The sequence below is a fragment of the Pseudoalteromonas sp. 4NS20-0020 genome (assembly GCF_057554385.1).
Map to the genome: position 1 here is coordinate 173,015 of NZ_BAAJMI010000006.1, position 57,671 is coordinate 230,685.

At 41.1% G+C, this 57,671-nt stretch carries 58 protein-coding genes (2 of these 58 running past the window's edge); 41 read left to right on the plus strand and 17 right to left on the minus strand.

Annotation, left to right across the window (positions count from 1 at the left end; translation table 11 throughout):
- Positions 1-167, minus strand: partial view of a transcription elongation factor GreB gene (gene greB / locus AC27JL_RS16285; protein WP_058403604.1) — the 5' portion only. Its footprint begins 316 nt before the window's first position; only the first 167 of its 483 coding nucleotides appear in the window; it begins with the start codon at positions 165-167; the stop codon falls past the left edge of the window.
- Between the two features lie 194 nt (positions 168-361).
- On the opposite strand from greB, the gene ompR reads away from it, so the two are divergent.
- Positions 362-1,081, plus strand: coding sequence for an osmolarity response regulator transcription factor OmpR (gene ompR / locus AC27JL_RS16290; protein ID WP_006793806.1), 720 nt, complete (start codon positions 362-364; stop codon positions 1,079-1,081).
- Positions 1,082-1,085: 4 nt separating this feature from the next.
- Positions 1,086-2,402, plus strand: coding sequence for a two-component system sensor histidine kinase EnvZ (gene envZ, locus AC27JL_RS16295; protein ID WP_006793807.1), 1,317 nt, complete (start codon positions 1,086-1,088; stop codon positions 2,400-2,402).
- Positions 2,403-2,464: 62 nt separating this feature from the next.
- Here the strand turns inward: envZ and AC27JL_RS16300 are convergent, their stop codons facing one another.
- A complete protein-coding gene (locus tag AC27JL_RS16300; protein ID WP_487196081.1) occupies positions 2,465-4,501 on the minus strand; it encodes a glycoside hydrolase family 97 protein in 2,037 nt (678 codons plus the stop codon).
- Between the two features lie 162 nt (positions 4,502-4,663).
- On the opposite strand from AC27JL_RS16300, the gene AC27JL_RS16305 reads away from it, so the two are divergent.
- From AC27JL_RS16305 to AC27JL_RS16315, 3 genes are all read left to right on the plus strand, one after another.
- Positions 4,664-5,290 carry a methylamine utilization protein gene (locus tag AC27JL_RS16305; RefSeq protein ID WP_487196103.1) on the plus strand — a complete coding sequence of 209 codons (627 nt, stop codon included), beginning with the start codon at positions 4,664-4,666 and terminating at the stop codon, positions 5,288-5,290.
- A complete protein-coding gene (locus AC27JL_RS16310) occupies positions 5,280-6,518 on the plus strand; it encodes a hypothetical protein (RefSeq protein WP_487196082.1) in 1,239 nt (412 codons plus the stop codon). The genes AC27JL_RS16305 and AC27JL_RS16310 overlap by 11 nt, the downstream gene beginning before the upstream one ends.
- A 69-nt stretch (positions 6,519-6,587) precedes the next feature.
- On the plus strand, positions 6,588-8,189 hold the full coding sequence (locus tag AC27JL_RS16315) for a methyl-accepting chemotaxis protein (protein WP_487196083.1): 1,602 nt from the start codon (positions 6,588-6,590) through the stop codon (positions 8,187-8,189).
- Between the two features lie 51 nt (positions 8,190-8,240).
- Here the strand turns inward: AC27JL_RS16315 and speE are convergent, their stop codons facing one another.
- Complete coding sequence (gene speE, locus AC27JL_RS16320) at positions 8,241-9,104, minus strand: polyamine aminopropyltransferase (RefSeq protein WP_487196084.1); 864 nt, start codon at positions 9,102-9,104, stop codon at positions 8,241-8,243.
- A gap of 197 nt (positions 9,105-9,301) precedes the next feature.
- Between speE and speA the strand changes: the two genes are divergently transcribed.
- From speA to AC27JL_RS16340, 4 genes are read left to right on the plus strand one after another with little or no spacing between them, the layout of a single operon-like run.
- On the plus strand, positions 9,302-11,182 hold the full coding sequence (gene speA, locus AC27JL_RS16325) for a biosynthetic arginine decarboxylase (RefSeq protein WP_010557735.1): 1,881 nt from the start codon (positions 9,302-9,304) through the stop codon (positions 11,180-11,182).
- A 57-nt stretch (positions 11,183-11,239) separates the two neighbouring features.
- Positions 11,240-12,124, plus strand: coding sequence for an acyltransferase (locus AC27JL_RS16330; protein ID WP_487196085.1), 885 nt, complete (start codon positions 11,240-11,242; stop codon positions 12,122-12,124).
- Between the two features lie 18 nt (positions 12,125-12,142).
- On the plus strand, positions 12,143-13,063 hold the full coding sequence (locus AC27JL_RS16335; protein WP_010557733.1) for a 1-acylglycerol-3-phosphate O-acyltransferase, YihG family: 921 nt from the start codon (positions 12,143-12,145) through the stop codon (positions 13,061-13,063).
- Positions 13,060-14,316, plus strand: a complete 1,257-nt coding sequence (locus AC27JL_RS16340; RefSeq protein WP_138740603.1) for a mechanosensitive ion channel family protein — start codon at positions 13,060-13,062, stop codon at positions 14,314-14,316. Before AC27JL_RS16335 ends, AC27JL_RS16340 begins: the two co-directional genes overlap by 4 nt.
- On the opposite strand, the gene chrA is transcribed toward AC27JL_RS16340, so the two are convergent.
- Positions 14,279-15,433: a chromate efflux transporter gene (chrA, locus tag AC27JL_RS16345; protein WP_487196104.1), complete on the minus strand. Its 1,155-nt coding sequence runs from the start codon at positions 15,431-15,433 to the stop codon at positions 14,279-14,281. The two genes, AC27JL_RS16340 and chrA, sit on opposite strands and share 38 nt — an antisense overlap.
- 178 nt (positions 15,434-15,611) lie before the next feature.
- Here chrA and AC27JL_RS16350 point away from each other — a divergent pair, with 178 nt between their 5' ends.
- Positions 15,612-16,244 carry a YiaD family glycine zipper/OmpA-like lipoprotein gene (locus AC27JL_RS16350; protein ID WP_487196086.1) on the plus strand — a complete coding sequence of 211 codons (633 nt, stop codon included), beginning with the start codon at positions 15,612-15,614 and terminating at the stop codon, positions 16,242-16,244.
- A gap of 35 nt (positions 16,245-16,279) precedes the next feature.
- On the opposite strand, the gene AC27JL_RS16355 is transcribed toward AC27JL_RS16350, so the two are convergent.
- On the minus strand, positions 16,280-18,058 hold the full coding sequence (locus AC27JL_RS16355; protein WP_487196087.1) for an ABC transporter transmembrane domain-containing protein: 1,779 nt from the start codon (positions 18,056-18,058) through the stop codon (positions 16,280-16,282).
- 88 nt (positions 18,059-18,146) lie between these two features.
- Here AC27JL_RS16355 and AC27JL_RS16360 point away from each other — a divergent pair, with 88 nt between their 5' ends.
- The 7 genes from AC27JL_RS16360 to AC27JL_RS16390 all read left to right on the plus strand — a co-directional run bounded on the left by AC27JL_RS16360 (position 18,147) and on the right by AC27JL_RS16390 (position 28,464).
- Complete coding sequence (locus AC27JL_RS16360) at positions 18,147-18,545, plus strand: DUF3224 domain-containing protein (protein WP_243532398.1); 399 nt, start codon at positions 18,147-18,149, stop codon at positions 18,543-18,545.
- A 17-nt stretch (positions 18,546-18,562) separates the two neighbouring features.
- Positions 18,563-18,745, plus strand: a complete 183-nt coding sequence (locus tag AC27JL_RS16365; RefSeq protein WP_006794217.1) for a hypothetical protein — start codon at positions 18,563-18,565, stop codon at positions 18,743-18,745.
- Complete coding sequence (locus AC27JL_RS16370; RefSeq protein ID WP_487196088.1) at positions 18,746-19,363, plus strand: LysE family translocator; 618 nt, start codon at positions 18,746-18,748, stop codon at positions 19,361-19,363. It begins immediately after the preceding gene.
- A gap of 156 nt (positions 19,364-19,519) precedes the next feature.
- Entirely contained in the window at positions 19,520-22,399 is a 2,880-nt protein-coding gene (locus tag AC27JL_RS16375) for a TonB-dependent receptor (RefSeq protein ID WP_487196089.1), read from the plus strand.
- Between the two features lie 22 nt (positions 22,400-22,421).
- Positions 22,422-26,726, plus strand: coding sequence for an alpha-1,6-glucosidase domain-containing protein (locus AC27JL_RS16380; protein ID WP_487196090.1), 4,305 nt, complete (start codon positions 22,422-22,424; stop codon positions 26,724-26,726).
- A 324-nt stretch (positions 26,727-27,050) separates the two neighbouring features.
- A complete protein-coding gene (locus tag AC27JL_RS16385) occupies positions 27,051-27,596 on the plus strand; it encodes a PH domain-containing protein (protein WP_487196091.1) in 546 nt (181 codons plus the stop codon).
- 106 nt (positions 27,597-27,702) lie between these two features.
- Positions 27,703-28,464 (plus strand): hypothetical protein, encoded by a 762-nt coding sequence (locus AC27JL_RS16390; protein ID WP_487196092.1) that lies wholly within the window; start codon positions 27,703-27,705, stop codon positions 28,462-28,464.
- 81 nt (positions 28,465-28,545) lie between these two features.
- Here AC27JL_RS16390 and AC27JL_RS16395 read toward each other — a convergent pair whose 3' ends face one another.
- Complete coding sequence (locus AC27JL_RS16395; protein WP_039038386.1) at positions 28,546-28,890, minus strand: rhodanese-like domain-containing protein; 345 nt, start codon at positions 28,888-28,890, stop codon at positions 28,546-28,548.
- Between the two features lie 5 nt (positions 28,891-28,895).
- Positions 28,896-29,084, minus strand: coding sequence for a YgaP family membrane protein (locus AC27JL_RS16400; protein ID WP_006794224.1), 189 nt, complete (start codon positions 29,082-29,084; stop codon positions 28,896-28,898).
- A 131-nt stretch (positions 29,085-29,215) separates the two neighbouring features.
- Here AC27JL_RS16400 and AC27JL_RS16405 point away from each other — a divergent pair, with 131 nt between their 5' ends.
- Genes AC27JL_RS16405 through AC27JL_RS16415 form a run of 3 tightly spaced genes read left to right on the plus strand, consistent with a single transcriptional unit; the run spans position 29,216 to position 33,862 of the window.
- Complete coding sequence (locus AC27JL_RS16405; protein ID WP_006794225.1) at positions 29,216-29,518, plus strand: ArsR/SmtB family transcription factor; 303 nt, start codon at positions 29,216-29,218, stop codon at positions 29,516-29,518.
- 5 nt (positions 29,519-29,523) lie between these two features.
- Positions 29,524-32,799 (plus strand): efflux RND transporter permease subunit, encoded by a 3,276-nt coding sequence (locus AC27JL_RS16410; protein WP_487196093.1) that lies wholly within the window; start codon positions 29,524-29,526, stop codon positions 32,797-32,799.
- Positions 32,789-33,862, plus strand: coding sequence for an efflux RND transporter periplasmic adaptor subunit (locus tag AC27JL_RS16415; protein WP_487196094.1), 1,074 nt, complete (start codon positions 32,789-32,791; stop codon positions 33,860-33,862). Before AC27JL_RS16410 ends, AC27JL_RS16415 begins: the two co-directional genes overlap by 11 nt.
- Here AC27JL_RS16415 and AC27JL_RS16420 read toward each other — a convergent pair.
- Complete coding sequence (locus tag AC27JL_RS16420) at positions 33,855-34,532, minus strand: nitroreductase family protein (protein WP_008130030.1); 678 nt, start codon at positions 34,530-34,532, stop codon at positions 33,855-33,857. The genes AC27JL_RS16415 and AC27JL_RS16420 overlap by 8 nt on opposite strands.
- A gap of 187 nt (positions 34,533-34,719) precedes the next feature.
- On the opposite strand from AC27JL_RS16420, the gene AC27JL_RS16425 reads away from it, so the two are divergent.
- From AC27JL_RS16425 to AC27JL_RS16440, 4 genes are all read left to right on the plus strand, one after another.
- Complete coding sequence (locus AC27JL_RS16425) at positions 34,720-35,601, plus strand: ABC transporter ATP-binding protein (RefSeq protein ID WP_008130025.1); 882 nt, start codon at positions 34,720-34,722, stop codon at positions 35,599-35,601.
- 9 nt (positions 35,602-35,610) lie between these two features.
- Complete coding sequence (locus AC27JL_RS16430) at positions 35,611-39,189, plus strand: ABC transporter permease/M1 family aminopeptidase (RefSeq protein ID WP_487196095.1); 3,579 nt, start codon at positions 35,611-35,613, stop codon at positions 39,187-39,189.
- A 172-nt stretch (positions 39,190-39,361) separates the two neighbouring features.
- Positions 39,362-39,673 (plus strand): Bor family protein, encoded by a 312-nt coding sequence (locus AC27JL_RS16435; RefSeq protein ID WP_487196096.1) that lies wholly within the window; start codon positions 39,362-39,364, stop codon positions 39,671-39,673.
- The gene (locus AC27JL_RS16440; protein WP_008127820.1) at positions 39,670-39,999 is read left to right on the plus strand and encodes a Bor/Iss family lipoprotein; all 330 of its coding nucleotides are present in this window, start codon (positions 39,670-39,672) and stop codon (positions 39,997-39,999) included. The genes AC27JL_RS16435 and AC27JL_RS16440 overlap by 4 nt, the downstream gene beginning before the upstream one ends.
- 13 nt (positions 40,000-40,012) lie before the next feature.
- On the opposite strand, the gene AC27JL_RS16445 is transcribed toward AC27JL_RS16440, so the two are convergent.
- From AC27JL_RS16445 to AC27JL_RS16485, 9 genes are all read right to left on the minus strand, one after another.
- On the minus strand, positions 40,013-41,251 hold the full coding sequence (locus tag AC27JL_RS16445) for an ABC transporter permease (RefSeq protein WP_006794233.1): 1,239 nt from the start codon (positions 41,249-41,251) through the stop codon (positions 40,013-40,015).
- Positions 41,244-41,951: an ABC transporter ATP-binding protein gene (locus AC27JL_RS16450; RefSeq protein WP_006794234.1), complete on the minus strand. Its 708-nt coding sequence runs from the start codon at positions 41,949-41,951 to the stop codon at positions 41,244-41,246. The genes AC27JL_RS16445 and AC27JL_RS16450 overlap by 8 nt, the downstream gene beginning before the upstream one ends.
- Positions 41,951-43,117, minus strand: coding sequence for an efflux RND transporter periplasmic adaptor subunit (locus tag AC27JL_RS16455; RefSeq protein WP_487196097.1), 1,167 nt, complete (start codon positions 43,115-43,117; stop codon positions 41,951-41,953). Before AC27JL_RS16455 ends, AC27JL_RS16450 begins: the two co-directional genes overlap by 1 nt.
- 55 nt (positions 43,118-43,172) lie before the next feature.
- A complete protein-coding gene (locus AC27JL_RS16460) occupies positions 43,173-43,886 on the minus strand; it encodes a YIP1 family protein (RefSeq protein WP_487196098.1) in 714 nt (237 codons plus the stop codon).
- Positions 43,887-44,151: 265 nt separating this feature from the next.
- Positions 44,152-44,817 carry a hypothetical protein gene (locus AC27JL_RS16465; RefSeq protein ID WP_487196099.1) on the minus strand — a complete coding sequence of 222 codons (666 nt, stop codon included), beginning with the start codon at positions 44,815-44,817 and terminating at the stop codon, positions 44,152-44,154.
- A 169-nt stretch (positions 44,818-44,986) separates the two neighbouring features.
- Positions 44,987-45,673, minus strand: coding sequence for a TorF family putative porin (locus AC27JL_RS16470; RefSeq protein WP_006794238.1), 687 nt, complete (start codon positions 45,671-45,673; stop codon positions 44,987-44,989).
- 282 nt (positions 45,674-45,955) lie between these two features.
- Entirely contained in the window at positions 45,956-47,119 is a 1,164-nt protein-coding gene (locus tag AC27JL_RS16475) for a hypothetical protein (protein ID WP_010557712.1), read from the minus strand.
- Positions 47,120-47,258: 139 nt separating this feature from the next.
- Positions 47,259-47,459, minus strand: coding sequence for a helix-turn-helix transcriptional regulator (locus tag AC27JL_RS16480; RefSeq protein WP_010557711.1), 201 nt, complete (start codon positions 47,457-47,459; stop codon positions 47,259-47,261).
- Between the two features lie 8 nt (positions 47,460-47,467).
- The gene (locus AC27JL_RS16485) at positions 47,468-47,893 is read right to left on the minus strand and encodes a hypothetical protein (protein WP_487196100.1); all 426 of its coding nucleotides are present in this window, start codon (positions 47,891-47,893) and stop codon (positions 47,468-47,470) included.
- A 231-nt stretch (positions 47,894-48,124) separates the two neighbouring features.
- Here AC27JL_RS16485 and AC27JL_RS16490 point away from each other — a divergent pair, with 231 nt between their 5' ends.
- The 17 genes from AC27JL_RS16490 to AC27JL_RS16570 form a co-directional block, all read left to right on the plus strand.
- Positions 48,125-50,095 carry an AsmA family protein gene (locus AC27JL_RS16490; protein ID WP_487196101.1) on the plus strand — a complete coding sequence of 657 codons (1,971 nt, stop codon included), beginning with the start codon at positions 48,125-48,127 and terminating at the stop codon, positions 50,093-50,095.
- A gap of 272 nt (positions 50,096-50,367) precedes the next feature.
- On the plus strand, positions 50,368-50,736 hold the full coding sequence (gene rplN, locus AC27JL_RS16495) for a 50S ribosomal protein L14 (RefSeq protein ID WP_002959498.1): 369 nt from the start codon (positions 50,368-50,370) through the stop codon (positions 50,734-50,736).
- 10 nt (positions 50,737-50,746) lie between these two features.
- Positions 50,747-51,061: a 50S ribosomal protein L24 gene (gene rplX / locus AC27JL_RS16500; protein WP_006794243.1), complete on the plus strand. Its 315-nt coding sequence runs from the start codon at positions 50,747-50,749 to the stop codon at positions 51,059-51,061.
- Positions 51,062-51,077: 16 nt separating this feature from the next.
- A complete protein-coding gene (rplE, locus tag AC27JL_RS16505) occupies positions 51,078-51,617 on the plus strand; it encodes a 50S ribosomal protein L5 (RefSeq protein ID WP_006794244.1) in 540 nt (179 codons plus the stop codon).
- 10 nt (positions 51,618-51,627) lie between these two features.
- The gene (rpsN, locus tag AC27JL_RS16510) at positions 51,628-51,933 is read left to right on the plus strand and encodes a 30S ribosomal protein S14 (RefSeq protein ID WP_006794245.1); all 306 of its coding nucleotides are present in this window, start codon (positions 51,628-51,630) and stop codon (positions 51,931-51,933) included.
- 21 nt (positions 51,934-51,954) lie between these two features.
- Positions 51,955-52,347, plus strand: coding sequence for a 30S ribosomal protein S8 (gene rpsH, locus AC27JL_RS16515; RefSeq protein ID WP_006794246.1), 393 nt, complete (start codon positions 51,955-51,957; stop codon positions 52,345-52,347).
- A 13-nt stretch (positions 52,348-52,360) separates the two neighbouring features.
- Positions 52,361-52,894, plus strand: coding sequence for a 50S ribosomal protein L6 (gene rplF, locus AC27JL_RS16520; protein ID WP_006794247.1), 534 nt, complete (start codon positions 52,361-52,363; stop codon positions 52,892-52,894).
- 9 nt (positions 52,895-52,903) lie between these two features.
- A complete protein-coding gene (gene rplR, locus AC27JL_RS16525) occupies positions 52,904-53,254 on the plus strand; it encodes a 50S ribosomal protein L18 (protein ID WP_006794248.1) in 351 nt (116 codons plus the stop codon).
- Positions 53,255-53,263: 9 nt separating this feature from the next.
- Positions 53,264-53,770 (plus strand): 30S ribosomal protein S5, encoded by a 507-nt coding sequence (gene rpsE / locus AC27JL_RS16530; protein ID WP_006794249.1) that lies wholly within the window; start codon positions 53,264-53,266, stop codon positions 53,768-53,770.
- Between the two features lie 2 nt (positions 53,771-53,772).
- Positions 53,773-53,955 (plus strand): 50S ribosomal protein L30, encoded by a 183-nt coding sequence (gene rpmD, locus AC27JL_RS16535; RefSeq protein WP_002959482.1) that lies wholly within the window; start codon positions 53,773-53,775, stop codon positions 53,953-53,955.
- 4 nt (positions 53,956-53,959) lie between these two features.
- On the plus strand, positions 53,960-54,394 hold the full coding sequence (gene rplO / locus AC27JL_RS16540) for a 50S ribosomal protein L15 (RefSeq protein WP_006794250.1): 435 nt from the start codon (positions 53,960-53,962) through the stop codon (positions 54,392-54,394).
- Positions 54,395-54,404: 10 nt separating this feature from the next.
- Complete coding sequence (secY, locus tag AC27JL_RS16545; RefSeq protein WP_006794251.1) at positions 54,405-55,733, plus strand: preprotein translocase subunit SecY; 1,329 nt, start codon at positions 54,405-54,407, stop codon at positions 55,731-55,733.
- 22 nt (positions 55,734-55,755) lie between these two features.
- The gene (rpmJ, locus tag AC27JL_RS16550; protein WP_002959476.1) at positions 55,756-55,869 is read left to right on the plus strand and encodes a 50S ribosomal protein L36; all 114 of its coding nucleotides are present in this window, start codon (positions 55,756-55,758) and stop codon (positions 55,867-55,869) included.
- 125 nt (positions 55,870-55,994) lie between these two features.
- Positions 55,995-56,351, plus strand: coding sequence for a 30S ribosomal protein S13 (gene rpsM / locus AC27JL_RS16555; protein ID WP_006794252.1), 357 nt, complete (start codon positions 55,995-55,997; stop codon positions 56,349-56,351).
- Between the two features lie 12 nt (positions 56,352-56,363).
- Positions 56,364-56,750, plus strand: coding sequence for a 30S ribosomal protein S11 (rpsK, locus tag AC27JL_RS16560; protein WP_002959471.1), 387 nt, complete (start codon positions 56,364-56,366; stop codon positions 56,748-56,750).
- A gap of 21 nt (positions 56,751-56,771) precedes the next feature.
- On the plus strand, positions 56,772-57,392 hold the full coding sequence (gene rpsD / locus AC27JL_RS16565) for a 30S ribosomal protein S4 (protein ID WP_002959461.1): 621 nt from the start codon (positions 56,772-56,774) through the stop codon (positions 57,390-57,392).
- A gap of 24 nt (positions 57,393-57,416) precedes the next feature.
- Positions 57,417-57,671: the 5' portion of a DNA-directed RNA polymerase subunit alpha gene (locus AC27JL_RS16570; RefSeq protein WP_008127834.1), read on the plus strand. Its footprint extends 732 nt past the window's final position; 255 of the gene's 987 nt are visible here — the first part of the coding sequence; the start codon lies at positions 57,417-57,419; the stop codon falls past the right edge of the window.

Genomic DNA, 57,671 nt, shown 5'->3' on the forward strand with positions numbered 1-57,671 from the left:
CGCAGCAATCGCTTATTATATTGATAGTCGGCGTTTTCAGAGCGATCGCCTAAGCTTGCTGCCCAGCTGACTATTTTTGTTACTTCAGGGCGTTTTACATTCCACAGGTGGTCGTGTTCTTGTTGCAGTTGCAAATAGCCTTCACGGGTAATTAAATTTGTTTTCATCGACTTTTAATTATTAGCTTCAATGATGGGCACGGTAATAAACTTAGAAAAATTTGTCGAGCTTAAAGTGTTTAAAGCAGCCATTATTGTTGTTTGAAATGTTCAGTAACAATCTAAGGCCGTAATTAGTTTTTGATTATTTGGTTTTTCATTTATATTAATACTTAATTGGATATAAAAATAAGAAACAGGTAATGGGACACGAAACGACAAAAGTATTGGTTGTAGACGACGATATGCGCTTACGTAGCTTATTGGAGCGTTATTTAGTAGAGCAAGGTTTTATTGTAAGAACCGCTGCAAACTCAGAGCAAATGGATAGGCTTTTAGAGCGCGAGAACTTTCACTTAATGGTGCTCGACTTAATGCTTCCCGGTGAAGATGGCTTATCTATTTGCCGTAGGTTACGCCAAAAAGAAAACGAAATCCCTATTGTTATGCTCACCGCAAAAGGTGACGAAGTCGACCGTATCATTGGTTTAGAGCTTGGCGCAGATGATTACATTCCAAAGCCATTTAATCCTCGTGAGTTACTTGCGCGCATTAAAGCCATATTACGCCGCCGCGCTAAAGAAGTGCCAGGTGCGCCCGCCGCAGAAGAAAACCTAATTGCCTTTGGTAAATTTACGCTTAATTTAGCCACTCGTGAAATGAGCGAAGGCGATAAAACAATATCGCTAACCAGCGGCGAGTTTGCCGTACTTAAAGCGCTTGTGTCACACCCAAGAGAGCCGCTTAGCCGCGATAAACTCATGAACTTAGCGCGTGGCCGAGATTACAGTGCCCTAGAGCGCAGTATTGATGTGCAAGTGTCGCGTCTTCGCCGCATGATTGAAATAGATGCGGCTAATCCGCGTTATATTCAAACCGTGTGGGGATTAGGGTACGTGTTTGTTCCTGACGGTGAAAAGTAGTTTTATGGGATTTTTTCCACGTAGCGCGTTTGGGCAAACTGTATTTTTGGTAGCGGCGTTATTACTTATAAACCAAGTTGTATCTTACGTAACAGTTAGTTTATATGTTGTAAAACCCACTATAGAGCAAGTTAACTTAATGCTTGCTAAGCAAGTTAAAACCGTTTTTATTGACTGGGAAGACGGTATAGAAATAAACGACGACTTATCAGAAAAGTTTTTTGAAATAACCGGTATTGATGTCATGACCCAGCGCGAAGCCATGCGCCAAGGGCTTGGTCAAACCCGTGAATACCCCATGCTTTCACGTAGTATGTCTGCGCAACTAAATGGCTCGGCGCGGGTGCGTATTACGCAAACTGGCCCGCTTGTTTACTGGATAGAGGCCCCGCAAGCGCCTGGCTATTGGGTTAAAATTCCGCTTTCAGGGTATCAAGAAAACAACCTCGAATTTTTAACGTTTTACTTATCAAGTATTGGCTTTTTGAGTGTACTAGGTGGTTGGTTATTTGCACGCCACCTAAACCGCCCGCTTAAAGCACTGCAACAAGCGGCAGTAAAAGTAGGTAAAGGCGATTTTAGCACCAAGTTAGAAGAGGAAGGCTCTACCGAAGTAATCGAAGTAACGCGTGCGTTTAACCAAATGTCGCGCGGTATCGCTGCCCTTGAAAACGACCGGCGTTTACTTATGGCGGGTGTATCTCACGATTTACGCACACCACTCACACGTATTCGTTTAGCAACCGAGATGATGAGCGACCAAGACGAGTATCTTCGCGAAGGGATTATTTACGACATTGAAGACATGAACGGTATTATCGATCAGTTTATTGAATATTTACGTCACCACAAACGCGAAGAACTCAGTTGTGAAGATATAAACGCGTTAGTGGGTGAAGTCGTTAATTGCGAGTTAAAGCATCAGCGTTCTATAACCTTTAAAAGTAACCCAAGTATAGAGAGTATTCCGCTCAGCAGCGTGGCTATAAAGCGTGTTGTAACTAATATGATTGAAAATGCCATTCGTTATTCTGACGGCGATATAGAGGTACTTAGTTATTATAACTCCAATAAAAAATACGTGGTCATTGCTGTAAACGATAATGGTCCAGGTATTCCTGAAAGTGAATTAGAGTCGGTATTTGAACCGTTTAAACAAGGTGATGCTGCACGAGGTAGTGAAGGCAGTGGCCTAGGCCTTGCCATTATTAAGCGCATTGTTGATATGCACGACGGCAAAGTAAAACTTGAAAACCGACCTGAAGGCGGCTTAAGTGCACAAATTTATCTGCCTATAAAAATACAAAACTCTGCACAGTAACCTGTGCAGAGTTTGCTATTTGTAACACTTAAATATCTGTAAAACTGATATAACCGTGAAGCTTAAAGTGCTTTAAAGCGGATGGCAGTGCCGCCGCTTGTTGCTAGTTTTAAAGTTAGCTTATCGTTTGCACTAACTACGCGCTTTTCGATATCTAAATCATACGGCTTGTTTTTCCATTCAGCGTTTTTACCGTCTTGGTATATGTGCGCTTCAAACTTTTTACCCTTTTCTAAAAAGTCGAGTTTTACCTCAATGGTGCGGGCTTTTTCGTCAGTCACTGCACCTAAGTACCAATCGTTTCCTGAGTATTTATCGCGTTTTCGTTCTTTACGAGCGAATACAATAAAGTCGCCCACCTCGCCATCAAGCGCAATACTCTGCTGCCAATCGGTTGGTACATCTTGAATAAACTGAAAAGCATCGGGTTTAGCTAAGTAGTTTTTAGGTAGGTCGGCAGCCATTTGAATCGGGCTATACAGCACAACATAAAGTGCAAGTTGCTTGGCAAGCGTTGTTTGTGGGCGGTTTGTATCATCGCCTAAGCCATTAAAGCCCATATCAAATATACCGGGAGTAAAATCCATTGGTCCTGCCAGCATACGGGTAAACGCAAGCATAGGGATATGCTCTGGCGGGTTAGGCGGTGTGCCCCATGCATTAAACTCTTGCCCACGTGCGCCTTCGCGCGCAATCCAGTTGGGGTAGGTACGGCGCAGGCCCGTGTCTTTTATAGGTTCGTGAGTGTTAATACTAATTTTATGTTTAGCAGCGAGCTTTACGTTATAAAGGTATTCGTTAACCATAAATTGGCCGTCGTGCCACTCATGGCGGGCAATGCCGTTTTTATCTATGCGTTTTATGTTTCCGCCATCGGCCACATAGCCCGTTTTAACTTGGCTTACGTTTGACTTTTCGTATAGGGCAAAGGCATCTTCCATTTGATTGCGATAGTTAGTTACATTGCCCGAGGTTTCGTGGTGGCCAATTAACTGCACCCCTTTTTGCTTACCGTAGCGGGTAAGCTCCTCAATATCAAAGTCGTCGTAGGGTTGTGTAAAGCTAAACACATCGCCATTAAAAAACCAGTCGCCATCCCAGCCTATGTTCCATCCTTCTACTAGCACGCCGTCAAAGCCATACTCTGCGGCAAAGTCCATGTAGTATTTGGTTGTTTGAGTTGTAGCACCGTGTTTTTCACCACTGCCCCATGTTTGCGTATTTATATGCATACCCCACCAAATACCGACGTATTTACCCGGTTTTACCCACGAAACATCACCTAATTTATTTGGCTCATTAAGGTTTAAAATAATATCCGAGTTAATCAGGTCGACCGCTTTGCTGCCTATTTGAATAGTACGCCACGGTGTATTAAATGCGCCTTGCTTTTTTACTGCAATGCCGTCAGACCATGGTGTTAAATCGGCTTGAAAAACACCTGGTCGACGCTGGTTAAGGGTCATACCTGCATAATCGACAAGGGCTGCTTCGTGAATGCTAACGTGTACGCCCTCTTTATTTTTAAATGTAAAAGGGGTGTGTACTAAGGGCGCGTCGTTAACTGGGGTGGTGTTATAAACATATTCGTAACGGTTCCAGCCTCGGGCTGGGATCCACCACGCTGTTGCACTTTGGCTGTTGGCAATGGCAAATTCGGTAAGTTCTTTTGTGATTTCTATATTTTCAAAACCGGGTTGTTTAGGTATTTCGTACCTAAACCCTACACCGTTGTTAAACGCTCTAAATTTAATGGTAAATACGCCGCCTTGTGGTTTTTTAAATGTAACAGCAACTTCGTTATGGTTGTCGGTAACGGTTTGTCGCTCGCCCCAGGGCTGTTGCCACTGGGTGTTTTGTGTGTTTTGTTGTGTGTGGGTTATTTTAAAACCTTCGCTAATAGGGGCTTGTCGTTTAAATTTAAACCCTAGCGCGGAGCTATTAATAACCGGTTTGTTTTTAAAGTCGATTGAATAGCTTGGGGTTGTTAATTCGTCAGAAATAGTTATTTTAATATTGCCGTTGGGCGATTGTAATGTGGCTGTTTGTGCAAAACAGCTGCCCGAAAAAGCGAAAAGCAAAAGTGCTGATGTTCTCATTTAAGAGATCCTTACTGTGTCAGTGTGACTTATCAGAATAAAGGCTGTTGTTAACAAATACGAATATCTACATACGTATTCATTTATCAATAAAATAGAAAGAAATAAGTAATCTAATAGGTCTATACTGTAAATAATTTGAAAAATAAGAATAGTAAGATGATGTTCAAATATTTAACGTTAATTATAGTCATGTTATTAACTTGGCAGGCACAAGCGGTTTCTATCACGGTTAACAATAATAAAAATGAGCCTATGGCTGATGCCGTGGTGTGGCTGACTTCTGAGGTGCTTTCTAGTCAATCCAGCCAAGCAGATACACTTTATTCTATGGTGCAAAAAGATAGGGAGTTTACGCCGCGTATTTTAGTTGTACCACAAAATACAAAAGTGGAATTTCCGAACGCCGATTCAATTTTGCATCATGTGTATTCGTTTTCTGAGGCAAAAACGTTCGAATTAAAGTTATATAAGGAACAACCCAAGGCGCCATTAGTGTTTGATCAAACCGGTGTTGTTGAGTTGGGATGTAATATTCATGACTGGATGCTTGGTTATATTGTGGTTGTTGATAGCCCTATTTTTGCTATTACCGATAACAGCGGACATGTAAATTTAAGCGCAGAGCCAGGTGAGTACACACTTAATGTTTGGCATTCAGGGTTTGGCGATATAAGCCATGTTGAGTCTAAAAAAGTAACCATAGGGCAAGCTCCATTTATTTATAAAGTGAAGCAAGCCATAACCGAGCAGTTTGATTTTGCTACGGATGAATTTGATGATTATTAACCACATGCTCAAATATGCGGTTGTGAGTGGTGTGCTTTTATTTAGCGCGTCAATCAGTGCACAGGTTAAGGGGCTGCTACAAGTGCGTGCAGTTCAAGGTGATACGCTAAAAAGTTTTCAAGAAGGAGGCACCGGCTTATACCGACACGATGCTAAAAGCGATGGGGTTTTATTATCGCAAGGTATTATTGACGTGCGCGCCGATTTAGCAGCAAGTTGGTCTGCTCATGGGGTGTTAAACGTTAATCAGGACCCTGATGTAGGTTTAGGTTTAGGTTTAACACAAGCCTATTTTACATATAAACCATTAACTAGTAGCGCTTATAAGTGGCATGTACGAGTGGGTGGGTTTTATCCACTAATGTCGTTAGAGAACCCAGATATTGGCTGGACATCTCCTTACAACTATACCAATTCAGCAATTAATAGTTGGATAGGTGAAGAGCTTAGAACCGTTGGCGCAGAGGTAACAATAAAACGCCCCGCTAAACGTTTTAACAGCCCGCATAGTTTTAGTTTAGTGGGTGCAACATTTAAAGGTAACGACCCTACAGGCACGTTACTATCTTGGCGTGGCTTTGCCATGCACGACAGACAAACTACATTTAACGAAGGTATTAGGTTTGCACCCGTTGCAGCACTTAGCGAATATGCATTGCGTTGGCAGGCAAATCAGGTTTTACCATTTGAAGAAGTTGATGGACGCTTTGGTTATTACCTTGGTGTTCACTGGGATTATTTAAAACAATCACAATTTAGAATTTATTATTACGACAATAATGGCGATCCAACTAAACTGAACATTAGCTCAGGGCAATATGCATGGAATACACGTTTTACCAGTGCTGCATGGTTATATAAATTTAATAATAAAACGCGTTTTATAACACAGGTACTAAGCGGTAAAACCGAAATGGGGCATAGCAAATTAATAGATAACGACTTTTACAGCCATTATTTAATGCTAAGCCATAAAGAGGGTAAGCATAGAGTATCGTTGCGGTACGATTACTTTAAAGTAACCGATAACGACACGACGGTATTTGACCCAAATGCAAGCAATGGCGAAGGGGTAACAGCCTCTTGGCGTTACGCGTTTAGCAAACATGGTCAAATTGGTATTGAAGGCTCAGCACTAAAAAGTTTTGTAGACAATAGAGCTGCAATGGGGCTGCAGCAGCGAGCTTCGCAGCAGCAAGTAATGATTAACACGCAATGGAAGTTTTAGGTTTTATCAACCTACTGCAATTTTAGGTTTAATTTGTAAGAGGCGTTTAGGGCCTTGTAGGGTGATAAAATGAATTTGCATAGTATTCGCGTTAAAGTGTCGTTTCCTATTGTTGTATTAGGACTTGCCATACTCTCGTTAATTGTGGGGTATACCTACTTAATAACCTTACAAAAAAATGCACTTGATGTGCAGTCTGAAAAGTTTATTAAGGCGCTGTCTCTTGCTTTAAACGCAGACCGCGACCTATACCAAGCTAAAGTGGCCGAATTAAATTTAGTAACTAATTCAAAAAATACAGAAGAGTACCAGGCAGAGCACGAAGAAAATGCAATGCAAGTTACTGATAAACTTAATCAGTATTTATCTTTAATGAAAGATTACCCCAGTATAGCTAAAGAGCTAAATGGCTTTGAAAACGACTTTAATGCTTGGCTTGCAGCGTCAAAAAGCTACATGGCTGATAAAAATAGCCAAGCTAAACAAAAGAATTCGGAGCAAGCATTTGCCACTTTAAGGATTAAGCTTGATAAAGCCGGTGAGCTGGCTGAAAAAACCTCGGAGCAAGAAATCATCACGCTTTCATCTAATATCATTTCAACAAAAATGATGATGCTGACAGTGGTTACTATTATTTTAATTGCAGCGAGTTGGTTTAGTTACAGTGTACCTAAACAACTTACTCGCCAAATTAATTATGTAACTAAGCGTATTAGTGATATTGCCTCAGGAGATGGCGATTTAACTGGCCGAATACAAGTAACGTCTAAAGATGAGTTTTCTGACTTAGCCACCGAATTTAATACTTTTTTAGATAATTTACAGCAATTAATACGCGATATATTAGAGCAATCTAAAGAGTTAAATGGTTTAGGTGTTGAGCTTAGCAAAGTGGCCACCCAAAATAACAGTGTAAACCAAGCCTTAGGGCAAGCGTCGGAATCTATTGTAAGCGCAGTACATGAAATGAGCACTGCTAGCAAAGAGGTTGCAGGGGTTGCACAGCAGTCATCAAGCGAAGCCGATAATTCGTTAAAACTAGCGCAACAAGGGCTTAGTGCGGTGGCTAATTCTAGTTCGCGAATCACCTCTCTTTCTAGCAACATGGAGCAAGCTATGGCGCGCTCTACTGAGCTGCAACAAAGTTCTGACAACATCGCCAAAGTTTTAGAGGTGATTCGTGCCATAGCAGAACAAACAAACTTATTAGCACTTAATGCAGCAATAGAGGCGGCACGTGCTGGCGAATACGGACGAGGCTTTGCGGTTGTGGCTGACGAAGTAAGGACGCTCGCTACGCGCACACAAGATAGTACCAATGATATTCAACAAATGATTGAGTTGTTTGCATCGAGTGTATCGCAGTCGATTAATGCCATAGGTGAGAGTAAGCAATTTGCAGATGATGCTGTGGAGTCGTTTTCGCAAACTAACGATATACTCAATGCCATGCAAAGTTCATCTACTAAAGTAAACGATATGGCTATGCAAACTGCGCAAGCTACCGAAGAGCAAACAACGGTTTCTGATGAAATAAGCCATAACTTATCATCACTTAACGATCAAACCTTAGAGGGTGGAGCGCTGGCGCGCACAACGCAAGATGTATCAAATAAAATGGAGCAGTTAACAGACGAGCTTAATCGATTAGTTAACCGGTTTAAGGTTTAAAGTAACAAAAAGGGAGCGTGTAGAGCTCCCTTTGTAGAATATTAACACTTATTATTTTTTATCAAACGCGCGTTTCATAAAGTTAGGTGTTGCTAAAGCCCCATGGTGAATACCACTGTTGTAGTATTCACTTTGCGTTGCAACATGTGCTGCGCCGTCTTCTCTAAAACCATTAAATGCTTCAGACTTACGAGCAAGTGTTACCGACCATAAACCACTTGGGTAAATAGGCTGAGGGAATGGCAATGTTTGTAAATCGTTAAAACCAACGCTTAACATCGCTTCACGCATTTCAACCAGTAGTGGCATATGCATAAGTGGCGATTCGCTTTGTTGCACTAAAATACCGCCAGGGCGAAGTGCGTTTAAGCAGCTAGTGTAAAACGCATGGTTAAATAAACCTTCACCTGGGCCTACTGGGTCGGTGCCATCAACAATAACCACGTCGATAGACTCGCCAGCCACTTCACGCATGTACATAATGCCATCATCAAACATAACTGTAGCGCGTGCATCGTTATTAGACTCGCATAGCTCTGGGAAATATTTTAACGACATTTGCGTGACTACTTCGTCTATGTCAATTTGCGTTACGTTTTCTACGCCAGGGTGTTTTAATACTTCACGTAACGTGCCGCAGTCGCCGCCGCCAATAATAACCACATTTTTAGGATTTGGGTGTGCTAAAAGTGCAGGGTGGCTGATCATTTCATGATAAAAAAAGTTTTCGCGGGTTGATACCATGGTACAACCGTCGATGATCATTAAATTACCAAAGTCTGTGGTTTCGAACATTTCTACTTTTTGAAAAGGAGACTGTTTTTCATCTAACTTTTTGTTAATGCGTAATGAAAATGCGCTGCCGTCGCGGTCGCTAATTTCAGTAAACCACTTACTTTGATCTAAGTTTGCCATAGTTGCTGATACACTTTTTAGGTTAAGGTAAAAAAAGGGCAATTCTGCCAGTGCTTGGCGGTTTGCTCAATGATATTTTAACTGATTTAGCGAATAAAGTTAGTGAGGAGTGAGTGAAAGTTCAATTTTTGTTAGCCTAGGGGATAGCGACGTATTAAAATGCGCCTTTATACCTAATTGACGAAAGAAGAGTTGCCATGACCTGGGGTTTAGAAACAGCACGTGCTACTTATAATGTTGCTCATTGGAGTGATGGCTATTTTGATATCAATGCACAAGGCGAATTGGTTGCCTACCCCGACGGCGATCAAAGTAAAGCCGCAATCTCTTTAACAGACTTAACAGAGCAATTTAAACAGCAAGGGCTAACATTGCCTGTTTTAGTGCGCTTTACCGACATTTTAAAAAATCGTGTAGATACGCTTACTAATGCTTTTACTAAAGCGCGCAGTAGCCGCGAATATAATGGCAAATACACCTGTGTTTATCCTATTAAAGTAAATCAGCAGCGCTCTGTGGTGAGTAAGTTATTGGCGCACCCAAGTGGTTTAGTTGGTCTTGAAGCGGGTTCAAAACCTGAGCTAATGGCTATTTTAGGTGTGGCAAAAGAGCCAATCACTATTGTATGTAACGGCTACAAAGACAGCGAATTTTTACGTTTAGCGTGCATTGGTCAGGCCATGGGGCACAGCGTAAAAATAGTGGTCGAAAAGCTATCAGAGCTAACCACCTTACTTGAAGAAATAGATAACTTAGGCATAGAGCCTGCAATTGGTATTCGCATACGCTTAAATTCTGTGGGTAAAGGTAAGTGGCAAAATACCGGTGGCGAAAAAGGTAAGTTTGGTTTAACTGCAGGGCAAGTATTAAGCGCAGTAGAAGTACTTAAAAAACACAATAAATTACACTTAATGCAAATGGTGCATTTTCATATTGGCTCTCAAATTGCCAATATTCGTGATATACACCGCGCACTTCGTGAGTGTGCGCGTCACTTTGCAGAGCTAACGCAACTAGGCGTACCACTGAATACGGTTGATGTAGGTGGCGGTTTAGGCGTTGATTATGAAGGCTCGGGCTCTCGCAGTGCGTGCTCAATGAACTACACAGTGGAAGAGTACGCCCGTAACGTAGTCAATGCGTTTGCGGAAGTGTGCGACCAACACGATTTAACCCATCCAGCTATTATTACCGAGTCAGGCCGTGCTTTAACCGCCCATCATGCGGTACTCATTACCGATGTGATTGACGTTGAAAAAGCACCTAATCATTTAAACCCTGAACCACCGCTTGAAAACAGCGTGTTAGTGCTTGATGAAATGTGGCAATGTTTACAGCGTTTGAATCCGCGTATGGCGCTCGAAATTTATCACGACGCGATGCACTTATTTAGCGAAGCACACGATCAGTACGTACACGGTTTAGTAAGCATGCTAGAGTGGGCGAAAATAGAGCAGCTTTACTTTACTATTTTACACCGCGTGCGTGCGTCGCTTAGTAATAACGCCCGCGCACACCGAGAAGTACTCGACGATCTAAATGAAAAGTTAGCAGATAAACTGTTTGTTAATTTTTCACTGTTTCAGTCGTTACCAGATGTGTGGGGCATACAGCAGTTGTTTCCGGTTATGCCAATCGAAAACTTAACGCAACCCCTTACTCAGCGCGCCATTATTCAAGATATTACTTGTGACTCGGATGGGCAAATACGCGAATACGTTGAAGGTGCAGGTATTGAAACCAGCTTGCCAATCCCTGAATATAAGCATGGCGAACAATACCACCTTGCTATGTTTATGGTGGGCGCGTATCAAGAGATTTTAGGCGATTTACATAACCTATTTGGCGATACCGATTCAGTGCATGTTGAGCTAAACGACGACGGCTATGTATTAACCAATGCCATAAAAGGTGATAGCGTTAAGGATGTATTAAAGTTTGTTGATTACGATAGCGCTATTTTAGCCGAAAATTTTGCTTATCAAATTAATAAACTAGATGCCTCAGAGCAGTGTAAAGCGGGTTATTTAGCCGAGCTCAATGCGGGCCTTGAAGGTTATACCTATTTTGAAGATTAATTTTTAAGTATAAATGCGCAGTGTTTAATGCTGCGCACCGTTAAAGGAATAGAAGTAATGTCAGTTATTCGTAGTGTTTTTAGTCTTATTTTTTATGCATTAAACACACTTTTTTGGTTTATACCTATTTTTATTTGTGGCTTATTAAAGCTTATTCCTATTAAACCATTACAAAAGTTATTGAGCTGGATTGCTAAACAGTGCGCCACTATTTGGGTGTCGTTTAATACCTTAAACCAGCGGCTGTTTACACCAACAAAACTTAACGTGACGGGCTTGGATTCTCTTAAACTAAAAGATTGGTACTTGGTGATTGCCAATCATCAAAGCTGGGTAGACATTTTAGTATTACAGCGCGTATTTAATCGTAAAATTCCGTTTTTAAATTTCTTTTTAAAGAAAGAGCTTATTTATGTGCCTGTTTTGGGATTATGTTGGTGGGCACTCGACTTTCCATTTATGACGCGCACCAGTAAAAGCCAGCTTAAAAAGAACCCTAAACTACGTGGTAAAGACTTAGAAACAACACGCAAAGCCTGCGAAAAATTTAAAGAAATGCCTGTAACGGTAGTTAACTTTGTTGAAGGTACGCGCTTTACACAAAGTAAACATGCAAAACAGCAAAGCCCATTTCCGCATTTATTAAAACCAAAAGCCGGTGGCATTGCCTTTGTTATGCAAGCAATGGGTGAGCAAATTTCTCAAGTAGTGAATGTTACATTGCATTACCCTGACGGTATTCCTACGTTTATGGACTTTGCTGGTGGGAAAGTAAAAAATATTAATGTACACGTGAATGTCATGCCGGTAAGTGATGAGTTAATTGGTGATTACACGGGTGATTCTGAATTTAGAGTTCGTTTTCAAAGCGAGTTAAATCGTTTATGGGAAGAAAAAGAACAAACGTTGCAATCACTTGACGGTCCAACAAGTACAAAATAACACGGTGAGCTTACAGTTATGCTAAAAAAATGGTTACCAAATTGGCTAAACGGCCTAATTGTAGGCTGCGTATTATTTACTAATCTTATAATTTTTGGCGTGTTGGTATTACTTTTGGGATTAGTGAAACTATTACTGCCCATTCATGCTGTTAATCGTTTATTACATAGCGCTTATCGGGGATGGTGTAATGGTAATCGATTGGGTTTATGGCTAGGCTGCCCAGACATTAAAATTGATGTAAAAGGTGATTTAAACTCAAAAAGTTGGTACTTATTAATTTGTAACCATATGAGTTGGTTAGATATTACGGTGCTTAGTTCGATGCATGCGTTACCCGCTCCTAAGTTTTTTTTAAAAGACGATTTAAAATATGTGCCATTTATTGGCACAGGTGCGTGGGCGATGGGAATGCCATTTATGAAACGTGTAAGCAAAGCGCAAATAGCTCAAAACCCAAAGCTTAAAGGGTTAGACATAGAGCGTACCAAAAACAGCTGTCGTAACTTTCGTAACCACCCAACAACTATTATCAACTTTGTTGAAGGAACGCGTTATACCCCCGCTAAACATGCACAACAACAAAGCCCGTTTAAGCATTTACTAAAGCCAAAAGCAGGCGGAATTGCATTTGCACTTGAGGTACTTGGAACCCAGTTTGATGCTATGTTAAATACCAGTTTGGTTTATAGCGGTAAGTCAGATCATGTGTGCCGCAACTTATTAAAAGGTGAGCTAGACTCTATTCACGTATCAATTGATGTAATGGCTATTACCGACACTATGTTAGGTAGTTACCAAACAGATGAAGCGTTCAAAGCTAACTTTCAACAGTATGTGAACGACTTATGGGTTGCAAAAGATAAGCAATTGGCAGGTATTTATGCTCAGCAAGCTATGCCAGATGCACAAATTAGTAAGGAAGCCAAAACACTATGACCAACACCCATATACAAGAGCTAATTGCCCCTTGGTTTGAAAACGTCCCCGACGCTGCTTTTTTTAGTGCACTAACGGCTACCGCCATTGGCATTTGTTCGTTATTTGTTGTGTATTTATTTACTCGCAGGCTTATGCTGCCAGGTATTCAAAAGGTGGTTACTAAGTTATCGCCAGAGCGTATTGGCGCGCTTTCTCCAATGTTAACTAAGCTTAATAAGCGTATTGCTGGGCTACTGTGTTGTGTATTGTTTTTAGCCACCTTCGATAGTGTATATCCGGTTGGTGAGTTAGCGGCTGAAATACTTAAAACCATAGGCCAAGCTTTATTAATTATTTATACCGGTTTTATTATTAGCAGTATTGTTAGTCTTGCTGCTGCTATTTATAACCAATTAGACTTTGCCCGAGAAGTCCCTATTCAGGGCCTTGTGCAAGTTGTAAAACTAATTACCTTTATTGTTTGTGGCATTTTAATTGTTAGTATTGTGCTTGAAAAATCACCGACGTATATTCTTTCGGGTTTTGGTGCGATTGCCGCCGTCACTTTATTAGTATTTAAAGATACGATTTTAGGGTTTGTTGCCAGTATACAAATTGCGGCTAACCGATTAGTGACTTATGGTGATTGGATCCAAGTTGATAATTATGGCGCCGATGGTGAGGTAATAGACTTAGGCTTAAACACGGTAAAAGTACGTAACTGGGATAACACTATTACGACTATTCCTACGTACATGCTGGTGGCAGGCTCGTTTAAAAACTGGCGTGGTATGCAGGAGTCGGGTGGAAGGCGTATTAAGCGCTCACTCAATATTGATATGAACAGCATTTGCCTAGTAAACGACGAGTTTAGAGCGCAAATAGACGCCGCTATTCCACTGCACGAGTATATTCGTGTATCGGCATTGCCAGAGCCTGTGTCTAATTTAGGGCTGTTTCGTCGTTATGCCGAAGGGTATTTAAAGCAGCATAGTAAAATAAACTCTTCGCTTACTTTAATGGTGCGGGAGCTTCAACCTTTAAACCACGGTTTACCTATTGAGTTTTACTGCTTTAGTGAAGATAAGCGCTGGATTTCTTACGAACATTTGCAAGCCGAAATAATGGATCACTTACTTGCCGTGCTGCCTATTTTTGGATTGCGCGCCTATCAAAGTGTGAGTGGGCAGTTAAGCCCACCAACCAATGCAGGGCAAACTGAAAAACCCAGTATTAAAGTGCCCAATAATGCTGTGCAAGACCCACACTAATAAATAATATTAATAGCCACCAAATAGGTGGCTTTTTAAGTCGTAGCCATGCAAAAGCTACAACAACTAACCCAATATGTAACCAGCTGTGCACTGCCGATGTCCAAATAGGTGAGTATAAAGCTGCGGCCAAAAAGCCCACAACGGCGGCATTAAGTGCGGCAATTGAACTAGCAAAACGCGGTTTATTAGCCAAGTTAAGCCAGCTTTTTTGAAATGCTAACATCAATAAAAAGCCGGGCGCAAAAATTAATAACGTGGCAACCAGTGCGCCAAATAAAGGCTGCGCAGTATTAAGTTGTGCACCTAAATAAGTAGCAATAGTAAACATAGGGCCAGGGATTGCTTGAGCGCTGGCATAGGCACTTAAAAATTGATCGTCACTTAACGCAGGTACACCTGCTTGCAATACGGGTAATACAACGTGCCCACCACCAAACACCATAGCGCCTGCTTGGTAAAAAGGCGCAAATAATGCAAATTCTTTTCCAAGCGGGGCAAAGCTAATTGCCAGTAACAATGCAAATAAGCTCAGCGCAACCCAGTTAATATTACTTTTTGTGTTGGTGTTAGTATTTTGATTTGCCTCGCCTAATTTTAGTAAAGGCAATATAGCACCAACAGTTGCAGCAATAACTAAAACTGCAATTTGCGTGCTTAACACCGGCAGTAAAACAAGCGCTAAGGTGCTTAATACGGCAAGTAACTTAAGCACCGCACTTGTGCAAAAGCTTTTAGCCATAGACAGTGTGGCGTCGGCTACAATAACCACGGCAAATAATTTTAAGCCCGCAATAATGGCATAGTAAACGGCATCAAATTGGTGTGCACTAACAGCCAATATCACCATAATTAAAAAAGATGGCAACGTAAAACCAACAAACGCGGTAATACCACCTAATATCCCTGCGCGTTCAACGCCAATAGCAAAGCTTACTTGGCTCGACCCAGGCCCCGGCAATGCTTGGCTTAAACTAATTAATTGCGCATAGCGTGTGTTGGTGATCCAATTTAGTGTATCTACAAAGTGGCGCTTAAAATAGCCTAAGTGTGCCGCTGGACCACCAAAGCTCATGCAGCCAAGTAAAAAAAACTGTCTAAAAATAGCAATTAGCATTGCGCTTTTATCCTTTTTTGATTTCATTAAATTGTCACAAAGGAATGTGACATATTTATTAAAACTCAATTTTGTAGGGTTAATAACAAAATTATAAGGCGATTGTTACGCACTTCATAGTTTGTTCATACAGGTAATTTCATACTGTTGCTAAATTCTAAATGAATAGGACATCATCATGACATTATCAAAATCACTTTTAAGCGTTACAGTGGTAGCCGTATTACTTTCAGGTTGCGAAATGAATAACACCGGCAAAGGCGCGGCAATTGGTGCAGCTGCTGGTGGCGTGTTGGGTAAAGCAACAGGTAACCACAAAGATAAGCGTATATTTATTGGTGCTGCTATTGGCGCATTAGCAGGTGCTGCTGTAGGTGACTACATGGATAAGCAAGAAGAAGCGTTTCGTGATGAATTAGCCGGCTCGGGTGTTGAGGTGGTACGTGAAGGCGATAACTTGCGCTTAGTTATGCCATCTAATATTACTTTTGCAACCGACCAATCATACATTTCAACAGGGTTTAACGATACGCTAAACGCCATTGCTAAAGTTATGAACAAGTATGAAAAAACCTACCTAAGCGTAGAAGGGCATACAGATAGCACAGGCCAAGATAGCTACAACATGAACTTATCGCGCGAACGTGCTCAAAGTGTAAAGGCTTACTTAGCTAACCAAGATATTATGGCAGCACGCATTAGCACTAGCGGCTTTGGTGAAACACGGCCAATTGCCACTAACGATACTGCAAGTGGCCGTGCTCAAAACCGCCGTGTAGAAATTCAAATAGTGCCAAACACAGAGGGTTAACGCCTAGCCTGTGCGAATTTTAATCTGTTAAGACCCTAGTCTTTATTAAACTGTAATTCACACAGCTTTTGATACAACGGGTTGCTTGCTACTAATTCTTGGTGAGTGCCCGTTGCAATAATTTCTCCATTCTCCATAACTACAATCATATCTGCATGAATAACTGTTGCTAGCCTATGCGCAATTATAAGCGTGGTGCGATTTTGCATTAAGTGCTCAAGCGCGGCTTGAACGTGGTACTCGCTTTGCGCATCGAGTGCGCTGGTAGCTTCATCAAGAAGGAGTATTTCTGGGTCTTTTAAAATAGCCCTAGCAAGTACAATACGCTGCTTTTGCCCACCGGATAACCTAACGCCTTGCTCGCCTAAAAAGCTGTTGTAACCTTGTGGTAATTGTTTAATAAATTCATCGGCATGAGCATGTTTTGCAGCAGCGTATACTTGTTCATCAGTGGCGTTTGGATTGCCGTAACGAATGTTATGCATTACATCTGAGCTAAATAAAATAGGGTTTTGTGCCACCATGCCCATTTTATCGCGCAGAGTGTTTAAAGAGAGCGACTTAATATCAATATCGTGAAATTTTATTGCGCCACTAGCTGGGTCGTAAAAGCGCTGTAGTAGCTCAAATAAGGTTGTTTTACCTGCGCCAGATGGGCCAACAATAGCGACTGTTTGACCTTGCGAAATGCTTAAGCTTATTTTGTTAAGTGCACTGACATCCGGGCGAGACGGATAATTAAAGCTGATATTTTCAAGCGAGATTGCAGGTAAACTTGCGTTATTTTGTAGCTTAGCGTCTTGTGGGTTTTCAGGATTTTCAATTTCACTTTTTACCGCAAGTAATTCAAGTAAGCGGGCGGCTGCACCTGCCGCTCTTTGTAGTTCACCGTACACTTCAGCAACCGTTGCCACCGACATTGCTACCATAATGGCATAAAACACAAACGCACCCAGTTCCCCCCCGGTCATAGTGCCTGCCAGTACATCACTGCCGCCAACCCACAGCATTGCGCTGATGGCACTAAAGGTTAAAAATATTACAGCGGCAATTAAAAACGAGCGCTGTTTAATGCGGCTTTTGGCAACGTTAAAGGCTTTTTCGGTTTCAAGTGCAAAAGCATGTTGCTCTTGTGTTTCGTGGCTATAGCTTTGTACCACTTTAATATTTTGAATGATCTCGCCGGCATAGGTGCTTATATCGGCAATGGCGTCTTGACTCGAGCTTGCAAGTTTACGCACCTTTTTGCCAAATACCATCATCGGCACTAATACCAGCGGCACACACGCAACCACTACGAGCGTAAGCTTTAAGTTGGTAATTAATAACATTACCAAACCGCCAACCAGCATTAATGCGCTACGCAGCGCCATAGAAAACGATGAGCCAATAATTGATTGCAGTAAAGTGGTGTCGGTTGTTAAACGCGACATAAGCTCGCCACTGCGGTTTTCTTCAAAGTAGCTTGGGTGCAAAGTAACAATGCGATTAAACACGGCTTTACGAATATCGTTACTGACTCGCTCGCCAATCCACGACATTAGATAAAATCGGCTAAATGTGCCTACAGCCAATAAGCTAATTAAACCAATAAGTACCAATACAGCTTGTTGAAGTTGCGCTTGAGAGCCCGCAATAAAGCCATGATCTATAACAAACTTAACGCCTTGGCCTAACGATAAATTAACGCCAGCCGTTACTAATAAAGCGCCAAGGGCTGCTATAACCATCCATTTATAGGGTTTTATAAATGCAAAAATAGGCAATAAACTGCTAAAGGCAGCTTTTTCGGTTGCGGGGGTACTGTTTGGCATAGTGGATTCTTTTTATAAGTTGAGGTATAGATATGGCATCATTGGATTAAAAATCAATAGCTTTAAAAATCATCAATAAGGAATTGTTATGACAAGCAACATAGTAACAGGCCAATTTACGGTGGCATTAGCCCCACTAGATGGCTATGCCAAAGGACAAAACGGCATTAATTTAGGGCGTATGTCGATTGATAAAACATTTACAGGCAAGCTTAATGCTTCTAGCCAAGGCGAAATGTTAAGCGCTATGACACCTGTGCAAGGCAGTGCTGGTTATGTAGCAATAGAGCAAGTAATAGGCGAACTTGAAGGCAAAAAAGGCAGCTTTGTATTACAGCATTTTGGCACTATGGATAAAGGCCAAGACAGCCTAATTTTAAATGTAATTTCCGACTCAGGCACTGATGAGCTAGAAGGATTAGCCGGTAGTATGAAAATACGCATTGAAAACGGTGTACATTACTACGACTTTCAATACACGTTATAAGATACACAGGGATTTAAATGCAAAAAGTAATCGAATTTAGAAAGACCCGCTTTATGGGTGGGGTAAATATAGCGGCGCTGAATGATCGCATACAGGAATTAAATCAAGATGGCTGGAAAGTAATTAGCGCAGTGCCAATAACCGGTTTTTATGGGCAAGTGCATGGTTATACATTATTTATTGAAATTGACGAGCTGTAAATGACTCTTTCTATGTGGTTAGGCCTAGTGGCTATTTGTATGATGGGCGCAATGTCGCCGGGTCCAAGCCTTGCGGTTGTATTAAAGCATTCGCTCAACGGCAGTATGAAAAACGGCATGCTAGCGGCGCTAAGTCACGGTATTGGAGTGGGCTTATATGCGGGAGCCTCATTACTTGGTTTAGGCGCGTTAATGCTGCAGTTTCCTACTGTGTATCAGGTGTTAGTGTATTTAGGCGCTGCCTATTTAGCTTACTTAGGAATTAAAATTTTATTGTCTAAACCCAACAATGATGAACTTAAAATACAAAATAGCGAAGTGAGTAGCATTAAAGCATTACAAGATGGGTTTGCCATTGCCTTTTTAAATCCCAAACTTGCTATTTTCTTTTTAGCCTTGTTTTCACAGTTTATTGATCCAGAAAATCTTACCCTAAGCATTGCAATGGTGATGTGTTTAACTGTATTTGTGATTGATACCGGTTGGTACTTACTTGTTGCCGCCCTAACAGAGTTTTCTAAAAAACGTTTTGGGTTTACTAAACACAATCCATGGTTAGACAAAGTACTGGGTTTTGTATTTGTTGCCTTAGCCATTAGGGTGGTAGTGAGTATTTAAGCTATTGCTAGCTAAATTGCTCAAAATAGCTACAGCCTAAGCAGGCTATACTGCATACGTATTCATCACAAAATATTCACCTTTTGGTTACAATTTGTTGGTTGTGTTTTTACTGCACTGACACACCACACAAAACAATAACCAAAAGGCACACACATGCAAAAGTTTAAATTAAATGCGCTCATGCTGGCATTATTTGCCGCCAATAGTGCTATTGCCGCTACTGAAGAACCACCTGAAGAGACGAGCAAACCCGCTCAAGTTCAAACCGATGTAGAAGTGATTGAAGTGCGCGGCTTTAGTCGCAGCTTAATTCAATCGCTTAACCAAAAGCGATTTAGCGATACGGTGTCAGAACAAATTTCTGCTGATGACTTAGGCGCATTGCCTGATATTTCAATGGCCGATGCACTGACTCGTTTACCAGGTATTTCAGCTGTGCGCACTGGCGGGCAGGCTGCACAAATTAATATACGCGGGCTGTCGGGCGGCTTTGTATTTTCAACACTTAACGGTCGTGAGCAGGTATCTACAAGTGGTAGCCGCAGTATTGAGTTTGACCAATACCCATCAGAATTAATTAGCTCTGCGGCGGTATATAAATCGCCAAAGGCATCGCTTATAGAAGGTGGTGTGGCAGGTACGGTAGAGCTTGAAACAGCTAGCCCACTTAATAATGATCAAACGCATAAATTTGTAGCAAATGTGCGCGGTATGTATAACGACCGTGCATCTGAGGTATCGGATGCCACTGAGTTTGGTGACCGAATTAGCTTTTCGTATCAAGGCAAATACCTAGACGATACATTAGGTGTAGCACTGGGGTTTGCGCGATTATTTCAGCCAAGTGTAGCAACACAGTTCATTGGCCTTGCATACAACGATAGAAAAGATGTTGATGGCGTACCAAACGACACAGATGGCCCCATAGATAGCCCAGAAAGTGAATACATTAGCGAGGGCTTTGAGCTACAGCATTTAGGCGGTGAAGAAACCCGTAATGGCTATTTGGCTGCCATAGAGTGGGCACCGGTAGATAATTTTAAATTAAAAGGTGATGCGTTTTTATCGCGCTTTGATAAAGAGTCATTTGCCCGCGGTTTTAGGGTTAAATTAGGCGGCCCATCTGCAGCATACGCAAATGCGCAACTTGATGGTAATGCTGTAATTGGTGCTGCTGTTAATCGTACTTCGAAAAGTTATACCCGTGTTGAAATAGTGAATGACGACAACCAAGATTTTGACGAAGTAGACAGCTTTGGCGTTAATGCCAATTGGCAAGTAACCGATAGACTAAATGTTAATGCTGATGTAGCGCTTTCTCGCGCAAAAAGTAATTTTAGAAACGGTTTGTTGTGGAGCTTAGTGGCTGAAGATGCCAATGCAGAAACGCCGGTATTTGATAACAACGTTGCAATTAACTATCAATTAAATGGCTTAAATTTACCTGACGTTGGGTTTAATCAGGCGGCCGCCTTTAGCGATATAGACCGAGTAATGGTCAGTAAATATGGTATTTACCCTGATCAAACAGAAGATGAAGTAACGGCATTTAGACTCGATTTTAAATACGAGCTAGAAAGCGATATTTTTAGCTCAGTAGAATTTGGTGCACGCTATTCAGATAGAGAATACAGCCGAAAGCGCTCGGTGTTTGAGTACGGTAACGACGGGGCATTTTCAACAACGCAGCCCCCTTTGCGTTTAACCGACGATATGGCATCAGTGGTTGATTGGCAGGGCGACTTTAGTTATTTCCCATCGTATTTAGCCATTGATTTAGATAAAGCACTTAATGCGTGGTTTCCAGATGGCACGCCAGAACCCGTTCAAACATGGGGCAACGCCGATGGCGTAGACGACGCGCAAGGTTACACAACTAACTATTCGTGGTCAGTGTTACAAAGCGGTTCGGTGTTTGAAGATGTGCTAGCCGCGTACGTGATGGTAAACATTAACACGCAAATTGCCGGCCTTGACCTATCAGGTAATGTGGGTGTGCGCCGTATCGAAACCGACCAATCAGCAACCGTACTTGAAAATGTAGCAGGCGATGCGCGCTTAGGTGCGCAAAATATTGTTGATGAGAACGGCATTGTAAATGATTTATACGCGCCTAATGTATTAGGCACTAAATATACAGATTACCTGCCTTCGCTAAATTTAAACCTGCAACTTAACGACAATTCACTTGTACGCTTTGCTGCGGCTAAAGTTATGTCGCGTGCACCAATTAACCGTTTAGCGGGCGATGCCAGCGCAAACGTAAGTGACGATGGTGTTATTAACGGTTCAAGTAATAACAACCCATTTTTAAAACCCTTTTATGCTGACCAGTACGACTTATCTTACGAATATTATTTTGAAGAAGGTAACGGCACTGTTGCTGCGGCGTTATTTTATAAAAATATAGACTCGTTTGTTGAAACGTTATCGATTGAGAACTTCGACTTTAAAGGTAATGGCTTTAACGTCCCTGATTCTATAGAAGATCCGGTCAGTGGTGAGCAAGTTGCTACAACAAACGGTATTTATACCACGGCAGTTAATAATGGCGAAGGTGGCTACATTAGAGGGCTAGAGCTTGCCTATACGCAAGTGTTTACCTTTTTACCAGAGCCATTTAATGGCTTAGGCGCTAATGCAAGTTACTCATACACCGAAAGTGAAATTGAATCGATCACGAGTTTAGGGGGCGATACTCTCGTTCAATCTTTACCTGGGTTATCTAATAATGTGCTTAATGCTACGTTATTTTATGCTTTAGACGATTTTGAAACCCGCCTTAATGTACGTTACCGCGATGAGTTTGTATCAGAGCAGGTTGCCATTAACGAACAAGTGGTTAATTTTGATGCTGAAACAGTCATCGATTTTCAAACGTCTTATCGCTTTAGCGATTCACTCACCATGCTTTTGCAAGTTAATAACTTAACCGATGAACCAACCCAAAGTTACTTTGGCTCAGAGCAGCGAACAGGGACTACTCAGTACTTTGGTCGTCAGTTTTATCTTGGTTTTACATACAGTCATTAATTAGCAAACGGAGCGTTTAAAAATGAAAATTATAACAATGTCTAAATATTTGCTAATAGCCTTAGGGTTAATGATATTAGCAGGATGTGGTGGGACAGATGAAGTTAAGTCGGGGCAGCAGCTTTTAACCTGTAATGTGCCACAAGTACCAAACGAAGCAGGCTCGCAATGTGTGGACCCTGAGCCTATAACGTGTGCAGCGCCTACTGTACCGGATGATAAAAACGAAAGCTGTGTAGTGGGCGCCGACCCAACATTGCCTGATCCTATTGTATTTGCTGGTGAAGGTGAGGCGGTTTTATTTTATAACCGTTTAGCCGACGATAACTACGAAGGTTACCGATTACATTCGTGGAATAACGATGTGTGTGATGCTTACGCACCTCCGTTTGACACGAGCGATTGGGCTAACGGCCATGAATACGATGGGATTGACCCAAACTATGGTGCCTACTGGATAATTAACCTCAAAGAAGGTTATAACGAGTGTGCTAACTTTATTGTGCACATTGGCACAGAAGGATCGGGTAAAGCGTTTGGTGATGTTGATTTAACCATGCCGCTTATGCAAGACGATGAAAAGTTTCAGCGTATGAACTTTACCATTCATGGTGAGCCTTCGGTGTTTGAATACCCTATTTTAAGCTTGGGCGAACGTCCGGTGGCGATAGATGGTGCATCAGCACATTGGATTGATTTAAATACAGTATTGTATAAGCCAAGTAATGAGCTTACACAAATCATTAAGTTACATTCTTCAGCAGCCGCTGACTTGGTGGTTGATTTAGACACTGGGCTAAATGGTGAAACCGTTGAGCTGACTGCAAGCGAGTTAACTGATGAGCAAGCTGCAAAAGTACCACACTTAACGGATTGGACTGCTTATCAGGGAAATTGGGATGCAGATGCTGCAAAGCAGCTTATAAAGCAACAGCTTGTTGTTGCAGGCTACGATGCCGATGGCAAGCTACTAGAAGCAACCTTTGTACAAACCGCTAAAGCACTCGATGCCCTTTACACACAAGGCGAAGACGATGCTAACGAGGCATTACTTGGCGTAAATTATGGTAATAACACGATTGATGTAACTGTGTGGGCACCCACCGCTAATAACATGGTGCTAAACGTGTTTGATGATGCAAAAACACAAGTGCACTCCACGCCAATGACATTAAATACGCAGACAGGTATTTGGCAAGTAAGTTTAGATACGCAATATGACCGCCATTACTATCGCTTTAATTTTGATGTTTACCACCCACTGACTCAGCAAATAGAGTCGCTATGGAGTACCGACCCTTACTCACTCAATGTATCTGCCAATGGCTTATACAGCCAGCTGATTAATTTAGCCGATGAAGACACTAAACCAGAAGGCTGGGATGAGCGTATCGTGCCTACTATTACTAACCCAGAAGATGCGGTTATTTATGAAGGCCATGTACGTGATTTTAGTGTGCGTGATCAATCAGTAAGCGAAGCAAACCGTGGTAAATACCTTGCATTCACTGAACTTGAAAGCGTGCCAATGCAGCACCTTAAGCAATTAGCAGATAAAGGCTTAACACACTTTCATTTACTGCCAGTGACTGATATTGGCACCATTGAAGAAGATGCTTCACAGCGTGTGGAAATTACAGACACCTTAGGTAAATTATGTGAGCGTATTAACGATGAAGCTGATGCATGTAAAATCGAAGATAAAAACAGCACCATTGTCGATATTATGCAAAGTTACCTACCTGGCTCAGACGATGCACAAGCATTAGCCAGTGCGATGCGTGATTTAGATGGCTTTAACTGGGGTTATGATCCTCATCATTTTATTGCGCCTGAAGGCTCGTATGCATCAAGCAGCGATGGCATTGCTCGCGTAGTTGAGACACGCGCTATGGTGCAATCACTGCAAGAAGTAGGACTTCGTGTTGTACTGGATGTGGTTTATAACCACACAACATCATCGGGTATTTGGGATAAGTCGGTATTTGATAAGCTAGTACCAGGTTACTACCACCGCTATAGCGAAGTAAGTGGTGAAATAGAGCGCTCAACCTGTTGTGAAAACACAGCGACAGAGCATGTAATGATGGATAAGTTTGTTACTGATTCAATGGTTATTTTAGCGCGTGAATTTGGCTACGACAGTTTTAGATTTGATGTAATGGGGCATATGCCTAAATCATCAATATTAGCTGCGCGTGAAGCCGTGCAAGCCGTTGACCCTGACAACTATTTTTACGGTGAGGGCTGGGATTTTGGTGAAGTAGCCAACAATCGTTTATTCACACAAGCTAAACAAGCTGATATGGCAGGCTCAGAGGTAGGCACATTTAACGACCGTATTCGTGAAGCCGTACGTGGTGGTGCAATGTTTAGCAATAACCCTACAGATGGCAACCTAGCTGAACAAGACACGTTACGGTTATCGCTGGCGGGCAACTTACAAAATTACATTTTAAAAGACTTTAAAGGTAATTCATCTAAAGGTAATAGCTTTACTTGGAACACTCAACCAACGGCGTATGCACTTGACCCTGCCGACAGCATTCATTACGTATCAAAACACGATAACGAAACGCTGTGGGATCAGTTGCAATACAAACATGCATCAAGCATGAGTATTGAGCAACGTGTGCGCGCGCACAATGTGGCATTGTCGATTCCACTTATGAGCCAAGGCATCCCATTTATGCAATTGGGCGCTGATTTACTGCGTTCTAAGTCAATGGACCGTGATAGCTATAATGCCGGTGATTGGTTTAATGCTGTTGATTTAACCAAAGAGAATAATAACTGGAACATTGGTTTACCAAACGCAGAGAAGAACCAAGAAAAATGGTCTGAAATTATGCCTATCTCTGCTAATGCAGATGCACAGGCAATGCCGCAAGACATAGCTTATGCAGGTGATGTATTTCAAGAATTCTTGGCTATCCGCAGCGCAAGCCCGTTATTTAGATTAACAACTGAACAAGATGTTATCGACCGTGTCGGATTTCACAATGTGGGTAAAAACCAGCAGCACGGCTTAATTGTAATGAGCATTGATGATGGTGAAGAACTCACAGACTTAGACCCAGCACTTGATGCGCTTGTTGTGATAATTAACGCAACCGAGCAAACTCTTAGCCATACTATTGCCACTGCAGCGGGTTTTGAATTACATGACGTATTAAAAAACAGTGTTGATGCAAGCATGGCCAGCGCCAATTTTGCCGAAGGCGATAACGAAGGCACATTCACTGTACCGCCTTATACGTTAGCTGTTTTTGCTAAAAACCAAGGTGAGAGCCAAGGTACTGGTTTAAGTGCAAATGCAACAGTAGGCGCACCTGATGTAGTACCTTATGGCAGCAACGCTGTGTTTGTTCGTGGTACGTTAAACGACTGGGGCACACGTGATGCATTTGAATATATTGGCGAAGGTGAATACCGTATAGCAATTGCACTCAGTGCTGGCGATTACGAATTTAAAATTGCCTCAGAAGATTGGTCTACGGTTGATTTTGGTGCGCTTTCTGATGCCGATAAAGACGTTGTAGAAAACCAAAGTGAGCCACTAACGCGCTCAGGTGCTAACATGACCTTTAATGCAGCCATTGATGCAACTTATGTATTTTCGCTTGATGCTTCAAACCCTGAAAATCCAACGTTTACTTTATTCAACGAAGAGCCATTTGTAGGCACCGCTATTTATGTGCGCGGTACGCTTAATGATTGGGGAATAACTGATGAGCTGAGCTATCAAGGCAAAGGCATTTACACCTTTACTAAAACACTGAGCGCTGCAAGCTATGAATTTAAAGTAGCGTCTGAAGATTGGAGCACAGTTGATTATGGATCGGCTGAGAGTGATGCAAGTGTAATGATAGGCACAGCAGAGCAGTTATCGGTTGCGGGCGCAAATATGACCTTAGATATTGCCGAGCAAGGTGAATACCAGTTTGTATTTGATGCCAGTGATTTAAATAATGTAACGCTCAAAGTACTTAACGCTGAAATGTTTGCACCAACACCGGTGTTTATTCGCGGCAGCTTAAATGGATGGGGAACAGACAACCCACTGATGTACGAGGGTAACGCGGTTTACTCTACATCCATAGAGTTAGAAGCGGGCGACTATGAATTTAAAGTAGCGTCTGAAGATTGGAGTACCGTTGATTATGGAGGTACAGGTGATGCACCTGTAGCCACCATTGGTGAACTTACTTCACTCGAAGCAATAGGTGCCAATATAGCACTGAATATTACCGAACAAGGTACTTACACCTTTAAGGTAATAGGTCCAGATAGAGAAAATGTGAGCATACTTATAAACAAACAGTAGCAGTTATATTTTCCCAGACCTAAGCCGAGCATAATCCTGCTCGGCTTTTTTTATGCCTAATTAAAAGCATATTAAAAACGGGTGTTAACCCATGGTATTTGCGTTCCAATGTGAAAATACACTTTATGTAAAATGCAGCCAGTTCAGAACTGAGGTTGAAGATATTTTTTGTTTAAAGGGAGATTATAAAAGGAAGTGTGACAATTTATTTCAATGTAAGAAGTTAAATTGCATTAAAGTTACTGTTCACGTAACTTGAGTATCTAAAGGCGTAAAAACGACCTTGTACAGGGTATACGCTCTCATTAAATTAAGGATAAACTTATGAATAACCACGTTTTAAAAAGTGCATCTTTCGACCCTAAAGTGCAGCAATACTGGATGCTAATGGCCGCTTTTTTTAGTGTGTTAGCACTCGTGACCATTCCGTTATTACCTATTGTTTTGGCGATTGTGTGGCTGGTGGGAGGGCGAATATTGGCGGCTATGTCAGCACAATTGCTCACGCAAAAACTCGTTGTAAAACGCGGGATATTTTTTAAAGAAGAAAAATCAATACCACTTGAAAAAATAACCGATGTAGGCCTAAGTCAAGGCCCAATAATGCGCATGTTTGGGCTGTATCGTTTAAGTTTTGAAACAGCAGGGCAGTCTGGCCACGGTGCACTGGTGTCATTACTTGGTGTTGAAAATGCCAGTGAATTCAGAGAAGCCATACTTGAGCAAAAAGATAACTTAACCGCAAGCACACCAGCAAAATCATCAAATGAAGAAAGCCCGCAAAGCCAACTAGAGTTAATACGTGCACTTACCTATAGCGTAAAAAACATAGAAAACATGCTTGTTACGCTAATTGATGAGAAAAAATAGCTTTTGCTATACAAAAAAGCACTTAATAAGGGCCTTAAAAAATATGCTGAGATATGGACTGTTTTTATGTTTGTTGATTAATGCGGCGACTATTAAGGCCGGTGGTATGCCTCCTTATTTTAATGAGGATATAGACACAGAATATAGAGCATTTCTAAAGCATGCTGGAGATATATTACCTAAAAGTGATTTACCACTAGCGTATCTGCCGTTATTTTATCCTTTTAGTTTTCTTGATATTCACCCAACTAAGTTTAAAAGTGAGAAAGATAAACAAGCGTTTGCAAACTTTAATTTAGGTGTTTTGGGGCGCAATTTTTTAAATATTAATAAGACACAACTCTCCAAATTACCTAATGTTACGATATGTAAAAAACAAGCATGTAAGGAAGAACGGTTAGGCTTAATTGACGACTTTTTAAGAGTAACGATGAATGAGCTTGTTAAATTAAATCAGTCAAAAGATCTAAATCTTATTCAGCAAACCGACATGTTTGTTTATCGAATAAATAATACATTTTTCACGCCAGCTCAACTTGTTACTTATTATCCTTCTAAGTATGCGGGATTTGTTCCTTCAGCTAATTATAAAGTTTTTAAGTTAGGTGAAAATGAAGAGCTAATGAAGTTATCAGCAGAAACTCAGCAAGTTAGGGAGTTAATGGATGCTTATAATGTTGCTGCTATCACTAAAAATGATGACAAAAGTATGAGCATAATTTTTGGAGGAGTGAGTGATAACCATTGGGGTGTTGTTGTTAATTACAGTTCAAGAATACCAACTCAGGGTGAGTATAACCACATGGGCTTAGAGTATGACATTATTGAAAAAATAACAGAAACGCGCTTTTATTTTCAAACAAATTAAGCCCAACTTGAATCAGTAGACTCTACGATTTTTATCGTCGAGTCTACTAACTAAGGCCCTAATTATTTGGGTTTACCATAATTAAAAAGCTTCACACACTTGCGTTGCGTTACAAGTAATAACGGTGACGTTTTCATATCCTATACGTGTAATTGCTTCAGCACTTAATGTGGCGCGTGCACCACTAGCGCAGTGCAGATAAATTGGGCGGGAAGCGTCTTTTTCTATTTCCATCAACTTCATTTCAAGTAAGCCACGCGGAATATTAATAGCGCCTACAGCAGGATTGGTGGCATGTTCTGCGGGTTCGCGCACATCAATAAGTAAGCCCTTGTTTTCGCTAATCTCTTGTTTTGCTTGCTCAGCGTCGATACGTCGTTGGTTAGGTGTAATAACTTTTAGTAAATCGGGGATAGAAGTAAGCATTATATTTATTCCTTAACGCCAAATTTGCGTAGTAGTGTAATCATAGGGCACCAGCTAGTGAAAGCCGATTGCATCAAGTTTAGGGCAATAAACACTGTAAAATATACCCACCTAGGATCGTGATAGGTTTGTAATAAAATTGAGATCACAATCATTATGCCAGCGATCAGACGAAGCGCATTATTGAGTTTCATTATAGTCGGTCACTTATCCAGTTAAATACCTAATTACTATAATCGTATTTTATATATTAGTAAATCCTAATATTAGACTTTTCTAATGTAACAATTTATACTGCGATCACATTAGATTATTAGAGCTTTATATGAATATTGATTTTACTGCTATGGCGGGGAACGTTGAGCAAGCTGAGCAGCTATTAAAAATTTTAGCTAATAAAAATCGTTTAATGATTTTATGTTCGTTGCAAGATACCGAAATGAGTGTGACACAGCTTAATGAAGCGGTGCCGTTAGCGCAGTCGGCACTTTCTCAGCATTTGGCTGCCCTTAGAAAAACGAATATTGTTGCGACTCGCCGTGAGGGGCAAACTATTTATTACCGTGTGATTGATCAGAATGCTATTCATCTTTTAGGCACATTGTATGGTTTGTTTTGTAAGGGGTAGTGGTAATGAACATGATTGATAACGCAGTAAAAAGCAGTTTAACGGGTCGTATTCCGGTTATTATTTTTGTGTTATCAATTTTGTTTGGTCTGTTTGCTTTAAAGCAAACGCCTCGCGAGGAAGAGCCGCAAATAGTAGTGCCTATGCTTGATATATATGTATCGGCTCCTAATGTAGAAGCGCCCGAAGTGACACGGTTGGTGACTCAGCCTCTTGAAAAGTTACTTTCCCAGCTTGGCGGTGTTGAACATATCTATTCAACCACACAAACTGGCGCTAGCGTGGTGACACTTAGGTTTGAGGTGGGGCATGATCGCGAACAAGCTATTTTAGATACCTACGCCAAGCTTAATAGTTACCAGCATACAATGCCTTCTGTTATTAAAAATTGGCAAATTCGGCCCATTGAGGTCGATGATGTTCCCATTATTATGCTTGGGCTGTACAGCAAAGATCCACAACTCTATAGCGATTACGAATTAACACGATTTGCAAACGAAATTGCGAGTGCTTTACAACGTATTGAAAACACCAGCGAGGTAAAAGTGATTGCTGGGCGTAAACGCACGCTCACTATTAATTTAAATGCCAGCGCGTTGGCTGCTCACCAAACGACTATAAGCGATGTACTTTATGCATTAAGTGTATCTAATCAACTTACGCAACTAGGCAGTGTTGTAAATGGTCAGCAAAAAATAGCTTTGCAAGCGGGTGACGTTTTACGTAATAAGTCTGCAGTGGAGCAGCTTGTAGTGAATGTAGTAAACGGTAAGAGTGTTTACTTACTTGATATTGCAAGCGTGATTGACGGACCTGGCGAGAGCGAACATTACCAATGGCTTGCACAATCTTCTAATGCTCAACAGTTACCCATGGTCACATTAAGTGTGGCTAAGCAAACAGGCACGAATGCCGTGGCGGTGGCAAACGATGTTCATCAAGTGATGGCCGAATTATCACGTACTCTTTTACCGCTAGAAGTGAGCTACTCGGTATTAAGAGATTACGGGCAAACCGCCAATGAAAAAGTAAATAATCTAACATCAAGCTTAGTATTTGCTGTATTTACGGTAGTGATATTTGTTGGAGTGTTTTTGGGCTGGCGACCCGCCATTGTTGTTGGATTAGCGGTGCCTATTTGCTATGGCATTACACTAGCACTGGATTTTGCGTTTGGGTATACCATTAACCGAGTAACGTTATTTGCACTTATTTTATCGTTAGGTTTATTGGTAGATGACCCAATTACAGGCATTGATAATATAAGCCGCTTTTTAAATAAAAAAGGCAGCAAAAAGCAGCAAATAGTTGGCGCAATGAGCGAAATTCGCGGTGCATTACTTATGTCTACGTTAACGATTATGGTGGCATTTATTCCGCTGGCATTTATTACCGGCATGATGGGGCCATACATGGCACCTATGGCATTTAACGTTCCAATCAGCGTGATGATATCCACCATTGTGGCGTTTTTTGTAACGCCATGGCTTGCGATGAAGTTACTCAAGCCCAATACAGATACCCACACTGAAATTAAGCCCAAAATCAGTATTTATCAAACGTTATTAAGCCCACTGCTTGTCTCAAAGCAGCGCGCAAAATGGGTATTATGGGGTACATTAATTTTGTTTATTATTAGCGCCATGCTACCAGTGATGCGTTTAGTGCCTTTAAAGTTATTACCGTTTGATAATAAAAACGAGCTACAAGTATTAATAGACATGCCAGAGGGCACAAATTTAGAACGAACCGCAGCCTTTACCAAACAAGTGCAAACACTCACTTGGCAATTAAACGAAGTAAGTGAAATAGCAGCCTACGTTGGTAAGCCTTCAAGCATGGATTTTAATGCCATGGTACGTGGCTATTATCGCCGTGAGGCGACACATTTAGCAGAGCTAAGAGTGTTATTGATTGATAAATCTGAGCGCGAGCATCAATCACATGCTGTGGTTATGCGCTTACGTAAACAGCTCGCACCTTTAGCAAAACAAGGCATAGTAATAAAAGTTGTTGAAGTGCCACCTGGTCCACCCGTATTAAGTACTTTAGTTGCTGAGGTTTACCGAGATGATTTTGTTGATGAGCAAACTCATTACCAAGCAGCTAAACAATTAGCTGAACGTTTAAAGCAAGAGCCACACGTAGTCGAAGTGGATACCTCTATGGTTGCATCTTCACCTTTACAGCGTTTTGTAACCGATAAGAGCAAAGCGGCAATCAGTGCAGTTTCTACTCAAAATATTGCTCAATCGTTAAGTGTTGCAACACAAGGTGAAACCATGGGTGTACTCTACGTAAGCTCTGAAACTGAGCCTGTTGATATTAAATTACAGTTACCATACAGCGAACGTAATCAAATTTCGCAATTACTCGCACTGCAAGTAAGGGGAGATAGAGATTTAGCTAAAACCAGTAATGAATTTGGCTTACAAAGTGCACCTAGGCCATTAGTATCGCTTTCAGAATTAGGTGAATTTACGCAACATCAGGTTGCTGACATTCGGGTTCGTAAAGATCAACGCGATGTAATTTATGTTATGGCTGAGCTAAACGGGCGAACGCCAGCAGAGGTTATTGCAGACGTAAATGCTGATTTTAACGCCGAGCCTAACTATTTTGAAAAAACACCGTGGATAAACCGCCACTTTTTTAACAATGGCGGTACTGCACCATGGCAATTACCTAAAGGTACGCATGCCAACTTTAGTGGTGAGGGGGAATGGCGTATTACCATAGATGTGTTTAGGGATATGGGAATTGCATTTGCCTTTGCGCTTAGTGCCATATTTATTATTTTACGTGTACAAACACAATCTGCGAGCTTGTCGCTAATTATTATGTCGGCTATTCCGCTCACGGTGATAGGTATTATGCCAGGTTTTTGGTTATTAAATCAGTTTGGTGAACGTGCTATAGCTGGCGCTCCTGAGCCGGTATTATTTACCGCCACAGCAATGATTGGGATGATTGCCCTTGCTGGTATTGTGGTTCGTAATTCGCTTATTTTAGTCGAATTTATTAATCAAGCCAGAGGCCAAGGTATGGCTATAAAAGATGCGCTGGTTGCTGCTGGAACAGTGCGCATGCGCCCTGTATTACTAACCGCAGGCACGACCTTATTGGGTAACTTAGTAATCACACTTGACCCGGTATTCAGCGGGCTCGCGATTGCGATAATTTTTGGTATTGTGGCGTCTACTGTATTTTCGTTATTTGTAGTGCCACTTGTTTATTATTTAGTGTTTGCAAGTTCAGAGGGTGAAGCGCATGCAGGGTAAATCAAAACTAATCGGCGCTTTAATCGCTTTATTGGTAATTATTATGGCTGTGCTTTACATGGCAGGCAGCTTTTCTGACCAACAAACGGCTGGTTTAAAAGAATCACAGCAAAGTAATTATCAGGGGCAGCGCGTCACCATTGCGCTGCAAAGCATCACCGGTATTGAGCAGGTACCGGGTAGTGTAATTGCTAAACAAAATACGCAAATTTCATCAAATGTTATGGCGCAGGTTGAACAGCTAAAAGTACGAGCGGGCGATAAGGTCACTAAAGGCGATTTACTTATTACCCTCAAGCAAGATGATTTTAAAGCGGCGTTAGCACAAAGCGACGCGAATATTAACGCGGTGAAAGCATCGTTGACGCAAGCTCAAAAGCAATTAGCTAGAGTGAGTGATTTAAGTGCTAAGGGGTTGGTGTCTGTTAGTGAATTGGATGATGCTAAGGCTAAATTTGATAATCTCACTGCTAATTTAGCCGCCGCTCAGCAGCAGCAAGCACAAGCAAAAGTGGCGCTAAATTATACTCAAATTATAGCGCCCATTTCAGGGGTTGTGGTTGAACGTTTAACCGAGCCCGGCGACACCGCCACACCGGGTAAGCCACTTATTACTGTGTATAACCCATTGCAATTACAGCTCGAATTTAATGTGCGTGAACAACAAGCTGTAAAATTAAAACTCGGAGATAGCTTAAATGTGGCCCTTCCATCTTTGGCAATAACAACACCTGCCGTAGTAAGCGAGATAGTCCCTGTTGCCGACAATAGCGCGCGTAGCTTGCTTATTCGCCTAGACACGAATGCACAGTTAGGGTTAATTCCTGGGCTTTACGCACAGTTGCAGTTGCCTACAAAAAGCGCTCAAGGTATTTTAATTGAGCCAAGTTGGGTACATGAGTTTGGGCAATTAAACATGGTGTATGTACTAGAAAACGAAACGCCAGTTAAACGTTTCGTAAGGTTAGGTACAATGGTTAATAACAAGCACCATGTAATTGCTGGCCTTAAAGAGGGAGATGTACTTGCTATTGATTATTCCCCCTTGCACGGTATTAAATAAAACTGGCTATTTCATCAATCGATTTTTTATCTAGGGCGTGCATTGGTACTGTTGCATGCTCATCCGGATAGCCTGCAATTAATAGCATATAAGGGCGCTCGTTATCTTTATCGCGGCCACAAATGTCTGTTAAAAAGCTCATAGGTTTTGGGGTGTGAGTAAGTGTTGCAAGGCCTGCTCGGTGCAGAGCTTGTATTAAAAACCCCGTTGCTAACCCAACAGACTCATGCACATAGTAATTTGTATTTTTATCGTCAGTACTCACGCCGCCCTTTTTTTGACTAAACACAGCAATAAGCCAAGGTGCATGCTCTAAGTAGGGTTTGTTAGCGTCAGTCCCTAATGGTTTTAATGCATCCAGCCACTCCTCGCCTGCTCGCCCTTCGTAAAAAGAGCGCTCTAGCTTTTCAGCCGCGTCGCGTATTTGTTTTTTTACATCGCTACTGTTAATAGCCACAAAATGCCAAGGCTGGTGGTTTGCACCACTAGGTGCTGTACCCGCTGCTTTTATACAGGTTTCGATAATCTCTTTTGGCACTGGGCGGTCACTAAAACTGCGAATGCTATGGCGGCGCTGGCTTGTTTGTAAAAATTCATTTGCACGGGCTAACATTTCATCGTGTGAGTATTCTATAAAATCGGTCAATGGCTGGTTTTTATGTTCTTGCATGGCTTTTCGCTTCTTATCAATGGTGTGTGGTTTTTATACCCAGAGGCTCACTTCTTAGCAAGTGTTATTAGAGTGTGTTGCTGTTTATTTATTGTTACAAAGTTGGCCACAGCGTAACTTATGTTCCCGTTTTTAATGTGGTATAAAACAGTATAAAAATAATACTTACAATTCAAGGAAGTAAAAAATGCTATCAATAACAGGGTTATCAAAAACCTACGACAACGGCGTGCACGCTCTGCAAGGTGTTGATTTATCAATAGGTAAAGGCATGTTTGGGCTACTTGGGCCAAATGGTGCCGGGAAGTCATCGCTAATGCGCACTATTGCAACGTTACAATCTGCCGACGCGGGGGCAATTACCTTTGATGGTATTGATGTATTTAAAGACCCACAAGCACTGCGCCAACGTTTAGGTTACCTTCCGCAAGATTTTGGTGTTTATCCGCGTGTTAGTGCTTACGACTTGTTAGACCATATGGCTGTTTTAAAGGGGATTCATAATAAAGGGGAGCGTAAAGAGTCGGTTGAAGGCCTACTAGCACATACTAATTTATATCAACATCGCTCAAAAGCGGTAAGTGGCTTTTCGGGCGGGATGCGCCAGCGTTTTGGTATTGCTCAAGCGTTATTGGGCGACCCTGATTTACTAATCGTTGATGAGCCAACCGCAGGGCTAGACCCTGAAGAGCGAAATCGCTTTCATAACTTGTTAGTAAGCTTAGGCGAGCAAAAAGTCGTTATATTATCAACCCACATAGTAGAAGATGTGGCTGAACTATGCCCTAATATGGCGGTACTGGCTGGTGGTAAAATTTTATTAGAGGGTAACCCGATTGCCCTCACCGACAAGCTGCAAGGCCAAATTTGGCGCAAAGCCATGAGCCAAGAAGAAGCGCAAGAGCTTGAGCCACAGCTACCTGTTATTTCTAAACGCTTATTTGCTGGGCAAACCATATTGCATGTATTAGCGGAACAAGCCCCTGAAGGTTTTCAATCAAGCCATGCAAACCTAGAAGACGTGTACTTTTCTACTTTGCTCAATCATCGTAATAGCCAAGTAGCATAAGGAGGCGTTATGTTTTTTAATATGCTCGCGTTTGAGCTGCGCTATTTTGTGCGCCAGCCTTCGTTTTATATCATTTCATTAATGTTCTTTTTTATGGCGTTTTTTATCAGCTCTTCTAGCAAATTTCCGCTAGGCGGCGCTAATGTACATATGAATTCGCCTTTTTCAATTATGATGTTGACCATTACATTTTGTGTATTTGCGATGTTTTTGGTAGTTAACTTTGTTGCCAGCTCCGCTATTAGAAATAGTGAAACTAAAATGGATGAACTGGTTTTTAGTAAGCCTGTTAATCCTGTCCCTTATCAAACTGGGCGCTTTTTTGGTGCTTACTTAGTGGTGCTGGTTGTATTTTTAACCGTGCCGTTAGGCGTGCTTTTAGGGTCGCAGTTTGGCTTATCTGTTGGATGGCTCGATAGTGAGCTAGTGGGTCCAAATAAGTTTGTGTATTACGCTGCACCTTATTTTTATATTGCAGTACCCAGTTTGCTGGTGCTTTCGGCTATTTTTAACAGCGTAGCTGTCTATTTTAAAACCATGATGTCGGTGTATGTCGCAGCCGTTGTTATTTTTATTGCTTATCAAATCGCCAGTGCTTATTTTGATGATTTAGCATTTAGAAATATAGTTGTTTACGCCGACCCATTTGGCTTGGGGTCTTTAATTGATTTGACGCGTTACTGGACTGTGAGTGATAAAAACACAGAAGTGCTAACCCTCACAGGTGACCTTTTAGTTAACCGTATATTGTGGGTTGTACTGGGCTTAGCTATGTTTTTTAGCCTTGGAAAATTAAGTAACCGCATAGTAGCTAAAAAACAGAAAAAGCAATTTAAAGTCTCTGCATTTGTGCAAAATAAACAAGCTGCACTGATTAATAATGCTAAAAATTACAAGTCTGCAGGAGCGAGTACGCAATCGCAGTTAATAATGCGCAGTATATTTGAACTTAAACAAGTAATATTTAGCGCGCCATTTATGATTTTAGCGGGTGTAAGTATTGTAACGCTTATGATTCCGCTGTTTGCTCCCATTGGCGCTTACGGTACAACTAACTGGCCAATTACCGCGAATATGGTCAATATTATTAGCGGTATTTCGGGTTTGTTTTTGTTTGTTATTATCGCTTTTTATAGCGCTGAGCTTGTTTGGCGAGAACGTCAAAGTGGTATGGGCGATATTGTTGACAGCTTTCCAGTACACAACAGTGTTTTTTGGGTATCAAAAATACTGGCGTTAATAACAGCTATTTCAGGCTTGTTTCTTGTTGGAATGATACTAACAATCACAGTGCAGTTATTTAAAGGGCAATTTAATTTAGAGTTAGGGCAGTATTTATTCAGGATTGTTTATTTATCGCTTTTACCGTTAATTATGCTTACGGTGCTTGCCTTCTTTTTACAAATTATTAGCCCAAATAAATACGTAGGAATGGGGTTATTTATTTTGTACTACATAGTGCAAATGGTAATGGATTCGTATGGATTTGAACACCATATGTATCATTTTTCGAAAAGCAGTAGCGTACCGTACTCTGATATAAACGGCTATGGACACTTTTTGCAAGCAGCGCATTGGTACACATTGTATTGGGGCGCGTTAAGTCTTGTTTTGGCTATTGTAGGATTTGCGTTATGGCATAGAGGACCTTCACAAACGCTGCGTACACGCCTGTCTATGCTTCGTTATAATATGTCGTTAAAGGGGCAAGTAATTGTTTGTGTTAGTGCACTGGTGTTTGTTGGTGCAGGTTATAACATTTATAACAATACGCGTGTTTTAAACGAATTTACTACAAGCGATGCGTTTCAAGACAAGCAAGTAAGCTATGAAAAACAGTTTGCACAATACAAAGATTTAGCCGTGCCTATGGTGACCGATGTTGACTTAACTGTTGATATTTATCCTAAAAAGCGTGCTTTGAGTGCAGTTGCAAAAATTAAGTTTACTAATACATCTAATGAGCCAATTTCGCGAGTGCTAATAAGTTCACCGCAACACGCCAAAAGCTGGGATGTAACGATGGCTGGCGGTAAAATTGTTGAAAAATTACCAGCGCTTTATTCTGCATGGTTTGAATTTGATCAGCCCCTTATGCCAGACGAGGTAAGAGAAGGGCAGCTGTCTGTCACTCGCGAGCATACAGGCTTTAACGATAGTGGCTCCGATACACAGTTAGTGGCTAATGGTACGTTTATTAATAATTGGGAGCTTTTTCCTAACTTTGGGTACAACCGTGGTTTACAGGTGGCTGATAAATTTAAGCGCCGTAAACATGACTTACCAGAGCTAGAACGAGCAAATAAACTTGAAGATAGCCAGTACTATACACAAAGTGATTTTGGTCAAGCGACTGGGTTTATTAACTTTAGGGCCAGGGTAACGACCGATGAATCGCAATTTGCGATTACACCTGGTTATTTACAAAGTGAAAGCGTAAAAGATGGGCGCCGAACCTTTGTTTATGAAATGGATGCACCTATTATAAATTTTTATGCGGTGCAGTCGGCTGAATTGGAAAGTAAAAAGGTTGAGCATAATGGTGTAAATATTGAGGTTTATTTCCATAAAAGTCATGCGTGGAATGTTGACCGCATGATTGAATCGGTTCAAGACTCGATAGATTATTTTACACAAGCATTTGGCCCATATCAGCATAAGCAATTACGTATTATTGAATTTCCTCGCTATCGCTCATTTGCGCAAAGTTTTGCTAATACTGTCCCTTATTCAGAAAGCATTGGTTTTGTTACAGACTCAAGGGATGAAAGTAAAATTGACCTGCCTTATTACGTAACCGCACACGAAGTAGCGCATCAATGGTGGGGTCATCAAGTATCAGGCGCCAATGTAGAGGGGAGTGAAGTTATGTCTGAAACGCTTTCACAATACAGTGCTCTTATGGTGCTTGAAAAACGCTTTGGCCCAGAAAAGCTACGTAAGTTTTTAAAATACGAGCTAGATAGGTACTTAATGGGCCGCACTGGAGAAGCGTTTGAAGAGATGCCACTATATAAAACCCAGGCTCAGCAATACCTTCATTACAATAAAGGATCTGTTGTTATGATGGCGATTTATGATCGCTTAGGTGAAAAACGTTTAAACGCTGCCCTTAAGGCATTTTTAAATGAGTTTAGATACCAATCAACGCCATACCCAACTACGCTTGACTTACTTAGTTATTTAAAACAAGACGCAACGCAAGCTGAGCAAAACTTTATTGACGATCAGTTTAAATATATCACTTTGTATGAGCTGGAAATGAAAGAGGTTTCGATTTCAGACGAAGCCGACAGTGAGGGCTTTTACAGTGTTACGTTAAACGTTGAAGCTGTTAAGCAACGTGCTGATGGTCAAGGTGAAGAAACAGAACAGCCACTCGATGAGTTAATTGATATTGTATTGTTTAGTGACGATCCTGAAAATCTACTCGCCGAAGATTTTGTGATTTACTCACAAAAACATCAAATAGTAACGGGTACTAATATTATTGAGTTAAAGGTAAAAGAAAAACCTTTATTTGCAGGAGTCGATCCGTACGTAAAACTGGTTGATAAAGATAACGTAAATAACTTAGCTAAGTTTTAATAGCTGACAGCACATTTACTCAAAGGCCGCAATTTTGCGGCCTTTTTTTTGTGTAAAAAACTGTTTGAAATCTGTAAGGTTGGCTACATTTTTCGCACAGCTTTTTACCCATTATTTTACTGGTTTACTGTAAAGTTTATTTACTGAAAGTAAGTACCAAGTAAGGACAAACATGAAATCATTAATAATGGGGTTTGTAGTATTAGGCTTAAGCGCCTGTTCTGCGGTTACCATACAGCCACACGCTATCGCAAAAATTACAAGTAAAGCGACCTACGAAGATAGCCGTCCATTTTATTTATGGGGGTTAGTAGGAGAGGAACGTGTGAATGTAAAACAGATTTGTACAGATACACAAGCGGCTCAAATGCAGTCGCAACAAACATTTAGCGATGGTGCGTTGGGTTTAATTACGCTAGGCATTTATTCACCACATACCATAAAGGTATGGTGTGAAGAGCAAAATACGCAGGAGGCGTTATGAATCTTAAATTAATTTTAGGCAGTATTACTTTTGCTATGTTAACTGGTTGCACAAATATTTACTTTGATAATGGTGTACCTGAAAAAGTTAATAACCAGTCGCACAATAGTTCTCAGTGGCATCATAATTTTGCTTTAGCTTTGTATGAGGGATCTGATGCGGTTGACTTAAGTGAGCATTGTCCACAAGGACAATGGCAAACGGTGCACACGTATAAGTCATTTAGTAATGGAGTAGCGGAGGTTGTAGTTAATCAGATAGGCCCGGCTTGGTACCCTAAAACAGTTGAAGTGAGCTGCACTAAGGTACCTTTTAAAGCTGAGTAGAGATTGATGCAGATTATTCGTATCGTAATGCTTCAATAGGGTTTAGCCTTGCCGCTTTAATAGCAGGGGCTAAGCCAAATATAATACCGATAAGTGACGTAAAACCGAACGATAGCATCACAGCCCAACCAGGTATGTAAGCATCCGGCATACTGGGAACCATAAACGAAATCAATGCGGCAGCACCATAACCTATAGCTAAGCCAATTAGTCCGCCAAATAACGATAGCACTACGGCTTCCACCAAAAACTGTAGCATAATAAAGCCGGGTGTTGCGCCCAATGCTTTAAGAGTGCCTATTACTCGGGTACGTTCAGTCACCGATACCAGCATAATATTCATTACGCCAATCCCCCCTACAACAAGGCTTATACCAACAATACCAGCAGTGATTGCCGTGGCGCTACCTGTAAACTTATCAACATTAGCACGGGCTTTTTCAGCGGTTTCAAATTCAAAGTCGTTTTCTTCTCCGTCTTTTAATTTATGTAATTGGCGTAAAATACGCGTTATTTTAGCTAAAGTAAGCTCTTCATCGACCCCTTCTTTAAGTCTAAACATTATTTGCACGTTACTCGTGCTGCTAGCACCCTCTAACGCGCTCATGGTACTGATCGGAATATTTATATAATCATCTTGATCAAAGCCAAATAAGCTACCTTGTTTTTCGGCTACTCCAATGATCCTAAACCATTCGCCACCAAGTTTGATATATTCGCCTACGGGGTTATCGGGTAAATTTAACTTTTCAATAATAGAAGGACCAATAAACGCAACCCGACGGCGTTTTTCGTCATCTTCCGCGCGAATAAAGCGGCCTAATTCTGGAAACGTGCGGTATGCTTTTTGGTAATCTTGTTCGGTTCCCATCACGCGTGATGAATGGCTTTTATTTCCGTATTCAGCTCCACCAGAAAAACGCCACGTAAACATAAGTGCGGTCAGTGTTTCGGCTTCTTTTATACGTGCTTTTAGTGTTAGAAAATCGGAGTAAGTCAGCTTTGCGTTTTTGCCAACCATTTCTTGCTCAATACTTGTAAATGGCTTGATTGATGTTACGTCGGGTGCCATGTCAGCAAGTTGATCGTTAATTTGTTTAGTAAAGCCCTGCATTACTGCAACCACAGTTATAACTGCTGCAACACCAATAATAATACCTAAGCACGTTAACGCACTGCGCATTGCATTGGCTTTAATAGCCATTAATGCTGCTTTTGTTCCTTCCATAATGGCAATGGCAGATTTAAACATGTTGTTTTTCTCCTTCGCCTTTTTTTACATCACTCACTACTTTACCATCTACCAAGCGAATAACCCGTTGGCAATGGTCTGCAATTTCTTGCTCGTGGGTCACTAAAATAATAGTGTGCCCCTCATTATGCAGTTCATCAAACAAGGTCATTATTTCTGCTGTGGTCTTACTATCAAGATTACCTGTGGGTTCATCCCCCAGTAAAATATGTGGTTTAGTTACTAATGCGCGAGCAATGGCTACACGTTGACGTTGCCCACCCGAAAGCTGACTTGATAGGTGATCAACTTTGTCGCCAAGACCAACGCGTTGCAATGCCTCAAGTGCTTTTTGTTTGCGTTGTTTTGCGGGTATAAAACGATAAACCAAGGGCTGCATTACATTTTCAAGTGCAGATGCGCGAGGCAATAAGTTAAAGCTTTGAAAAATAAATCCGACGCTTTCATTGCGTTGATGGGCAAGCTCGGTTTCGGTCATACTTTTTACAAGCTTATCTTTTAAAAAGTAATCGCCACTAGTGGGTGTATCTAAGCAGCCAAGTAAGTTCATTAAAGTTGATTTACCTGAGCCTGAAGGGCCAATAATGGCTACGTATTCATTTTCATTCATGACGATATTTACATCATCTAACGCTTTAAATACTTGCTCGCCCATTACATATTGTTTGTTAATGTGTTCTAACTTAATTACCGCAGACATTATAGTGTTTCCTCGTCTGCGTCATTTTTAAGTGAAACAACATCGCCTTCTTGCAGCTTGCTAATTGGTCGAGCGGGGCCAATAACCACATTATCGCCTTTGCTTAGCCCCTCTGTTATAGCTTGCTCAATGTCAGACGAAATACCAACACTTACTATTACTTTACTTACGGTATTATCGCTATTTAAGCGCCATACAAAGGTTTTACCCTCTTCTTTTTGTATTGCTTCAATAGGGAGCTTTAAACCATTTTCGGCAATACTGGTGGCAATTTCTGCTCGGCAACTCATACCCGCATAAAGCTGGCGATCTGTTGGGTCTAATAATACTTTAACTCTAAAAGAAAGCCCTTGCGAACCTGGTTGGTTTTTAGCTGATGTACCAATATTAATCACTTTGCCGCTAAATGGTTTGTTAGGGTAGGCTGCGGCATAAATATCAGCTTGTTGATTTAGTTTTATGCTGGCTATATCTGTTTCATCAACTCTAAGCTCTGCTAAAATAGCGCTAGGATCGGCAACAAGCATAAGGTCTGAACCAATAATATTAGTTGTGCCTGCAATAACTGTTTCACCTTCTTTAATATTAACCGATGCCAGTAAGCCACTCATTGGCGCTCTAAATACACTTTTACTTAGGCGATCTTGTGCAATTTGAAGCGACGCTTGCGCTTGGTTATATGACTCTTTGCGTGATTCGATATCTATTTTTGCAAGATCGCGAGCACTTTCGACATTTTCAAAGCTTTCTTGATTTCCTAATCCAACATCGTACAGCTCTTTTTGCCTTTTTAATTGGCGCTCTAAATTAGCAAGGCGAGTTTGGCTATGTTTTATTTCAATTTCGGTAGCGCGTAGAACGGCTTGGTTTCGGTTTACTTCTGATTCGAAGGCCGTCGTATCAAGGCGCATTAAAATATCCCCTTGCTTAACGCTTTGCCCTTCTTCTACAAATACCTTATCGACACGACCAGTTACCTCAGAGCGCAATTGCACTTGGGTATTAAAAACTAGATTGCCCGACGCCATGATTGAATCAGCAATATTCCCTTGCTCAACCTGCGCAATATTCACTTGGGCTTGCTTTTTATCACCGGTCACCTGCTTAGAGACTATTAGGCCTACAAAAGCGACTATAGCTATCGTTATTATTATTGCTTTTTTCATATATACATCTGTCCGTGAATAAGTAGCGCAGAGGTAAAATACCTCTGCTTATTAATTACATTGCAGCAATAATTGCCCAAATACCAAAAATAACAAGTGTTGGAAGCGCCGAGAAAAGTAACGCTTTATTTGTTGAAAAACTTGTCCAACACTTTAAGCCAACCATTCCTAGTCCAATCCCCCAAAGACTAAAGAGGTTTAGGGATTCTAGTAATGTATAAAATGCGCTGCCGGGTTCTAACCCAACAACAAGCTGATTAATTGAAGCAAAATTAAATACTGCTGTTTGAGATAGTTGATCGGTACTTGCACTAAGTACAAGCGCTAGTGCGCCTAAGCTTAAAATAATATTTGGCATCATTGTCCAAATAGTAAAACCATACCAAGCACCATAGCTGTGATCTGATTCTGGGTCTAATTTAGCAATGAGCATATAATACACAGCCATTATCGCGGCTAAGATTGCAGGACCGATTATGGTTGATATCATGCCAATCCACACTTGTATTTCGGCATTTTGTTCAATGCTTTGGCGAATCATTTTTTGCTCGCCAATTGTTGCATCAACACTTGCAGCTGCAACTTGCTCGTTAAGCAAAAACTGCATATCAACGGTGGAATAAAAAATATAAATACTCGCCATTGAAACTAAAGATATTGTTATAAAAGCAAGCCATGACCAACCTTTGGCGTGTTCAACACCATTGAAAGCTTTGCTTGGACTAATGTAAATATCGAGAAGGGCGCTAAATGCGTTAGGTGATTTCATTATTATTCCTTAATAACCTATATGTGATTTGGTAAACACGTGATACCAATGGATAGATTAATAATATAGGAAAAAGTATGTACTAATTTTATTCAATTGTAACCGATTGTTAACAAGGGTGGGTGTTATAAAAGCAATAAATCAAAGATGTATTACTAAGTCCTATAGTTGCTAGATTGTTTTAATATGGTTAAGCCATAGGGAGTGGGGCTTAATAATCACGTTATTATGGCTGTATCTAATGCAAATACAGCCATTTATTTAATTAGCTATCAGATAAACTCAGACCGCTAGGGTTATCTGTTGCGATATACAATGCTTTTAGTTTTTTATTACCACTTTCGGTTTCAGTGAATTGCTGAAAAGAATAGTTTTTAGAAAAGCTTGAAAGGGTGTCAATAGATGCTTGGTTACTACTTTGCGTATAAGTAAGTTCTATCGCGCAAACCTTTCCTGCACACTCTAAGTCTTGCTGTAAAATGGTAACGTCTTTTAATTCATTTATAATAAATTCGTTTAACTTATCTTTACGTATCTGGGCAACTTCAGAGTATTCAATATCAGACATGCGTTGCAGTAATAGTGAAGTGTCATTTTTAAATACGTCATCTAATGCTTTTTTTGACACAAACTCTTTGCCATTTTCGGTAGAGACAAACTCATCAGAAAATACTTCAGCAGTTAAGACTTGTTGCTCTGGTTTATCTAACTGTTCATGTGTTGTTGAATTGCTTTTATCGGTGATGGGCAACACGTTTTTAACTGTAGATAAAGTTTGTATGGGCTTCATATCAATTACTGGGATGCTTTTGTTGGATTCGATAGCTGATTGTTGAACCGATAGATTAGGCTCTGGTGAGTAATGTAATGTGAAGATAATTGCAAAACTAACTGCAATAACAGAAATAGTAATTAACACTTTATGTTTCATTTTTACTGTCCTTAGTAATCAAAAGCCTAAGCTTTGAAAAGTCCAATTCAACTTAACATAGTAAGAACCTACCTTCTAGTTATACAATCATGAATACTTAAACAAATTTGCCTTAGTATAAAAAAAGGGCCAAATGGCCCTTCAGTTGCAGCAAGTAACACATGTTTGTTTATAGGCTGAAGTCTACAGCGTAAGCAACGTAAACTTTTACATCTGACTCGTCCATATCAGTGTCTGATACGCCAAATGTGAATCCATCTTTTGATACAGACACACCGTAATCAATGATGTCTTCGTCACCAATAAAATCGCCAGAATAATGACCTATGTGTAAAGCCATTTCTGTACCATTGCTGCCTACGGCAAAGCCGTAATCAGCTGTCAAATAAAGTGAATCACCAAAGTCTGTACCGTCGCCACTTGCAGCAGATGTAGCAAGCACTGATGCACCAAAGGTAAAGCCTTCGACACTGATGCTACCGTAAATTTCTGAGAAATCAGCGTCTGCACTTGATGCCGCGTCTGGGTAAGCATAATAAATGTAACCTACATCGTAGCTAACACCTTCGCTAATATCGCCACCAAAGCCTGCGTAAAAATCTAGCTCGTAGGTCATTTCGTCAGCCCAAGATGCATTAGATACCCATGTACCAGCATAAAACCCAGATTCGTCAGCGTAATCAATACCACCAGAAATAGCAGCGTCGCCGCCAGTTTGTTCTTGTCCACGCCATAAGTAATTTGAGGTAGCTGCTACATTCGCAGATACTTCAGCATTTACTGCTGTTGATGTAAGTGACGTTGCAGCCATTAATGCCACGGCGCTAAAAGCGATTGTTTTTTTTAGTTTTAACATGTTCCATTTCCCGTTATATGATTTTTTGCATAGGAAGGCTTTTTATTATGAAGTACCGTAGCCTTTTGATTTATGCGTTTTTATTGTTTAACTGAGAATAGAATTGCACTGTGTGTGCCAGCTTGATTTATTTTGTTTAAGATTTAAGTTTTATTATTTATTAACAATGGCTTGCGTTTGGGGTGGGTGGTTTAGATTATGAGGAAGAAATATTCTATCGCACATCGCTGGTGCATAAAATAATCAAGCTGCACCATGAAAGTACAGCTTGTTTAGAATTATTTAGCCAAATATGGTGCGCATTAGACTAATTGTTTCGTTTACACTGCGACCTTTTTGAACTTCGCTGATTATTGAGTCGCGTTTGCTACGAATATGCTCAGGAATATCATCGGCAGCCAAAGCGCGGTCAACTAAAATTTCAGCAGACTCTTTACCTCTGCGTTGTGTTTTACCCGTTTTAGTGGTGCTACGCTTTGGTTTATTAAGTAATTTAATATAGTTAGAGCTATCTGGTGTTTTGTTATCCGCGTAGTAAAAAAAGCACGGAATAAGCGCTTTAATTGACACTAGTTGCTCTTCTAGCTCATTTGAAGCATTTGCCATTTTGTACCATGACATAGCTTGAATGCCTTTTACAATATCTTGCCAGTAACGCTCAAAATCACTATTTTTGAGTTTAGTAACCGCAAGCGCTGAGCATAACGCGTCTAAACGGCTATTTGTAATTGGCGTAAAAATATCAGGGCGACGCATTGCAAGTAGTCTTGTTGCCGGAGCAAGTGTTGGCTTTTCACTGCTATCAGTAAATATTTTGCTATAAGCAGCTACAAACTGTTGGTACTCGTAATGGGTAATATCACCTTCAAGAGGAATATTAGCCAGTGCTTCATCAAACGCACCCGGTAAATCACCAATGAGTTGGTGGAAAACTTTAGCACTCTTAGTTGATGCAAACCACTCAACATCAAAATCGTAAGTGCTTGGATCAAGTGAAGCCATATGCTTGCCAGTAAAAGCAAGAAGGTCTTCAGGGATCATGTCTTTTAATGATTGCTCACGAATACTTTTTACGTAACTTGCTAAACGAAGTTGTTCATCAAGTGCAATAACGTCTTTATGTTGCTCTATAAATACACTTACCACAGGCCAAGGAGCTACACGAAGCGTTTTAACTTGTAAAAAGCTAATAGCTGAAATAAGTTGATCATGCAGCTTTTTCAGAACAGGTAGCTGTTGTGGCTCAAGTAGATCGTAGTTAATACGATCTCTGCTTGCGTTTAATAGCTCGTAACACCAAGGTAAAAAATCATCAGGATGGTTCTCTACTTTCACGGCCATAAGGTTAAGGCTTAATTCTGAAGATTGTTTCAGAATGTTCTGATAGATTTGATTTTCTTGCTCGCCTAGTGTCATTTTTGACGGTGAAATTAGCAGTTTTTTCATGCCTTGTAGATACTCCGGATTTATATATATGTATTAGCATTGTTTATTTTAGCTCAAATACGCTAATAACAACAGCGCTGTCCTGCGCGCTGCATTATTATGGTGTTTAAAATCGGGGTTAATCTAACCAGCTCGGTTATTAATCAGCCTCTTCTAATATGAAAAGGCTTTCAACTGATGCGTGAAAATGAGCTGCGATTTTAAGGGCTATAATGACCGACGGCGTAAATCGATTTGTTTCTACTGTACTTATTGTTTTACGTGAAACGCTAATAGCATCGGCAAGTTCTTGCTGTGAAAGCCCCGCCTCTTTACGAAATTTTGCTATGTTATTTTGCACTTTGACTCCTAATCACGGCTTTGCCAAAGGGTTGATACTCCATATACTAAGAGCATAATACCTAGGTAAAATATTGCCATGTTTGCATGCGAAACCTCACTAGGTATTGAATCGTTATTATACACAACACCAATAAGACAAACCCCAAATGCACAACTTGTATGTTTATAGGCATTAATGTCAATGGTGTTTAGAAACTCATCTTTATAAGCATATTTAAAATACATTTTTAGCGGAAAGCTTGCTTTAATCATAAAAATAGCAGTTACAACCATATAAAATAAAACGCTCATTCCAACAACTATCATCTCTTTTATATTATGATTAGTTAGTGAGTAAACACTGAGAAGTAAACAAACTACGCCAGCGCTTATACAAAACCGTATATTTTGTCTCATAAATTGTTCTTCTGTTTTTATATTTTGCTGTTTCATAGTATTCATCCTGTAATAGTATTTGATTTCTTGTAACCTCTGGGTATCAATGTAACCTTGGGGTATCAATGAGTCAATTATTTTTTGTAACCTAAAGGTATCAAAATGTTTCAGGAACGATTCATATGAAATAAGTAAACTGCTTTTATGAGCTTTTTTTATCTACAGCAATGCTTTTAGGCTTAACACTCGCTATGATAAAAACATAATTTGACCGCTTAAAGGACGAACATGAAAACCTTACTCAAAATTTTTGGTGTAATACTCTTACTCTGTATTGCTTTAATTATGGCAGCGCCTTTTTTAATTCCTACCGATACCATTTTTAATAAAGTATCAGAGGAAGTTCAAAAAACGACGGGAAGAACGCTAACAATTAATGGTGACAAAACGCTTAGTGTGTTTCCTGCACTAAAGTTAGAGTTGAATGATGTCCACTTTGCTAATATGCAAACAGGTTCGCGAGCTGATATGGCAAGTATGCAGCAGCTGGCAGTACATATACCTTGGTTCTCGTTATTTGGCGGTGAGTTTAAGCTTGATAAGTTTGTTATTAACGAACCAGATATTTTATTAGAGACAGATAAAAATGGTAAAGCTAACTGGCAGTTGTTTGATGCTGTAGCAGAGCAACCAACAGAGCAAACTGAGCCTGGTGAGGCAATTAAGCTACCTGCTAGCTTTGATATTGAGCTGGGTGAGGTCGCTATTTATGGCGGTACATTTACATATCTAGATGGTCAAACGGGCGCCAAGCAGCAAATTAGCGATTTAGAGCTGGCTATTTTACTTCCTTCATTACGTAAAACCCTTGAAGTTAAAGGGGGGATTACCTATATGCAGGAGCGATTTGAACTAGATGTAAAACTCGATACTCCTGCCAAAGCGATTGAAGGTCAGGCTTTTAATGTATCGCAAAGTTTAGATTCGCGCTTGGTTGAATTGACATTTAATGGCTCAATCGCAAAACAAGGGCAAGACATAAAAGGTCAATTAGCACTCAATGGCGAGTCGGTAAAAAATATTGCTAAATGGCAGGGGGTTGACCTAAATGCAAAAGATAATGCGTTTAATGCATTTAGTGTAAATGGTAAAATGCATTTACTGGGTGAAAAATTCAATCTTGAAGAGTTAACTGCAACGCTTGATGAACTTCAAATTAAAGGTAAAAGCGAAATTAGTTTAGGTAATCGTTTAGCCATTAATGCAAATGTAGATTTGGGGATGCTCGATCTTAATCCCTATTTGCCAGATGCCGTTGCTAAAAAAGAAAAGCCGACTGAAGACGATAGCAAACCGGCAGAGCCAATTGTTTGGGATGACACTCAAATTGATTTAAGCGCCCTTAAAGCACAAGATGCTAATGTAGTAATTCGTTCTAGTGGATTAATAGCAAATGATATAAAACTGGGGGCGAACCAGTTTACAGTGGCGCTAAATAAAGGTGTAGCTAAATTAAGTTTAGATAGCTTTTCAGCTTATGAAGGCGCTGGTAAAGGTGTAATTACTATTGATGCTCAAAATGCGCCTTATAAAATAGCTACAAACTTTAATTTAACAGATATAAATGCCCAGCCGTTATTAACTGATGCAACCGGTTTTGACAAGGTACTCGGTAGAGGTTCTTTAAATTGGAATTTATCTACAGCTGGGCAAAGTCAAAAATCGTTTATCGATGGGCTAAATGGTAAGTTGGCATTTGAGTTTGCAGATGGTGCTGTAAAAGGGGCGAACATTGCTGAAATGGTTCGTAAAGGTAAAGAGATTATATCTGGTAATTTTGGCGCCGCTTCTGAAGGGTTAGATACTGGCTTTGAAGAGGCAGAACAAACAGATTTTTCTGCGCTTACAGGTAGCTTTAATTTTATTAAAGGTGTTGGACGCAATACTGACCTTTCACTAATTAGCCCTCTGATTCGTATTTCCGGTGAAGGAGATGTGGATTTACCTCTTACTAAAGTTGATTATCGTTTGGTAACAGGGATTGTAGATTCAATAGAAGGTCAAGGCACTACCGATGACAGTACAGGCTTTAAAATACCGTTACGCATAAAAGGACCATTTCACGATGTGGGAATTAAACTTGATGTAAGTAATGCCTTAAAAGATGAAGCAAAAAAGAAACTAGATGACGCAAAAGAAAAAGCGAAAGAGAAAGCCAAAGATAAAGTAAAAGACAAATTAAAGGGATTATTTGGCTAAGTAACCACTAGTAAAATAAACAAGGCACTTTTTAAGTGCCTTGTTTATTTTATAACCATTGAAAAAATAGTCACATAGCTTTACCAACGTTAATAAAATCCCCTCAGTCCTTAAATTAATTAAAAAATAACCTATCGCTACATGCTCAATGCTGGTACAATTGCCCGCCCTTAAGAGACAACTCGTTTGTTTTTGAGTGGGATTTAATCGAAATGTCTTGATTTTAAACAATTTTAAGACACGTTGTAATTACTACACCGGAGGTCATTAACATGATCCAAATGCAAACTCAGCTGGAAGTTGCTGATAACAGCGGCGCTCGCAAAGTGCAGTGTATAAAAGTCCTTGGTGGTTCACACCGTCGCTACGCAGCGATTGGCGACATCATTAAAGTTTCTGTAAAAGAAGCTATTCCTCGCGGTAAAGTGAAGAAAGGTGATGTTAAAAACGCGGTAGTTGTGCGTACCAGAAAAGGTGTTCGCCGTCCAGATGGTTCTCTGATCCGTTTCGACAGCAACGCGGCTGTTATCTTAAATGATAACTTGCAGCCAATTGGTACACGTATTTTCGGCCCTGTGACTCGCGAACTTCGTAATGACAAGTTCATGAAAATCGTTTCACTAGCCCCAGAAGTACTGTAAGGAGCCAATCATGGCAGCAAAAATCCGTCGTGGTGACGAAGTAATCGTACTAGCAGGTAAAGACAAAGGTAAGCGCGGTAAAGTGCTTTCAGTTGTTACTGAATCTGGTCGAATCTTTGTCGAAGGCATAAACTTGATCAAGAAACACCAAAAGCCGGTTCCACAATTGAACCAAGCTGGCGGCATTGTTGAGAAAGAAGCGTCTATGGACGCATCAAACGTTGCGATCTTCAACTCGGAAACGAGTAAAGCAGATCGTGTAGGTTTCAAGATTGAAGATGGTAAGAAATTACGTATCTTTAAATCTACTGGTAAAACTATCTAATAGTTGGAGTAGAATGATGGCGAAACTGCATGAAGTATATAAAGACAAAGTAGTTGCTGAGCTTCAAGAGAAGTTTGGTTTCAGCTCTGTCATGCAAGTCCCTCAGATCGAAAAGATCACATTAAATATGGGCGTGGGCGAAGCCCTAGCTGACAAGAAAATTTTAGATCACGCTGTAGCTGATTTAACTGCAATCTCTGGTCAGAAACCTTTAATCACTAAAGCACGCAAATCTGTTGCTGGCTTTAAAGTGCGTGAAGGCTACCCAATTGGTTGTAAAGTAACCCTACGCGGCGAGCGTATGTGGGACTTTTTTGAGCGTTTGGTATCAATCGCTATCCCACGTATTCGTGACTTCCGTGGCGTAAGTGCTAAGTCTTTTGATGGACGTGGTAACTACAGCATGGGCGTACGTGAACAAATCATCTTCCCAGAAATCGATTACGATAAAGTAGACCGTGTACGCGGTATGGATATCACTATCACTACTTCTGCGAAATCTGATGAGGAAGGCCGTGCGTTGTTAGAAGCGTTTAACTTCCCATTTAAGAAATAAGGGTAGGGTTATGGCAAAGAATTCTATGAAAGCGCGCGAAGCAAAGCGCACAAAACTAGTTGCTCAGTATGCTGAAAAGCGTGCTGCACTAAAAGCTATCATCAGTGATGTTAATACATCTGAAGATGATCGTTGGGACGCGGTACTTAAGCTACAAGCTTTACCTCGTGATTCTAGCCCTGCACGTCAACGTAATCGTTGTAACATTACGGGCCGCCCACATGGTTTCCTTCGCAAATTCGGCATGAGCCGTATTAAAGTTCGCGAAGCAGCTATGCGCGGTGAAATTCCTGGCCTTAAAAAGGCTAGCTGGTAATAGAATCATGGGAGTAAGACTATGAGCTTGCAAGATCCTATCGCGGATTTGTTCACACGTATCCGTAACGGTCAATCAGCGAAGAAAGTATCTGTAACGATGCCAACTTCAAAGCTGAAAGTAGCATTAGCTAAAGTACTAAAAGACGAAGGTTACATCGTAGACTACGCAGTTAACGGTGAAGTTAAACCTGAGCTTTCTATCGAGTTGAAGTACTTCGAAGGCAAAGCTGTAATTGAAAATATCCAGCGTGTAAGTCGCCCTGGTTTACGTATCTACAAGAAACGTGACGAATTACCGAAGGTAATGGGTGGTCTTGGTATCGCTATCGTATCAACTTCTAAAGGCCTAATGACAGACCGCGCAGCACGTAGTGCTGGTGTTGGTGGTGAAATCATTGGCTTTGTAGCTTAATCGGAGGGGAACTATGTCTCGCATAGCAAAGGCACCAATTAATGTTCCTGCCGGTGTAGAAGTTACATTGAAAGGCCAGGAAATCACAGTTAAAGGCAAAAACGGTGAACTTACTCGTACTATCAACGACGCAGTTGAAGTACAAGTTAACGACAACGTTATTACAACTTTACCTCGTGAAGGCGTAGCAAATGCATGGGCACAAGCAGGTACTGCTCGCGCTCTAATCAACAACATGGTTGTTGGTACGCATGAAGGTTACGAGAAGAAACTTCAGTTAGTAGGCGTTGGTTACCGTGCTGCAGCTAAGGGTAAAGTTTTAGACTTAACACTTGGTTTCTCACACCCAGTTAATTTCGCAGTTCCTGAAGGAATTACGATTGAAACTCCAAGCCAAACAGAAGTTCTAGTTAAGGGCGTAGATAAGCAGTTAGTTGGTCAAACAGCTGCTAACATTCGTGCATACCGTAAACCTGAGCCTTATAAAGGTAAAGGTGTTCGCTATTCAGATGAGAATGTACGCCGTAAAGAGGCTAAGAAGAAGTAAGGTAAGACGATGGATAAAAAAACAGCTCGTCTACGTCGTGCTAAACGCACTCGTAGAAATTATATTGAACAAGGCACAACGCGTCTTGTTATCCACCGCACGCCACGTCACATTTACGCTCAAGTAATTAATGCTGAGGGTAATGTACTGGCTGCTGCTTCTACTGTTGAGAAGGCTATTAGCGAAACAGTTAAAGGCACCGGTAACGTTGAAGCTGCGCAAGCAGTTGGCAAAGCGGTTGCTGAACGTGCGGCTGACAAAGGCATCGAAAAGATTGCTTTTGATCGCAGTGGCTTTAAATATCACGGCCGTGTGAAGGCGCTAGCTGATGCTGCGCGTGAAGCCGGTTTGCAATTCTAGGAGTAGACAATGGCTAACGTAGAAGCAAAGCAACAACAGCCTGATCTAGCTGAAAAGCTAATCGCGGTAAACCGTGTGTCTAAAGTAGTTAAAGGTGGTCGTATCTTTAGCTTTACTGCACTAACTGTAGTTGGTGACGGCGCAGGTAAAGTAGGTTTTGGTTATGGTAAAGCACGTGAAGTTCCAGCTGCTATTCAAAAAGCAATGGAAAAAGCACGTCGCAACATGATCAATGTAGACCTAAATGGCAATACATTACAGCATCCTGTTAAGGGACGTCATGCTGGCTCACTAGTGTTCATGAAACCAGCCTCTGAAGGTACTGGTATCATCGCAGGTGGTGCTATGCGTGCAGTACTAGAAGTGACTGGTGTTCAGAACGTACTATCTAAATGTTACGGTTCTACTAACCCAATCAACGTAGTACGTGCAACGATTTCGGCTCTTGAGAATATGAATTCTCCACAGTCTATCGCTGCAAAACGTGGCCTTCGCGTAGAAGAAATACTGGGGTAACCATGGCTAATCAAACTGTAAAAGTAACACAAGTAAAAAGCTCTATCGGTCGTTTACCGAAGCATAAAGCTACATTACGCGGTCTTGGTTTACGTCGTATCAATCACACTGTTGAGTTAGAAGACACAGCATGTGTACGTGGTATGATAAACAAGGTTTCTTACATGGTTAAGGTAGAGGGTTAATTTCATGCATTTGAATACACTTTCACCTGCTGCAGGTTCAAAAACTGCCCCTAAACGTGTTGGTCGTGGTATCGGTTCTGGTCTTGGTAAGACTGGTGGCCGTGGTCACAAAGGTCAAAAGTCACGTTCTGGCGGTAAAGTACGCGTTGGTTTTGAAGGCGGTCAAATGCCTATGCAACGTCGTCTACCTAAATTTGGTTTCACTTCACGCAAATCGTTAGTATCTGCAGAAGTTAACCTTTTTGAAATCGCTAAAGTTGAAGGCGATGTGGTAGACCTAAGCGCGTTACAAGCAGCTGGTCTAGTTAAAAAGAACGTTCTTTTCGTTAAAGTTGTTAAATCTGGTGAAGTTTCACGCGCTGTTACACTTAAAGGTCTTAAAGCCTCTAAGGGTGCACGCGAAGCTATTGAAGCTGCCGGAGGCAAGGTAGAAGACTAAGGAAGTACAAATGGCTAAACCAGGTCAAGATACACAAAGTGCACAAGGTGGGCTTTCGGAATTGAAGCGTCGATTACTCTTCGTATTGGGCGCTATCATAATTTACCGTCTAGGTTCATTTGTGCCGATCCCTGGGATTGACGCCGCTGTACTTGCCGATTTCTTCGAGCAACAAAAGGGCACCATTGTTGAAATGTTCAACATGTTCAGTGGTGGTGCACTTGAGCGAGCTTCAGTGTTAGCGCTGGGTATTATGCCGTATATCTCGGCTTCGATTATTACGCAACTATTAACGCATATGTATCCTCCGTTTATAGAGCTTAAGAAAGAAGGTGAGCAAGGGCGTAAAAAAATTAGCCAGTACACACGCTACGGCACGCTTGTGCTAGCTACTATTCAATCTATCGGTATTGCTACTAGCTTACCGGGCATGATGAACGGATTAGTTGTTAATCCGGGTATGGGTTTCTATTTCACCGCTGTGGTGAGCTTAGTAACTGGTACTATGTTCCTTATGTGGTTGGGTGAACAAATAACAGAACGCGGTATCGGTAACGGTATTTCAGTTCTAATATTTGTTGGTATTGTAGCTAACTTGCCGTCTGCTATTGGTTCGACAGTCGAAATGGCGCGCCAAGGTGATTTGAATGTTTTTGTACTACTTATGGTTGCGGTTATAGTATTCGCTGTTACTTATCTTGTAGTGTTTTTCGAACGTGGACAACGTCGTATTGTTGTTAACTACGCTAAACGCCAACAAGGTCGTCAAGTATTTGCTGCTCAAAGCACGCATTTACCACTAAAAGTAAACATGGCGGGTGTTATTCCACCAATCTTTGCTAGTAGTATAATTCTGTTCCCTGGTACAATTGCTAGCTGGTTCGGCCAAGGTGAAGGTCCTGTCGCTGATGCATTACAAGCTGTTGCTACAACGTTGACTCCGGGTCAACCTTTGTACTCACTTGTATTAGCTGCGGCAATTATCTTCTTCTGCTTTTTCTATACAGCGTTGGTGTTTAACCCTCGTGAAACTGCAGATAACCTTAAGAAATCTGGCGCATTTATCCCAGGTATTCGTCCAGGTGAGCAGACATCTAAATACATTGATAAAGTGATGACACGCCTGACATTGGCAGGTGCTTTGTATATAACCTTTATCTGTCTGGTGCCCGAATTCATGACTATGGCATGGCAAACGCCATTCTATTTCGGCGGTACATCAATTTTGATTATCGTTGTTGTAATCATGGACTTTATGGCACAAGTACAGACTCACCTGATGTCTCATCAGTATGATTCTGTGCTGAAAAAAGCGAACCTTAAAGGCTACGGTCGATAAGGTCAGTTTACGGAGTTGAGCAATGAAAGTACGTGCTTCCGTTAAGAAAATATGCCGTAACTGTAAAGTTATTAAACGTGCTGGTGTAGTACGCGTAATTTGCAGTGAGCCTAAGCATAAGCAAAGGCAAGGCTAAGTAAACAGTCGTGCAGGCTGAGATTTCTCGGCCTGTGTTTTTAGTAGTGATTTGGTCTTCGTTTGAGTATCCTTACGGGCTTTTCAAACTTTTGATTACCAAATTCGAATATAGGAGATGTGTTAGTGGCCCGTATTGCTGGCATTAACGTCCCTGATCATAAACATGCAGTTATTGGTTTAACAGCTATTTATGGCATAGGTAAGACTCGCTCTAAGGCTATCTTAGCAGCGACTGGTATCGCCGAGACCACAAAAATCGGTGAACTTTCTGACGAAACACTTGACGTACTGCGTGATGCAGTTGGCAAGTACACTGTTGAAGGTGACCTTCGTCGTGAAGTTACATTAAATATCAAGCGCCTTATGGACCTTGGTTGTTACCGTGGCCTACGTCACCGTCGCTCTTTACCACTACGTGGTCAAAGAACTAAGACTAACGCGCGTACCCGTAAGGGTCCTCGTAAGCCTATTAAGCGATAAGGGGATAGTATTATGGCTAAGACACCAATTCGTCGTAAAAAGGTTAAAAAACAAGTTGCTGATGGTATGGCTCATGTTCATGCTTCTTTCAACAACACTATTGTAACGATTACCGACCGTCAAGGTAATGCGCTATCATGGGCTACTGCCGGTGGTTCAGGTTTCCGTGGTTCACGTAAATCTACACCATTTGCTGCTCAGGTTGCTGCAGAGCGTGCAGGTACTGCTGCTCAAGAATACGGTTTAAAAAATCTAGAAGTTTTCATCAAAGGTCCAGGTCCAGGTCGTGAATCTGCTGTACGTGCTTTGAATGCTGCTGGTTACCGTATTACAAACATTACTGACGTGACGCCAATACCACATAATGGTTGTCGTCCACCGAAGAAACGTCGCGTTTAACAATAGGTTAGGAGAAATAACATGGCAAGATATTTGGGCCCTAAGCTCAAGCTGAGTCGTCGTGAAGGTACTGACCTGTTCCTTAAGAGCGGCGTAAGAGCTATCGACTCTAAGTGTAAACTTGAGACTGCACCTGGTCAGCACGGCGCTCGTAAAGGTCGTCTATCTGATTACGGTTTACAATTACGTGAAAAGCAAAAAGTACGTCGTATCTACGGTGTATTAGAAAAGCAATTCCGTAACTACTATAAAGAAGCTGCTCGCCTTAAAGGTAATACAGGTGAAAACTTGTTACAGCTTTTAGAGCAACGTTTAGACAATGTTGTATATCGCATGGGTTTTGCTAGCACACGCGCTGAAGCACGTCAGTTAGTAAGCCATAAAGCGATTCTAGTTAATGGTCGTGTTGTGAACATTCCTTCATACGTAATTACTCCAGAAGATACTGTAGTAATCCGTGAGAAGTCTAAGACACAAGCACGTATCATCGCTGCTCTAGAGTTGGCTGAGCAACGTGAAAAGCCGACTTGGGTTGAAGTTGACGGTAAGAAATTGGAAGGCAGCTTTAAGCGTCTACCTGAGCGTTCAGACCTGTCTGCGGACATTAATGAACAACTAATCGTCGAACTTTACTCTAAGTAAAGTTAAGAGTTAAGAGAGGATAAAATGCAGGGTTCTGTTACAGAATTTCTAAAACCAAGGTTAGTCGACATCGACGCTATCAACCCAACGCGTTCTAAAATAGTTTTAGAACCATTAGAGCGTGGCTTTGGTCACACTCTGGGTAATGCTTTACGCCGTATATTACTTTCATCTATGCCTGGATGTGCAGTAACTGAAGTAGAAATCGACGGTGTATTACATGAGTACAGCGCGAAAGAAGGCGTTCAAGAAGACATCATTGAAATACTATTAAACCTT

Excerpts from the sequence above, each read along its gene's own strand:
- rpsD (WP_002959461.1), top strand. The coding sequence starts at position 56,772 with ATGGCAAGATATTTGGGCCCTAAGCTCAAGCTGAGTCGTCGTGAAGGT.
- AC27JL_RS16445 (WP_006794233.1), bottom strand. The coding sequence starts at position 41,251 with ATGTTTAAATCTGCCATTGCCATTATGGAAGGAACAAAAGCAGCATTA.
- AC27JL_RS16390 (WP_487196092.1), top strand. The coding sequence starts at position 27,703 with ATGCCTCCTTATTTTAATGAGGATATAGACACAGAATATAGAGCATTT.
- AC27JL_RS16440 (WP_008127820.1), top strand. The coding sequence starts at position 39,670 with ATGAATCTTAAATTAATTTTAGGCAGTATTACTTTTGCTATGTTAACT.
- AC27JL_RS16315 (WP_487196083.1), top strand. The coding sequence starts at position 6,588 with ATGAATTTGCATAGTATTCGCGTTAAAGTGTCGTTTCCTATTGTTGTA.
- AC27JL_RS16335 (WP_010557733.1), top strand. The coding sequence starts at position 12,143 with ATGCTAAAAAAATGGTTACCAAATTGGCTAAACGGCCTAATTGTAGGC.
- speA (WP_010557735.1), top strand. The coding sequence starts at position 9,302 with ATGACCTGGGGTTTAGAAACAGCACGTGCTACTTATAATGTTGCTCAT.
- AC27JL_RS16350 (WP_487196086.1), top strand. The coding sequence starts at position 15,612 with ATGACATTATCAAAATCACTTTTAAGCGTTACAGTGGTAGCCGTATTA.
- AC27JL_RS16435 (WP_487196096.1), top strand. The coding sequence starts at position 39,362 with ATGAAATCATTAATAATGGGGTTTGTAGTATTAGGCTTAAGCGCCTGT.
- speE (WP_487196084.1), bottom strand. The coding sequence starts at position 9,104 with ATGGCAAACTTAGATCAAAGTAAGTGGTTTACTGAAATTAGCGACCGC.
- secY (WP_006794251.1), top strand. The coding sequence starts at position 54,405 with ATGGCTAAACCAGGTCAAGATACACAAAGTGCACAAGGTGGGCTTTCG.
- AC27JL_RS16330 (WP_487196085.1), top strand. The coding sequence starts at position 11,240 with ATGTCAGTTATTCGTAGTGTTTTTAGTCTTATTTTTTATGCATTAAAC.
- AC27JL_RS16415 (WP_487196094.1), top strand. The coding sequence starts at position 32,789 with ATGCAGGGTAAATCAAAACTAATCGGCGCTTTAATCGCTTTATTGGTA.
- AC27JL_RS16375 (WP_487196089.1), top strand. The coding sequence starts at position 19,520 with ATGCAAAAGTTTAAATTAAATGCGCTCATGCTGGCATTATTTGCCGCC.
- AC27JL_RS16400 (WP_006794224.1), bottom strand. The coding sequence starts at position 29,084 with ATGAAACTCAATAATGCGCTTCGTCTGATCGCTGGCATAATGATTGTG.
- AC27JL_RS16420 (WP_008130030.1), bottom strand. The coding sequence starts at position 34,532 with ATGCAAGAACATAAAAACCAGCCATTGACCGATTTTATAGAATACTCA.
- AC27JL_RS16460 (WP_487196098.1), bottom strand. The coding sequence starts at position 43,886 with ATGAAATCACCTAACGCATTTAGCGCCCTTCTCGATATTTACATTAGT.
- chrA (WP_487196104.1), bottom strand. The coding sequence starts at position 15,433 with ATGCTAATTGCTATTTTTAGACAGTTTTTTTTACTTGGCTGCATGAGC.
- AC27JL_RS16355 (WP_487196087.1), bottom strand. The coding sequence starts at position 18,058 with ATGCCAAACAGTACCCCCGCAACCGAAAAAGCTGCCTTTAGCAGTTTA.
- rplO (WP_006794250.1), top strand. The coding sequence starts at position 53,960 with ATGCATTTGAATACACTTTCACCTGCTGCAGGTTCAAAAACTGCCCCT.
- rplF (WP_006794247.1), top strand. The coding sequence starts at position 52,361 with ATGTCTCGCATAGCAAAGGCACCAATTAATGTTCCTGCCGGTGTAGAA.
- rplR (WP_006794248.1), top strand. The coding sequence starts at position 52,904 with ATGGATAAAAAAACAGCTCGTCTACGTCGTGCTAAACGCACTCGTAGA.
- rpsH (WP_006794246.1), top strand. The coding sequence starts at position 51,955 with ATGAGCTTGCAAGATCCTATCGCGGATTTGTTCACACGTATCCGTAAC.
- AC27JL_RS16360 (WP_243532398.1), top strand. The coding sequence starts at position 18,147 with ATGACAAGCAACATAGTAACAGGCCAATTTACGGTGGCATTAGCCCCA.
- rpsK (WP_002959471.1), top strand. The coding sequence starts at position 56,364 with ATGGCTAAGACACCAATTCGTCGTAAAAAGGTTAAAAAACAAGTTGCT.
- AC27JL_RS16395 (WP_039038386.1), bottom strand. The coding sequence starts at position 28,890 with ATGCTTACTTCTATCCCCGATTTACTAAAAGTTATTACACCTAACCAA.
- AC27JL_RS16485 (WP_487196100.1), bottom strand. The coding sequence starts at position 47,893 with ATGAAACAGCAAAATATAAAAACAGAAGAACAATTTATGAGACAAAAT.
- AC27JL_RS16450 (WP_006794234.1), bottom strand. The coding sequence starts at position 41,951 with ATGTCTGCGGTAATTAAGTTAGAACACATTAACAAACAATATGTAATG.
- AC27JL_RS16430 (WP_487196095.1), top strand. The coding sequence starts at position 35,611 with ATGTTTTTTAATATGCTCGCGTTTGAGCTGCGCTATTTTGTGCGCCAG.
- ompR (WP_006793806.1), top strand. The coding sequence starts at position 362 with ATGGGACACGAAACGACAAAAGTATTGGTTGTAGACGACGATATGCGC.
- AC27JL_RS16310 (WP_487196082.1), top strand. The coding sequence starts at position 5,280 with ATGATTATTAACCACATGCTCAAATATGCGGTTGTGAGTGGTGTGCTT.
- AC27JL_RS16385 (WP_487196091.1), top strand. The coding sequence starts at position 27,051 with ATGAATAACCACGTTTTAAAAAGTGCATCTTTCGACCCTAAAGTGCAG.
- rplN (WP_002959498.1), top strand. The coding sequence starts at position 50,368 with ATGATCCAAATGCAAACTCAGCTGGAAGTTGCTGATAACAGCGGCGCT.
- rpmD (WP_002959482.1), top strand. The coding sequence starts at position 53,773 with ATGGCTAATCAAACTGTAAAAGTAACACAAGTAAAAAGCTCTATCGGT.
- AC27JL_RS16410 (WP_487196093.1), top strand. The coding sequence starts at position 29,524 with ATGAACATGATTGATAACGCAGTAAAAAGCAGTTTAACGGGTCGTATT.
- rplX (WP_006794243.1), top strand. The coding sequence starts at position 50,747 with ATGGCAGCAAAAATCCGTCGTGGTGACGAAGTAATCGTACTAGCAGGT.
- rpsN (WP_006794245.1), top strand. The coding sequence starts at position 51,628 with ATGGCAAAGAATTCTATGAAAGCGCGCGAAGCAAAGCGCACAAAACTA.
- AC27JL_RS16455 (WP_487196097.1), bottom strand. The coding sequence starts at position 43,117 with ATGAAAAAAGCAATAATAATAACGATAGCTATAGTCGCTTTTGTAGGC.
- AC27JL_RS16305 (WP_487196103.1), top strand. The coding sequence starts at position 4,664 with ATGTTCAAATATTTAACGTTAATTATAGTCATGTTATTAACTTGGCAG.
- rplE (WP_006794244.1), top strand. The coding sequence starts at position 51,078 with ATGGCGAAACTGCATGAAGTATATAAAGACAAAGTAGTTGCTGAGCTT.
- rpsE (WP_006794249.1), top strand. The coding sequence starts at position 53,264 with ATGGCTAACGTAGAAGCAAAGCAACAACAGCCTGATCTAGCTGAAAAG.
- AC27JL_RS16405 (WP_006794225.1), top strand. The coding sequence starts at position 29,216 with ATGAATATTGATTTTACTGCTATGGCGGGGAACGTTGAGCAAGCTGAG.
- AC27JL_RS16340 (WP_138740603.1), top strand. The coding sequence starts at position 13,060 with ATGACCAACACCCATATACAAGAGCTAATTGCCCCTTGGTTTGAAAAC.
- AC27JL_RS16370 (WP_487196088.1), top strand. The coding sequence starts at position 18,746 with ATGACTCTTTCTATGTGGTTAGGCCTAGTGGCTATTTGTATGATGGGC.
- AC27JL_RS16365 (WP_006794217.1), top strand. The coding sequence starts at position 18,563 with ATGCAAAAAGTAATCGAATTTAGAAAGACCCGCTTTATGGGTGGGGTA.
- AC27JL_RS16465 (WP_487196099.1), bottom strand. The coding sequence starts at position 44,817 with ATGAAACATAAAGTGTTAATTACTATTTCTGTTATTGCAGTTAGTTTT.
- AC27JL_RS16380 (WP_487196090.1), top strand. The coding sequence starts at position 22,422 with ATGAAAATTATAACAATGTCTAAATATTTGCTAATAGCCTTAGGGTTA.
- AC27JL_RS16470 (WP_006794238.1), bottom strand. The coding sequence starts at position 45,673 with ATGTTAAAACTAAAAAAAACAATCGCTTTTAGCGCCGTGGCATTAATG.
- AC27JL_RS16475 (WP_010557712.1), bottom strand. The coding sequence starts at position 47,119 with ATGAAAAAACTGCTAATTTCACCGTCAAAAATGACACTAGGCGAGCAA.
- AC27JL_RS16425 (WP_008130025.1), top strand. The coding sequence starts at position 34,720 with ATGCTATCAATAACAGGGTTATCAAAAACCTACGACAACGGCGTGCAC.
- AC27JL_RS16490 (WP_487196101.1), top strand. The coding sequence starts at position 48,125 with ATGAAAACCTTACTCAAAATTTTTGGTGTAATACTCTTACTCTGTATT.
- envZ (WP_006793807.1), top strand. The coding sequence starts at position 1,086 with ATGGGATTTTTTCCACGTAGCGCGTTTGGGCAAACTGTATTTTTGGTA.
- rpmJ (WP_002959476.1), top strand. The coding sequence starts at position 55,756 with ATGAAAGTACGTGCTTCCGTTAAGAAAATATGCCGTAACTGTAAAGTT.
- AC27JL_RS16300 (WP_487196081.1), bottom strand. The coding sequence starts at position 4,501 with ATGAGAACATCAGCACTTTTGCTTTTCGCTTTTTCGGGCAGCTGTTTT.